Origin of the sequence: Martinezella rhizogenes (assembly GCF_007002745.1) — a bacterium.
Lineage (GTDB): Bacteria > Pseudomonadota > Alphaproteobacteria > Rhizobiales > Rhizobiaceae > Agrobacterium > Agrobacterium cucumeris.
The window spans coordinates 112709-169472 of sequence record NZ_SGNY01000011.1 but is presented as its reverse complement, the minus strand read 5'-3'; the positions used below and the strand labels follow the sequence as shown (position 1 = coordinate 169472).

The following is a 56764-nucleotide window of genomic DNA, read 5'->3' as shown; positions in this document are numbered from 1 at the left end:
TCCCGTTCGGTGAAGGCCAGGGTATAGCCGCCGGTCTTGTGAAAGCCGACAGCCTCCCCCATTGCTTCCCATTCGTGGTGGCCCTTCAGCGCATAAGGCATCAGCCGGACGCGCTTGATCTGCAGGCTCAGCGTGCCGGCATTCACGCCCGACGCCCCCTGCCCAAGATCGCTTTGATCCAGAACGAGGGGCTGCATTCCCCCTTCGCCCATGCGAAGCGCGCTTGCGCAGCCCATGATACCGCCGCCGACAATGGCTATGTCATAGGTTATGGTCATAGCGGTGCGGGCTTTGGGATTGGCAGGTCGGAATAGTTGAAGTCGCCGGCTAGCGCTTCAACGGGCACCGGGCGCAGAGGCGGCCGCGGTGTCGGGGGCGGCACGTCGGCCTCGCCCCCACCCTCGGCCTCAGCGATCATGCGGGACACGGCGGTCTGGCAGAACTTGCCCCCGCAAGGACCCATCCCTGCACGGAGGCCTGACTTCACGGCATTGGTACTACCAGCGCCGCTGGAGATCTCTGCAACGATATCAGCCCGTGAGAGGCTTTCGCAGCGGCAAACGATGGTCTCATCGGTGGTCAGCCGCGCAAGCCCCGCGCGGGGAAGGCTAAGGCCAGTCATCGCGGTGCCGAAGCGGGCCGCCCGTTCGTAGACGGCGCGTAGGCGGTCGCGTTCGCCCTTGGTATCGGCGCCTAGATGCTCGGCGGCGCTTAAACCGGCCAGCCGGCCGTGAACTTCTGCCGCCGTCGAGCCGCGAATGCCGGTGCCATCACCGCACAGGAAAATACTAGCGATGTCGGTTGTTCCGTCCACGCCGTGTAACGGTATCCATCCGCCTAAGCGGGGGCTATGCTCCAGTCCCAACCCTGCCAGTTGCGCGGCCTCGGTGGTCGGGGTTAGTCCGTTGCCGAGGCACAAACTGTCGCCTTCGATGCGTCGTACTGCACCAGTCGGCGACCAGTCGGCGGTAAGCTTGCGGAATTCGACACCGGTGACCTGGGTTTCGCCTTCAACCCGTGTTACCGCATGGCGCCAGTAGATCGGTACGCCGCTCAGGACCAAATCGGCGATCCAACGGCCGCCGCGCAACAGCAGATCAGGGCGTGATGCCATCGCTGGAAGGCAGCGAAGCCAGTCACCCCGGCTGTTGGGGGTAATGACTGCGGCTACCTCACCACCCAGACGGCGGATTTCGGATGCGACGTAGAATACCAGCGGCCCGGTGCCTGAGACGACCGTGCGTTTGCCGGGCAGTACCAGTTCCTGCTTGAACAGCGCCGTCGCGCCCGCCAATCCCAGCACCCCCGGTGTCGTCCAGCCGGGCACCGGCTGCACGAATTCGCGTGCGCCGGTGGCGATGATCAGGGCGCGCGCGTGCAGAACGTCACTGCGGCCCTGCCGCAGCAGGTAGAGATTCGCGCCCCCTTCGCACCGTTCGATCTGCCAGACCCGTGCCTCACTGAGATGGGTGACAGAGCTTTCGTCGACTTCCTGGCGCAGCCGATTTCCCGCCACAGTTTCAGGCGTAGCGGGAGCTTCCAGAATAGCGGCGCTCTTAGCGCGCCAGACCTGACCCCCGACTCTGGGTTGCTCGTCGATCAGGGTGACGGAAAAGCCATGGCGCGCGGCGGCCAGTGCAGCGTTCGCTCCGGCAGGACCTGCTCCGATCACGGCGACATCGCTATTGTGCATCATGATTGCCGCCTTAACGAGGTGACTGCCAATCCTTGCGCGACGGTAGATCGGCAGCTTTCGACCACCATACCGTCGATACGCACGACGCATTCCTGGCACAGCCCCATGCAACAGAACAGCCCGCGCGCTCCACCATCTTCGGGAGCGTCGCGCAGGTGCAGATGGCCGGCCCGCATCAGCGCGACCGCCAGACTTTCGCCGTCGTGGCCAGAAACCCCAGTACCGTCGAAGGTAAAATCCACTAACGGCGTTCGTCGAACATGGCTGGACTGATCGGGCGTGAGGCGCATCAGGAATAGCTGATCCCAAGCTGGTCGAAGGTACGTTTGATCTTGTCGATGTCGTCTACGGTTGCAGGCATGACCGGATCGCGCGGAACGCCCGCGGGCAGGCCGATCAAGTTCAATGCCGCCTTGAAGGACGCGGGCCATGTGGCAGTACCCATCAGCAATTCATAAAGGACGGTAAGCTGGTAATGGGCGTGGCGCCAGATCGCATCAGGGGCACCGGCGCCGACGGTCGCCATTTCGGACGGCTTCAGGTCTGTGAATTCAGGGCCAGTGGCGATGAAGCCTTTGGCCCCGAGCGCAAAATTCGGCAGGATATAGTGGCAAGGACCAGTCATCACTGACATCTTGTCGCCGAGGCGCTGCAAGAGATGGGTGTGGTAGAAGAAGTCACGCTGACTTTCCTTGATGCCTATGACATTATGGTTGTTCATCAGGGTTTCGGTCTGGTCCACGCTCAGTGAAAAACCCATCCGGCGGGGCGAGTTGTACAGCACAAGCGGCTTGGCCGTCGCCGCCGAAACTTTGTCGAACCGTGCCATGAGCTCCGCCTGAGACGCTTTCAACACATAGGTCTGAGGCATCGATAGTAGCGCATCCGCGCCGTTCTCCTCGGCAGCTCTGACATAGGCAAGGGAAGCGGCGATCGTGGGAGCGGAAATGCCCATCATCACATATACGCGGCCTTTTGCGGTATCCTTGGCCAGTCGCACCAGCCGGCCTCGCTCAGCCGCCGACAGCGCCCAGCTTTCGCCGTTGTCGCCCGCGATGCAGATGGTGGTCGCCCCGCGATTGATCAGGAACTCGAACAACTCGACAAAGGCGTCTTCGATGATCTCGCCCGTGTCGCTGAAGGGCGTGACGATGGCGGGCACGTAGCCGTAGAGGTCTTCTTTTTTCATTGAACTAGGATCCCTCAATCAGGAATGTCGACGGTGAAAACGGTGCCTGTTTGGGCATCGACAATGAAAAGGCGGGTCTGGTCGTCCGGGTGGAAGGTCACGGAAGTTGTCCAAAGCCCTTTAGGCAAGCGAACCTCGGCGATCGGGTCGCCGAGCTCGTCGAAAACATACGCTCGCCCGGCCTGCGCCTGCGCCACGGCCAGCCAACCCCGGGCATTGGTGGCCAGTCCGTCTGGCCCTAATCCGCCGGAGAGTTGCAAGAAAGTGCCCGCCATCGGCTGACCCATCTCGGGCAGGCAGGTGGACAACCGCCAGACCTGGTTGGCACGGGTCGCGGCAATATAGAGCCAGGCGCCGTCCGGCGACAGGCAAATCCCGTTGGAATAGGGGACGCGATCGAGCAGCAGGCGCATGTCGCCCGCGGCCGAAATGCAATAGACCCGCCCGCGCGGATCGCTCAATGAGGTGCGGCCACTATCGGTGAACCAAAGCGTGCCGTCCTTTCCATAGCACATATCGGAAAGCCCAAGGAAAGACTGGCCTTCGAAGCCGGTCGTCAGCACGTTGTAACTATCATGACCGGTCAACTCGATTAGTCCTTGGCGGTAGTCCACCGCGATGTGGCGACCGTCCGGTGCTATGCGCATGGCATGGGGTTCGCCGTCGATCCGGTGCATTACTTCCCACGCGCCTTCGGGCGAGACGCGGAACACGCGGCCATAGGGCACGTCCGAAAGCCACAGGCTGCGCGCCTCGTCAAAGAAGGCAGCCTCGAGGAAAGAATGGATCGGCTGCCCCGGGCGGGTCATCTTGGCCCAGGCAGACGGCTCGCCCTTGTGGCGTAACTCCTCCGGCAAATAGAAGGCCGGTTCTGCGGTCAGCCGGAGAGTCATTGCATCACCCCAGAATTCCGAAGTGCCGCGATCTCTTCCGGACTATATCCCAGACCTTCCAAAATCTGGTAGTTATGGTGCCCCAGTTTGGGCGGCGCGCCAGTTAGCATCGGACCGCCGAGGCTCATCCGATAGGCGGCGAGCGGCAGGGGGATCGAGGGATCGTCGGGAGACGGTGCGAAATAGCCCCGTGCTGCAATCTGAGGCGAGGCAACGGCCTCCTCCAGCGGCAGGATCTTTTCGGCAGGAATGTCGGCGGCTTCGAGAACCGCCTGCCATTCCTCTGCGGTGCGCTCGCGGAATACCGGCTCGAGCGAGGCGCGGATCGCGGCTGAATGGCTCTCGACATCGTTCCAGTCGCTGACGCCAGCGAGAAGTGGAATATTATGACCCAGCGACGCGAGGCACGCGCCGAGCTTGCGATATTGTGTCGGCTTGAAAGCCCCCAGCATCAGGCGGCCATCCGCCGTGTCAAAGGCCGAAATACCCGCCTCGGGAACCTTCAGCCTTGCCTCGGGGACCTGTTTCGATGCTGCTTCCGGCGCCATTAGCGACAGCGCCACCTCCAACATAGAGGCGCTGATATGGCATCCCTCCCCTGTACGTTCGCGTTGCAGGAGCGCGGCGGAAATGGCGAAAGCAGCAGAATAACCAGCCGCGTAATCGACAAAGGACACTCCTGGCTTCTGGCCGTCGCATTGCGCGATGGTACCCGAACTGGCCTGAATCGTATTGTCATAAGCGCCCTTGGTTGCCCTCGGCCCCGTTTCGCCATACCCGGTCATCGAACAGTGAACGATCTTCGGATTGCACTTTCGCAAATCCTCATAGCCCAACCCGAAGCCATCCAGCACCCCGGTGGAGTAGTTCTCCAGAAAGACATCTGCTCTTTCGACCAGCTTGAGAAGCGCCGCACGCCCCGGTTCGGCGCGGAAGTCGAGGGCCAGCGACTTCTTATTGCCACCCTGCACCTGGTAGGTCAGTCCTATTCCGTCCGCATTCAATGCAGGCAAAGGACCGCGCCCGCGCGCGCAATCGGGCGAGTGGGGCAGTTCGACCTTGATAACCTCTGCCCCAAGCAATGCAAACTGATAGCCACAGAACGGCCCGGCGAGAACCTGCGATACCTCGATAATCCGAAGGCCGGCCAAAGCGCCCATGACGACAAACTCCATATTTCCACCGCGAGAGGAAATCGCTTGAGTCCTTTAATGTTGTTTAGTATACAAAACGCTGTTCTATATGCAAGACGGAATCGAGCCCATGTCCCACGTGCTGCACCGCTCTCTCGACGCGACGCTTCCAACTGTTGTCGGCGGAGACGGAAACTTTCTGATCGACGAGAGCGGTAAGCGCTACCTGGATGCGTGCGGCGGCGCCGCTGTGTCGTGCCTCGGCCACGATAACGAAAGGGTCAGGTCCGCCATCAAGAGACAGATCGACCGGGTCGCGTTTGCGCATACGAGCTTTTTCACCAACGAACCGGCCGAGGAGCTTGCGAGTTTCCTTGTGGAACGCGCACCCGAAGGCACAGGCGATGGTCGGGTGATGTTTTTGGGCAGCGGATCCGAGGCGATGGAGGCGGCGCTGAAACTTGCGCGGCAGTACCATCTTGAACGCGGGGAAGCCGCACGTACGCGGATCATCGCACGGGCCCCCTCATATCACGGCAACACACTGGGAGCACTGGCGACCGGGGGGCACGCCGGCAGGCGGGCACCCTTCCGGCCGCTGTTGATGGACGTCGGTCACATCGACGCCGCCTATGAATACAGGATGCGCCACGACGGCGAATCCGAGGCTGCATTCGCAGAGCGCATGGCGAACCTGCTGGACCAGCGCATCCGCGAACTTGGTCCCGACACCGTCATGGCCTTCGTGGCGGAGCCGGTGGTCGGGGCTTCGCTCGGCACGCAACCCGCTCCGAGAGGCTATTTTCAGCGCATTCGCGAGATCTGTGACAGGCACGGCGTTCTATTAATCGCCGACGAGGTCATGTGCGGCATGGGGCGCACCGGCAGCCTTTTCGCGCTGGAACAGGAAGGTATAGCCGCTGACATCACAACGCTTGCCAAGGGTCTTGGCGCGGGATTCCAGCCGATCGCCGCCGTCATGGCCGCCGAGAAGGTCGTTGCCGCGATTCAGAACGGTAGCGGCCTTCTTTGGAACGGACACACCTATATGTCCCACGCCGTCGCCACTGCCGGCGCGCTTGCGGTGCAGAAAGTGATCCAGGACCAGAACCTGCTTGAAAACGTCAGGGCGCGCGGGGAACAGCTGCGTGACGCGCTTAACGCACGGTTCGGCCAAAATCCCAATATCGGTGATGTCAGGGGCCGAGGTTTGTTCTGGACCGTAGAGCTGGTAGCGGACAAAGCCTCAAAGGCGTCCTTTCCTGCCGCAGCGAGGCTATCGCAAAAGATCCAGAGAGCCGCGCTTGATCTCGGCTTGATGTGCTACCCGGCGCAGGGCTGCGCCGATGGGACGAATGGAGACCACGTCCTGCTCGCCCCGTCCTATACCTCGACCCCGGACGAGATCGCGCGCATCGTTGACCTGCTCGCGCGAGCGGTCGAAACGGTTCTTAACAAGGTGGAGAAGTGACATGGTCAAGAAAACCATCCTGACAGCCGCCATCACCGGCAATTTGATGTCGCCTGAAAACAGCCCGCATTTGCCGATCACGCCGAAACAGATTGCCGAACAGGCGTTGGACGCTGCCAAGGCGGGAGCCTCCATCGTGCATTTGCATGTGCGCGATCCCGAGACCGCCAAGGGCTCAATGCGGCTCGAGCTCTATCGCGAACTCGTGCAGCGGATCCGAGAACAGGATGAGGAGGTCATCCTCAATTTGACCACCGGTGAGGGCGGCCGTTTCATCCCCTCTGACGACGATCCGCAGATTGCCGCGCCCGGCTCGACGCTTTGTGCACCCGACAAGCGCGTGGCCCATGTCGAAGAGCTGCGTCCTGATATCTGCACGCTCGACTTCAACACCATGTGGTCGGGTCAAGCTAGCGTCATCAACACGCCACGTAACCTGGAGATCATGGCAGGGCGGATTTACGCGGCCGGCGTAAAGCCTGAGATCGAGATCTTCGATTCCGGCGATTTGCACATGCTGAAGGATTTCCTTTCGCGCGGCGTTATCAAGAAACCGCTGATGGTGCAGATGGTGTTGGGCGTTCGCTTCGGCGCGGTGGCCAACCCCGAGACCATGGCCTACTTGGTCAGTCAGTTGCCGGAGGAGACGGAATGGGCAGCCTTCGGGATTGGACGGATGGCCTTCCCGATGCTAGCGCAAGCCTTCCTTCTGGGCGGTCACTGCCGCATCGGGATGGAGGACACGGCCTATATCGAGAAGGGTGAATACTGCCGGTCGAACGCGCAACTGGTGGAAAAGGGCACTTCCATCATCCACAGCCTTGGCGGCACGATCGCCAGCTCCGGGGAGGCCCGCACTATCCTTGGTCTAAGCTGATGTCAGCCAGGCCCGCCATATCCCATCTCGCGCGAGATTTGCAACGCAGTCGCCCGGGTTTCGGGGATGTAGAAGCTATCAAGCCGATCGAAGTCGAAGCCGGTGTCCGGCCCAGAGATATTGATGCATGCGGCAACCTTCCCGCTGTTGTCGCGCACTGGAACCGCAACGCTGGATCCGCCGGGTTCCCGGAACCCACGCGAGACGATAAAACCTTGGGCGCGCACCTGATCGACGCGGGACTTGAGCGCTGCGGCGTTGGTCGGAGTGTGCTCGGTATAGGCGGTCATCTCCTGCCCCTCGCAAAACGCCTCAAGCTCGTCATCGCTCAGCGACACCAGAAGGCACCATCCGATCGCCGATGCATAGGCGGCGGTGCGCGTTCCCGTTACCATATTCGAGACGAACCCCGTGCGCGCTTGATGGCTCCCGAGATAGAGAACGTCGTGACCCTCAAGCACGCTCAGATGGGCGCTGACGCCGGTCTTGTCCCGCAACGCCGAAAGATGCGGGCGTGCGATTGTCGTGATCGGCAATTGATTGAGGTAGGCGAAGCCAAGGTTCAAAACCCGTGCGCCCAATGTGTAACTGTTGGCCTGTTCTGCCTCCTTGAGGAAGCCCATCTGCCGCAGCGTATAGATCAGGCGAAATACCGACGACCGGCTGAGCTTCATCACCTGCGAGATTTCGCTAAGCGACATCGGCTTGCCCGCCTCGCCAAGGATTTCGAGAACGCGCAGCCCCCGGTGGAGGCCAGGGACGAAGTATATGGAATGGTTGGAGGATTCGCTCACGCGTCGGGCCAGTCTTTTGTCAAGATTTGCGCCGACGTTTTATATCTAAAACCGGATAGGTTCAACGGAGGAAATTCAATGACACAGGAGCATCGAAAAGAAAATGCCCTGGCACCGACCAATGAAGACACCTGCGGCCCCTATTTTCCGATCTATTTCGGAGATGAAAGCCTGGAAGATTTGACCCGCATTCATCCGGGCGTGATCGGCGGGGCCAGCGGGCAGCGTATCATCCTTCGCGGCCGCGTTCTGGACCGGCATGGGGATCTGGCCAATGGTGTCGTCATGGAGTTCTGGCAGGCCAATGCCAAGGGGGTGTATCGCACGCCAAGAATGGCGGGGCACGCCGATATCGACCCTTGGTTCTACGGCTACGGTAGGCTTCGCAGTGCCAGCGGGGAATATTCCTTCCGTACCATTCTTCCCGGCGCCGCCGAGGGCCGAGCGCCGAACATCACGGTAACGTTGTTCTCAGACGGGATAAGCCGAATCGTCACGCAGGTCTTCTTTGCCGACCAACCCGGCAATGACGAAGACCCGTTGCTTTCCGAACTGGACGATGCGGATCGCTCACGGCTGATCGCGCGACCGGACGGACGCACGGTGGACGGGGCCGAGGTCTATCGTCTGGATATAGTGATGGCCGGGGAGAATGAGACCCCGTTCTTCGACGATTTCGAAAGCTGATAGGAGGATGCTAACATGACAAAACTTGGACGGCAGCTCGGAATAGGGCCGACCGACAACACCTCTGATCAGCGGACGCCGCGCAAGCGGCTGCGCCTGATCCCTGCTGCGGCCCGCGAAAGCTTCGTGCCCTACCTGCCCGCGCGAGTGCTTTCTCGCCAGAACGAATGGGATATGACCCGGATTTCACCCGATCTTACCCGCGCCGACGGCATTCCTATCGAGGTGACGGGAACCGTGCGGACCGAAAGCGGCAGACCACTGCGCAACACGCTGTTGGAAATCTGGAACGCCAATCACTATGGCCGTTACCGCCATGTCGAGGATCACTCAGGCCTGAAGCTCGACGATCGCTTCCTCGGTATGGGTCGGGTGCTGACTGACGATGACGGCAACTACCGGTTCTGGACCATCAGCCCTGGCGCTTATCTGGCCCGCCCTGACATCGGGCGCTGGCGGCCCAAGCATATTCATCTATCGGTCAGCGGCGGATCAGCTCGGCTGGTCACCCAGATGTACTTCCCGGACGAACCCAACAACGCGACCGACCCGATGGCAATCCTGATGGGAGACGCATTCGAGCGCAACATCGGCAAGCCCTATGACACGCCCGGAATCGACGTTGAGAAAGGCTTCAGGTTCAACATTGTCGTCGGCGGCCGCAACGCGACCTTCTTCGAATGAGTGCGCCGTCAAACCTTTATGGGCTAGGGGATCACTCCCCCAGCCTTCCTGCGGATGGCGACTTCTGGATCGCGCCGGATGCGCGAGTTATCGGTCGGGTGACGCTTGGAGCCGGCGCTTCAGTATGGTGGGGATCAGTGCTGCGCGGCGATAATGAACCCATCGTCATAGGCGAAAACAGCAACATTCAGGAACATTGCGTGCTACATGTCGATCCCGGCTTTCCGCTGACCATTGGCATTGGCTGTACGATTGGCCACAAGGCCATGCTGCATGGCTGCACCATTGGCAATGGCAGCCTGATCGGTATGGGAGCCACTGTTCTCAACGGAGCCCGGATCGGACGGAATTGCCTGATCGGCGCAGGCGCGCTGGTGACCGAGGGGATGGACATCCCTGATGGATCGCTTGTGGTGGGGATGCCGGCCAAGGTAACACGCCCGCTTACGCCCGAGGCAATCGAGGGGATGGAGCGGACGGCGCGGAAGTATGTCTGGAATAAATCGCAGTTCCGGGATCATCTAACGCCACTCCCGCTGGCTTGATCGATGCCCCGGTCAGGCCAATGCGGTAAGGCCAAGTGGCATCGCGAGATCGAAGGCTACAAGCCTCCTATTTGAGCTGCCCGTGAGGAGAGGATCGGCGGACCGTGAGGCTTCAGCGCTCAAAACGCGCGCTGATGTGCATCAGCCCAGCATTGGACATCGACACCCTCGTCTTGGCCGGCTACCGCCTCGCTCCCGGACTATCGGACGACGATGAGAAACCTTAGGATGTTGTCGCACCTTTGCCCTGCGAGCTATCGGTTTCTCGACGCCTTCTGAACTCCTGACCTTCGGCCGTTCCTTTGCGTGTATTCCCTCGCTCTGTCATCCGTGCTGGCTTTAGGCGATTTCCGATAGAAATCGTTTTGCGCGGTCGGTCTTGGGATTGTCGAGGAATGTGGCAGACATGCCCTCCTCAATGATTTCACCGTTCTCCAGAAAGACGATATGATTGCCAACGGCCCGTGCAAAACCCATCTCATGGGTGACGACGACCATGGTCATACCTTCCCTGGCAAGATCCTGCATCACTGACAGGACGCTGCCACGCAATTCCGGATCGAGGGCAGATGTTGGCTCATCAAAGAGCATTGCGAGGGGCTTCGTCGCGATAGCACGTGCGATGGCGACCCGTTGTTTCTGTCCACCTGACAATTGACCGGGAAAGTGCTCTGCCCGGTCAGCAAGCCCGACCTTGGAGAGCTCCTTTTGTGCGGTCTCCCTCGCCTCTGCCTTGGAAAGGCCCTTGGTGTGGATGAGGCCGCACATCACATTTTCCAGCACCGTCATGTGAGGGAAAAGGTTGAAATGTTGGAAAACCATCCCGGTTTCGCGGCGAAGCGTTTGGAAGTCGCGCTTGTAGCGACGTTCCTTTGAGCGCGTGCCGTGATAGATCTGCGCATCCCACTCAATCGACCCCACCCTTAGGTGTCCCTCATCCGGGATGGTCAGCAGGTTAAGACATCTGAGGAGGGTACTCTTTCCCGAGCCACTAGGACCCAGAAGAACAACCACGTCCCCTTCGAGAACGTCCAGCGAGACATTGTTCAGACCCCGAACGTTTGGAAGATCGGGACTTGGAAACCATTTGCTTGCACCTCGCAGCGAGATGACGGTTTTTTTTGTATTGACGTGTTCCAATTTGCGCTCCTTGCCGAAGCGGGGCGGCCTGGTCAAGCCGCCCCAGAAGGCTTAGGCTTCAATGCGAAGCGGGCTGCCGCCAGGACCGACTGCGAGATATGGCAGACCGGCTGCAATTGCGTCCTTGCCAATATATTCGCGGTACAAGGAGTTGATGATCCCGCCGGCGGCGTTGAACAACAGCCAGTTGGTCACGAACATGTACATCTTCATATCGCCGGTCGGCATGAAGAACGTATTGTGATCCACATAGGCCGGCGCGTTGCCGATGATCGCGAGGTCGACGCCTTGCTTTTTGGTATTCACGATCGTGAACAGCGATTGCAGGGTGGCATTGGCTCGACCAGACATCACCTCGCCAATGGCTCCGGTCTGGTCGGGAAAAACCGATACTGAGGCTTTGGGATAGAGCGCGCGGATCTTTGCTTCTTGCGAGCTGCCTTGAAGAGCCGCGAATTTGAAGCTGGAGTTGTTCATCTGATCGAATGTCAATTCCGCAGCTTGTCGTCCGACGATGTAAACCGGCTGGAACGTAACGGCGCAACCTGCAAACCACCCCCGTAGCGATCGGCTCGGCAAGATCGTGCCGGTGGTCATCATGTCGGCACGTCCTGACTCAACGGCGGCAAACATCTGGCCGAAGTCCATGTCGGCGAACTCCACCTGAATGTCGGGGGAAATATCGTTCATCATTCGGCGGATGATGGCGATTTCATAGCCATCCGGTTCGCCCTTATCGTTAAGATAGAGGTTCGGCGGATACTTCAGGCTAGCCGCAACGGTAATTTTCTTGGTGCGGATCGCCTTGTCCAAAACGGACTCCTTGTTGGCATCCTGAGCTTGGGCGGCACCACTAGCTCCCAGCACCACGGCCGCAGCGCCTCCGGCAAACAACCCGGCAGTCAGAAGCGAACGTCGGTCAGCCTGCATTTCATTGTCTTTCTTCGTATGCATGAGCATTCCCCTTTTTTCAATGTGGTTATCGGCATGCAGCCCGAGACAGCGGGGTGCAATTTTTCTAGGCGGTCAGACCGCCGTCTACTGTCAGCTGCGCGCCATTGACGTAGCTGGCATCCTCGCTCGCCAAGAACAAAATAGACTTGGCAATTTCTTCGTAGGTCCCCAAGCGACCAAGCGGAACAGTTGGCGCAAACCGCTGATCACGTGCCAGGACTTGATCTGAAGACATGCGTGTCAGACGATCCGCCATGACACTCTCCAATACGCCAGGGCAGATCGCATTCGCCCGAATGCCCCGCGCTCCATAATCTCGCGCGATTGTCCGCGTCAGCATGATCAGACCGGCTTTAGAGACGCCGTAAACGGACTCGCCTGTTGAGGCGCGTTGCCCGGCAATCGACGCCGTATTGACGATCACCCCTTTGCCAGCCTCGATCATGTGCGGAATGGCTTCCCGACAAAACAAGTACGCCGACTTGAGATTGACGTCTAAAGCATGCTGCCAAGTGGCCGGATCAGTCTGTGAAATGGTGCCTGTGGGATTGATCCCGGCATTGTTGATCAAAATATCAAGCTTGCCGAACTGCCGAAGAGCCAGACCAATTGCTTCCTTGGAAGTCTGCTCCTGCGCGACGTCGCCGACGAAATGAATAACTTCGCAGCCGTTCTTTTGAAGTTCTGAAACGAGTTGGTCGAGCGGTTCTCTTGCACGATCAACAAGGGCCAGCTGTGCCCCCTCGACCGCCAGCGCCTGCGCTACTGCTCTCCCGAGACCGCTCGCAACGCCTGTGACAAGAACAGCTTTTCCTGAAAATCGCATCGTTCATCCAATCTGTCGCGAAGGGCCTCAAGAAGTTCCCTTGCCTATATTTATGAACCGAAACTATCTGACTTGCAATATGAAATCGTATATGATGTTGACGAAGCGCCTCCGTCGGCGTATCGATAATCAGACGCTCAAGATGGAACTGGGCTTGAAAGGGAACGAAATGGACCTCGATTTCTCGATCGTTCTGGCGCAGTGGCCACGCTTTCTCTGGGGGCTGGCCTATGACCTCTATTTTGCGCTTGCTGGCTTCGCGATCGGATGCGTCATCGGGTTCATCTCATATCTCGGATCCGCATCGCGCTCGAAGATTGCCAACGGGATTTCCTACGTGTACGTGCAGATCGTTCGGGGTCTCCCGATGTATCTCCTGCTTCTGTGGATTTACTTCGGTATTGCCACGAAGTTCGGTCTGGCATTGTCCGGTCCGCAGGCGATCATCATCGCGATCGGTATTATGAGTTCAGCCTTCGCGTCCGAGATCTTTCGCACCGGCTACAATTCGATCGACGTCGGACAAATCGAGGCCGGCAAAGCGCTTGGCCTTTCAGACTACCGCATCAATCGTACGGTTCTATTTCCTCAGGTGATCAGAGTCGTGATCCCACCTCTGCTTAATGTCTTCGTGATCTGCTTCAAAGCGTCCACCTATGCTGCCGTCGTCGCGGTACCAGAACTTATTTTTGCCGCGCAAGACATCAGTCTGAACCACTACAGGCCTTTCGAAGCCTACATTTCAGTCGCAGCACTGCTGATCACGACCATGCTGCTTCTTTCAATGCTGGTGAATATTATCGAGAACCGTCTGAACGAAAGCAGGGGGCTGTGAGCGCCATGAATAGTTGGACAACTGTGTTGAATTTCATGCCCGCGATGCTGTACGGGCTGCGCTTTACGTTTCTGATTGCGATAATAACCCTCGCCTGCTCCATGGCGCTCGGCGGGGTGATCGTTTCCCTGTTGCGAAGCAGATCCCCCGTTGGGCGATCTGTCGGGTTTCTCTACATCCAGATCTTTCGCTCGCTGTCGCCATACGTCTACGTGCTTTTGGTATATTTCGCCCTTGCGGGCGTCACCGGCTGGAAAATGGATCCGGTTACTGCGGCCATCATCTCGTTGACACTGCTGAACACAGCATATGTCGCCGAGATCTATCGGTCTGCACTCCTCACCATTGATCGCGGCCAATGGGAAGCAGCCGCTGCCATGGGCATGACGAGATGGAAAACGAATTCGATCATCATCTGGCCTCAAGCGCTGCGGACCGCTATCCCGCTTCTCTTGAATCAGTTCATCGTGATATTAAAGGATTCCGCCATCGTCGGCGTCATCGGCGTCAAGGATATCGTCTATGTCGCCAATGCCCAGGCAGCCATCACCTACAAGCAATTCGAGTATCTGACCGCGGTTGGTCTGATTTTCATCATCATCGTCTTTGCACTCTCCAGGTTGAGCATAAGCCTGGAACGACGCCTGGCTTGGAAGCGGTAAGGCTTGCCGACAGCTGTCGAAGCCGCTAGGTCGAAGGGAAATCAAATCTGATTTTATATTTGACATCGTCGTTGGAGAGTAAACCGCATGGCAAAGGTGATGGCACCTGCCACAGCAGCAAAAAGCAAGCAGCAGCTCGCATACGACTATATCAAGGAGGGGATCGATCGCGGGCTTTATGCGCCAAAGCAGCGCTTAGTGATCGACACACTGGCAAAGGAGTTGTCGATCAGTCCGGTTCCAGTCCGGGAGGCTATTCGTCGCCTTGAGGCAGAAAGCCTCGTGATCTTCAGCAAGAATTCGGGCGCAATCGTCGCGGGCGCGGATCCGGACCTTTGGGCCGAGCAGATGGAGCTTCTGGCGGTGCTGGAGGGCTACGTCACTGGCGCTGCGGCGCCGAGAATTACTGCCGGCGACATCAAACAGCTGAAGGCTATCAACGCCGAGATGGCAAAGGCGCTGGCGTCGTTCGACCTGCCGAGCTGGACCCAGGGAAATCTCGACTTTCATGCTGTCATCAACCGACGGTGCCCAAACACCACGATCGTGGATCAGATCGGCCAATTGCGGTCGAGGATCGCCATGATCAACCGTTTCATTCAACCTCGAACGGAAGCGACGATCCTTCACACTTTGGGCCGGGACAGCGGTAAGTCTACCCTCGCTGGGCATGAGTGGATCATCGAAGCCTATGTCAACAAGAAAGCTGCCAGCGAAATTGAGGCACATGTCCGTGTGAACATTCTCACATTGACGGAAGAAACCCGCCGGAACCTCTTGAACAGTCACGACAGACGGGTAAGCAGATCGGTTATCTAGGAACACGAAACATGCGAAGCTATGACATCATCGTGCTGGGAAGCGGCGGCGCCGGTCTGGTAGCCGCACTCGCCGCAGTTGATCAAGGACTATCGGTCGGCGTCTTCGAAAAGTCTCACCTCATCGGTGGGACAACGGCGATATCTGGTGGCGGCATCTGGATCCCAAACAATCATGTGATGGCTGCTTCCGGTTTCGCCGACGACGAGGGCGACGCCAAGATCTACCTTGACCGTCTAACGCTCGGCGAAACGTCCTCCGAATTGCTTCTGGCGTTTCTGAAGAATGGCCCCGAAATGCTGCGGTTTATCGAAGGGCGCTCGGATCTACGATTTTTCAGTGTTGACCGCCCCGATTATCATCCCGGATGGGCAGGTGCCAAGACCGGGCGCTCGGTGGAGCCCCTGCCGTTCGAGCCCTCCATGGATCCTTTGCTATTCCAGAAACTGCGCTATTCGACCTTGCGGCAACCAGTGACTTCAACGGAAGCTAAGAAGGGCATTTCTGTCGACATTGTCACAGATCGTCAAGGGCGAAATGTCCGCACGCAAGGTGCGGGATTGGTCGCAGGTTTGGCTCAGGCTTGCGCACAGGCGGGCGTCGATTTTCATGTCAGCATGCCCGCGACTGATCTTTCGTTCGAAGGTCGACGCTGTGTCGGCATTGAAACCGCGAAAGGAGCTATTTCCGCAAGCATCGGCGTCATTTTGGCAACCGGCGGCTTCGAATGGAACCAGGATATGGTGGCCGCTTTCCTGCCCGGTTTCACCAGCGCCGCCACGACACCTCCGGGTAATGACGGTGATGGATTGAGATTCGGACTGGAAGCCGGCGCGGCGGTCGCGAATATGACGGAGGCGTGGTGGACAGCGGCATACCACATTCCCGGCGAACAGCTAGATGGAATGCCCCTAACGCGGAACATCGTTCGAGATCTGGCACTTCCCGGTTCTATTTTGGTGAACAGCAAGGGAGAGCGATTTGTCAACGAGGCGACCTCATACAATGATCTTGGAATGGCATTCAATATCTTTGATCCAGGATCTTTTTCGTACCTGAATCGGCCCGCCTGGCTGATCTTCGACCATGCGTTCAAGACCCGCTACACCGTCGCCTCAGTTCCTCCGACCGAGGCTGCTCCGAACTGGATGCACTCCGAACCCTCGCTCGCTGAGCTTGCGGATAAACTCTCGATTTCGGCCCAAGGTCTGCGGAATACGGTCGCCCGTTTCAACGAAGACGCACTTGAAGGCCGTGATCGCGCATTTCAACGTGGGGAAGACGCTCACGGCCTCTATTATGGCGACCCAACTGTCGTACCTAATGCATGCCTTGGACCTATCAACGAAGGTCCCTTCTATGCCGTCGAAATCCTGCCTGGCAATAATGGCACCAAAGGCGGTTTAAGGACCACCGCTCATGGGCAAGTCATGCGTTGCGACGGGACAGTCATCGCTGGGCTGTACGCCTGTGGAAACGTCGCCACTAGCATCTTCGGAAAGGGTTACCCTGGCCACGGCGGAACGCTGGGGCCGATCCTCGCCGCTTCCTATGCCACCGGGGTCAATTTGAGATCGAGTGGAGAAGGTGACCCTGACTCAGGCCGGAGCCGCCCATGCAGGCGGCCCGAAGGCGCGCATGAATGAGGCGAACCCTCGGAAGCACGTCGGAACGAGAAAGGAGCATTGTTGTAAGAAGGTCCTGGATCTACTCGCCCCGAGCAGGATCGCCTGTGCCCGACCTGAGAAATCGGGAACGCCTTGAACAGATCCGAACCTGGCACCCGTAGTCGCGGCATCATTGAAATGATGTATCCATATGATTTTGTTGGAGACAACCGATCTTTCTCCTCTCACGACCGGGCTCGATGAAGTATCGTCATCAACTCCACTATTTTCGCGTCGGGCGCGCCACTCCATCAACGACTTGTTTACCCTCGGCAACTCGTTCGCCCGCATCTGTGATCGCGACGATCACGTACTCCTCGACCTTGTCCGTGCGTACCAAGCCGGATCGCTCAAGGAAACCTATGACCGCCCGAATTTCTTCCGGGGCTCCGTACATGCCACATTTATCCAAGCACACCCCCAAAATACTGTCATTAGACCGACCACACGCTTCACGGAGCATCAGCACCTGCAAAATTTGCAGAGCTTGATATTCAGACTTGGCTTTGCGGAAAACGTCTTCTTCATTACCGGCCATATAATTTTCCTGTCGAAGCGGAAGCGGGATCGTCCATATTTAGCACTCTCAGGGACTGACGCTTCCGATTTCCTGTAGATTCAAAATCTTCGGTTTAGGGACTGCATTGGAACGTGAATGGTATGGCCCACGTGTCCATGAGCAGCGATTGCGTTGCGGCAAGAATTTCCAGCTGCCCCTTGTCTTGCTGCCGGATCGCCTCCGATTTCGAGTATCCGGGCTGGACGGCTGTCATCTCGAAACGATAGTCGAACTCGCTCCAGCGGTTGTGCCACTGGATCAGGTCGATAACGCTGCCCTTCTCCAGCCGCGATAGACCGTATCTCTTCTGTATCGCAGTCTCGCGCTTTCTAAGTCGGGCGAACAACAGGTCGGGCCGCTCCCTCCACCGGATTGCTTTCTGCGTCTGACCGCAGACCTCGTAGAGATCTCCGACCCTCGCTGACGGGGTGGCATCGCTCGCGTACTTGCAGTGGAACATCGCCACCGTAATGACGTCGCCCTCCTTCTTGATGGCCACGACATCCGCGGATTCCCCGGACCCGTCATCGTCGAAGACGACATCGAACCCACCGCTCTGCAGGAGTTCATCGATTACGCGCCGCTGGATGCTGGTCGCGTCCTTGTCCCTCCCCTGCGACTCCTTCCTGATGTCGACGCCCGTCCAGTTGCGTACGACCAGGCGCTCGGGATCGAACGGCGGAGCGTGGTCATCCGGCAGCTTGAGTAGCTCGGACGCCAGAAGCATGTTCCCGTCAGCGAAGTAGATATGAGGCGGATCGTCCTTGAACCATGAAACCAGATCCGTGGTCTTTTTACCGATGCGGACACCGCTCGCGACCGTAGGGGTATAGTGCGCACCGGAACCGTCTATGGTCATCGTGAAATCGACAAACCTGTCATCTCCGCCGACCCTCATAACGATCTCGGTGCCCGGAACTTGAGACAGGATGCGGATCTCGCAATCGTAGAACGGAACCGAGACGTCGCCGAAAACCAAATCTACCCGGTCGTCATCGACATGGAGGACCGCCTCTGGCCAATTGATGGCGACGGCGTGCTTTTGAGGCATCGAAGTAAGCTTGGTGGGCTGAACCAGGCGGCGCAGGATACCGTCGGGCTGGATGGATGAATCTTGCAGCTTGGCACCGATGGTCTTGCACCACTCCATCCAGCCTGCGAACCCATGGACGGACTCGTATGACCAGATCTTACCCTTCGTGGAACACCCGATCGTCGACTTGCCGCTCGCCGTGTAACCCTGCCCGAAAATGTTCGTCTTCATCCGGCCGCGATTGGCAGGATCGTCGGTTAGCTGAGGAGCTATGTCGCTGCCCATGAACTGGGAATACCGGATCGGCTTCCGGACGGCCTCCGAAAGACCGAGATGGCTGAGGATCAAGCGCTTGTAGCCGTCGAGCACCCTGAAAACATCGTCGCCGCGAATTCGCTTCGCGTCGGCCCCGGCAACCTTTTCGGCCAGCCGGGCGTGAAGGTCGCTCAGGTTAGAACTGCTGACATAGAGAAGTTGACGTTCGTCGTCCCAGTGGCACGCGTAAAGATGATACGCGGTATTTACGGGTTGCCTCATCGACGTCCATTTGAGCTTCTCTTCGGACTTCAAAACCCAGATCGCAAGCCGCTCGGCGTAATTTATCGACGGCCCTTCGACTATGGAGCCGGGCCCATAGGCATCAACGATCTTGTTTGGATCCCATCGCTCGCAAGTGGTCTCGTAGACGACCGCACCGAGGCGAGGTGTCACCTGGTCCAGCGGAAAATCCGTCGGTGGTAGATCGAAACCCTCAAATACTTCCTGCCGCCGCTCTTCGCGGGCAGTGTTACGGGTTCCGAGGCCTTCGAGCAGATGGTTCCAGTCGGCGTCTTCATTATAGAGTGCCTGAAGACTGTCCCGCATGCCGCCGGCCACGACGTTGGCGATCACCGTCGCGTCGCCGAGATCTTTCCTCGTCCTCGTAAACCGCCCGACAAACTGAACGGTAACTGCTTCGCTCTGATGCTTGTCGTGCAGCGCCGCGATCTTGAGTTCAGGAAGGTCGAAGCCCTCTCCCAACATGTCGACGCATACGACAATCCTGCTTTCTCCGGACCTCAGCTTCCGGAGAGCCTCCATCTTCGCCTTCGACGAGAGGCTGCTATAGACAATGACTGGATTGTACTCCGGCAGAAGCTTGCAATAGAGGCGATGCAGCTTGACGGCGGTATCGATTATCCGGCAGCGCGCCATCGCAAGATGAACATGGCCCTCTGCCTCGTCCTGGACCAGCGCGGCCTTGACGGCCTCGATGATCCGCAGGTCGGCGTCGTCACGATCAAGCCCGTAGATCGGCTTGAAGTGGATTTTCTTGAAGTACTTTTCAGCAAATGCCTTGGCGAGCGGGTAGTTGTAGATGAACTTGCCGTCGACGCGCCGCCCGTCGGTCCGGTACGGCGTCGCTGTGAACTGCAGGACGATGCGGTTTGCGAACTGGGCTCTGAATTCTCGCCACGTCTTGGCGGCGATGTGGTGCGCTTCGTCAACGAAAAGGTGGGTGACAAGCTCTGCCATCCTCAACTGGACTTCTCCGCTTGCCTTGGCGACCGCGTCCATCGTCGTGACGACGACGTTGACCCGCCTGAAGATGTCGTCGACCTCTTCGACCGACTTGGGGATTTCATCGAGGGTCGCAACGATGGGCAATTTCGCGTCTACAGCGAGACAGCCGCTGTCCTTGAGAACCCCGAGGCTCAGGAACTTCTCCGAGATCTGCGTCCGCAAGGCATCGCTCGGCACGACGACAAGAAGCCGCTCGACCTCGGCCACGACCATCAGCGCTAGCATCGTCTCGGTCTTGCCAGTTCCGGTTGGCATGACGATGGTTGCTGGGGCGGAAGAAGCGGTCCAATGGCCAAGGGCGGCATGTATCGCCCCTATTTGCGGCTTCCTGAGACCGGGCTGGACAACGATGTCTCCAACTATGCGCTCTTCGGCAAAGGTGAATGCCCCTCGCCAAGATGCGCGTATCTCCGCGCATTCGCTTACGAGTTTCTCGAACGGGATGCTACTGGCATCGGCGGCGGCGGGCTTGATCCAGACACCTGGGGTCGGGTCTTTCCGGAATTCCGCGAGGCTCACCGCCGCCGGATGGCGCAGTATCTCGTCGCTGGGCAGATCCACGTCCGTCTTTCGGGGGATCACCGCCACCTCGCGCCGTCCATCGGGGCTGCGGAGAAACAGACCCCGAACTCGCTTTTCGGTGAACTCGTTCGCAGAGGCGATCAGCTTACAGCCGGGATGGGCAAGTTTTCTTACAGAGGCACCATGGATTTTACCAGCTATCGCGAATTGCGGCGGAAGTGAAATTTCGAGATCTTCTTTGAAAAGCGTATCCACATCGCCTCCAGGCAAATGAAATGCGGTCACTTGACTATACCCTCAAAGGTAGTGGGTCTCCCCGACCACCGCAACGCCGGGAAGGTCGGGCGACCTCTTGGAAGCCGCCTGTTCCACAGGAGAGTTCGACGGAACGATATCCACTACACGGCCGAATGCTGCCGGGCTGGCTCGATGCCGAAGAGCGCGCCTACAGGTCGAAGTCGGGAACGACAAGCCTGAGATTGCTGACGTTGCGACGATCGACTCAGACGTGCTCCCGTTTTACCGCACCCGGATCAGCTGATTTCGTGGTGATCGCGAGTATGGCGACTTTCGCATCGGGAAATTGCGGTTGGTCCATCAGGCCACAGCTTATTCAGTCCGGGACCGCCCACCAATGAGATCAAAAACTTAAATGTTGCTACCTACGGCCGCTCGTCTCTCATTGCACGCAACCGTCCTTCATGTAGATTGCCTATATTGAATGCTGGGGGAAGTCTTGCCGTCAACCACTATTATTTGGAATCCCGACGACTGGGAGATATTTGCGCTTGGCCTCCTGAATTGTCGGCATGGCGTATTAAACGTCCACAAGGTGCCCGCCAAAGATCAGGGTGATCTCGGTATCGACTATTACTGCAACAAGGACAGCGTCGCATATCAGTGTTACGCGGTAGAAGAGCCCATCGGCGTCGCTGAACGCGCGAAAAAGCAAAAAGATAAGATTACTAAAGATCTTGGAAAACTACAAAAAAACAACGTTATTGTATCGAAACTCTTCCTCGGGGCGCCGATAAAGAGATGGGTGTTGCTCAGCCCGTTACACGACAGCAAGGACGTGAACATACACTGCGCGAACAAGACGACAGAGCTCCGATCGAAAGCACTGCCTTATCTCGACACTGACTTTGAGGTCCTTATTCATGATCAAGCGTTTTTCGGCGCTGATGCCCTAACGCTCAATGCAGCGCAACTATCGTTGATCAAACTCAGCATTCCGAATCCGACAAATCCGCAGATTAGCTCTTGGGAGAAGGAGGAGGGTTCACAGGATTTGCTATCAACCGCTCGCACGAAGCTCGCGAAGCGTACAACTCCTCAGAAGCTCGAAGATGCAGTTGCGGATGCTACTCGTTATCATCTGCAGGGCGCGGCACTTATGAGTGCTCTTCGATCCCAGGCACCCGAGTTGCATGACAATCTTGCCACAGTGATTGCAAGCCGGAGGCGCCATTTAGAGTTTGCCGGCCCCACTGCAGTTACGGCAAGCGGCATCCTAAACGATGAGATTATGAACCTCAAGGAAGCAATCAAGGGGGCGGCGCCAAATCTATCGCCTGAGAACATCGATCAACTCGTGTTCGGAACCGTCTCTGAATGGATAATGCAATGCCCATTGGATTTCCCAAATGTCCCGTGAAAGCCCTTTCTTAGACATACTTAATACATCCAAGTTCACGTTCACCGTCCGCCCAGAGCCTGTCGCCGGCGACCTGCGGATGGCTTGGGGAATGGCGATACTGCTCCTAAGTGTATTTTACAGTCGCGGGAAAAAGGCGAGCTTTCAGAAACTCCAGTTTCTCGCGCACAATGTGCGGCTCGAAGAAGGACGGGAGGAGGCGCTTGGATTGATCGCGGGACGGTATCGTCCACTCGACGTTTCGGTGAGAGTCGAGCCTTGGCTAAACCGCGCGGTGGCTCTCAGCCATTCGATGGGTCTCGTGAGCGTCAATAAAGGATCGGTGGTTGTTTTGACCGACGAGGGTCGCAAAGCAGCTGAGGCAATCGCCAAAGACAGCGGCGTTCTTGACGCTGAGAGAGCCTTCCTTTCTGAGGTGGCGCCGAAGCTGACTGATGGATTTATGAAAGCGGTCTGGCGTCCGGAGAATCTTGTATGACCTTCAAATTGAGACGCCTCAGGCTTCGTGCGCTTACAAAGCAGGGCTGGTACGGAGTTGAACTCGGTTTCACCGACGGGCTAAATGTTCTTTGGGCCGACAACACCATGGGTAAATCAACCTGCCTTCAAGGGATGATTTACGTTCTTGGTTTGGAACGGATGCTAAGCCCTCGCCGTGAGATTCCTCTTCCACACGCGATGACAAGCCATCTTATAACAGATAGTGGCGAAAGCGTGCGGGTCGTTGAATCTGACGTGATGCTTGAACTGGAAAATTCAGTCGGCACAACAGTGACGGTCCATCGCCCTGTCGTCTCAAAACTCGATGACCGCCTAATAACAGTACAATTCGGCCCTGGCCTGTCTGAGCCTGAAGGCCAGTATCGGACCCAGCAGTTCTTCGTGCGAGATCCGGGTGCTGCTCAACGCGAGGACGGGTTTCATCATTTCTTCGAGAACTTTCTTGGCTGGGAGCTCCCCGTAGTTCGGGGCTACGAGAAGGAAGACATCAAGCTCTATCTCGAAACCGTGTTCCCGCTTTTCTGGGTGGAGCAAAAGTCCGGGTGGTCCTCCATTCCCGCAGCCATCCCGACATATTTCCGCATTCGAGAAGTCCATAAACGAGCGGTCGAGTTCATCGCGGAGCTCGAGGCCTATGAGATTGAACGCAAACGTGAACAGTTAGATCAACGCATCAACCTTCTTACCAGCAGGTGGGAGACAAACTGGCAAGACCTCAGCCAGCTGCTGAATCGATCTGCCTCCCGCATTGAGGCACTCGGTAGAAAGCCAATCGTTGATTTGAACGCGATCACGAAAGCGTTTGTGTCAGTAGCAACACAAGGTGGGTGGACGCCACTTGATGAGCATCTTAGGGAGCTGAAGTCCGAACTCGACACTATTTCCCAAGCCGAAGTACCGGTTGTGTCCGACAATGTGCCAGCTATAGAAGCCAAACTCGCCGAGGTGATCGCGCACGCAGAGAGCCTCAATGTCCAGCGCCTTTCATTAAACGGGGTGAGGCAGGTAAAATTAGCGGACGTTGATGCCCTGACGCGGCGCATCCAGACTCTGCGAGAAGATCTGCAGAAAAACCAGGATGTTCAAAAGCTACAGCGCTTTTCAGGCGTTCAATGGTCCCTCAGCCCTGACCGCTGCCCCACCTGCGAACAAGGATTGCAAGACACCTTACTATCTCAAAATGCACTCGCATCGATCATGCCTATCGAAGACAACATCTCTTACATCAAGTCTGAAATCAGGATGTTTGAAGACATCCTTCGGCGCGAGGAAGAGGAAAATCGAGAGCGTGAAGGATTACTTTCACAGCTAAATCGAGACCTCAGCGAAGCCTACACGGCAATTAGAACACTAAGAGCTGACCTAGTGGCACCGGCGACGAGCGTTTCGGCGTCAGCGATCGAAGAACGCATTCTGATTGAACGGAAGATTCGAGATTTCTCCGAGCTGCAGTCTCTTTTTGATGACGCGGTGAACGGTTTCAGCGCCTTGTCTGAGCAGTACATGACGCTTCTTCAACAGAGAAGCGCGCTTCCTGACGATGAGCTATCCGACAGCGATAAGGCAAAGCTCAACCGTCTGTCTGAATTGCTACGTGCACAGGCGCGGCAGTTTGGATTTAAAACCTTTCAACCCGACGATCTTGCTATCTCCCAGGATACGTATCGCCCTGAAGTTGAGGGTTTTGAGATCGGTTTTGAAACATCCGCAAGCGATGCAATACGATTGAAATGGGCTTATCAGCTTGGGCTGCTCGAACTGGCCGCTTCTTACAGCACGAACCATCCAGGTGTTTTGGTCTTCGACGAACCGCGTCAGCAATCATCTTCGAAGGTCAGCTTCGAGCAGCTGTTGCGACGAGCAGCAACATCAAAGGGTCGCGGACAACAGGTGATTTTCTCCACGAGTGAAGATTTGTCGATCCTAGAACCGATAATAGGCGAGATCGATTGCACCAAAATCATTCTTAAAGGCCACGTCCTCCAACCAATTTCCTCAGCTGATTGAAGCCGAATTGCTATGGCGTCGTCGAGAGCGCAAGATGAAACACTTCTCTGGCGAGCGCGCTCGACCGGCAGCAGACGAGATTGACCTAGGATGACAGCTCTCAGCTTTTACGCGGCTCTCCTCGATCAAATGGATCTCGCCCTCGAACATTTGGACAAGGGCAGCGTTCATGATGCTCGGTTTGCACTGATGCTGACCGACAATGCGGTGGAGCTCGCAGCCCATAAGCTCGCCACAGAAAAGTATGTTCACCTCAAGAGTTGGCACCATTTAGAGGAGGCGTACACCCATAAGTTGGAATTGGCCGAGGCTGTCGGACAGTCCTTCGACGCGAAGCTAAAGTTCGCACGTATCGAGAAGATGGTCACAGAGGAACAGGCACGGACAGTTGCAATAATGCACGAATTCCGAAACGAGCTGTACCATGTCGGCCTCCAGCACGAAGCCATCCTGCCAGCTATCGCTAATTTCTACTTCTCGGTGGCATGCGACATTCTGAAGGCCTTTCCTGGGCGTGGTCTTTACTACGGCAACAAGATGGTAATCCCGGAACGCGCGAAAAAGTATTTCAACAGCAGCAGACGCAATCCGGCCGAACTAGGTGACTTCGAGAAGGCATGTGCAACGCTGAGGGATCGGTGCCAGTTCGATAGAGGCAAGACGATCGGCGCGCTCGCGGACCATATGGATTCTATCGTCACCGAGAACAGCGTTTACCTGGATGTCATCTCAACTGGCGTGTATCCCAAGGGGAAGGGGATCACGCGAGATCAGGCTACGATCGATTGCCAGATATGGCGGCTGGCCTTCTTGCCGGAGGGGCATAAGTTCGCACGCGAGAATGGCTTTTCCGACAGATCCATCCATGAACTTGTTGACTGGCTCGCCGCTAACTACCGCCTGGCGATCAAGAAGGATCCCATACCAGGATGGAAGCGGCGGGTTCAGCGTTTGCGCTCTAAGGCAAACACCCATCTGGCCGTGGCCACCTATGTCGACTTTCTGAGGGACACCTCGCAATTTCGCGACGATCTCGCGGAGAGCTGCGCGGCCGCCGAGGCAGAGATTGACCGTCAAATTGACGAAATCCGCGCTCGCCGTCGAAAGGATTGATCCTCCTATGTTGAAATTCACGGATCCGCAGGAGCCAACGATCGCTGCTCGATGTATCCGCCCACTTTGTTTCGCCGCTCCTGGTGACGAATATTACGGTCTGGATGGGTTCGAGCTCACTCTGCAAGATGGGACGGTCGCTCGCCGTTATCAGTTCGGTCTTCAGGGCACCGCTGTTCTCTTCCAGTACCGAGGACGACATTTTGCCGTCTTCACGCGCCACCAGATAGCAACAATCTCGGGCGAAACAGTAACAGCTTTCAAGGACCGCATGGACTATCTGGTGGTGCTGATGGACGATGGCACCGACAGCACCAGCATTCCGTTCAACACATACCTTTTCTCGCCTGAGGCCAACGAGGACGAAAGTGACTATGTGATCGGTATGGTGGAATACGAAATGCTACCAGCATACTCGCGAGAGCAGTTCTTCCCCGTCGAACGTCGCCTCACTGGTCGCGCTGGTGATTTAGCTTTAGCTTCAGGCTTGCCGAGCCATCTCCAGCGAATGGTCATGGAGAATGGCGGTATGCGGATCCATCCAATCTGCAAGTCGGGAGACCTTGCTTCCCGCAATATCTTCGGCGTGCTGCGATATCCTGAGGACGCGCAGCCTTTGGACGGCATGAGTGGTGGAGCTGTCTTTGTCACACGACTAGCGAGTGATGGTCATTCCTTCGAGATCTTCTTGGACGGCATCATCCAGCGGGGCGGAGGCGGCTACGTCCGCTATCTCGGTCTTGAGACCATTCTAAACCGGATAGATGGCCATCTCGCAGAGCGAAATTCGAGGTTCCGATAGAGGAGGCTTATAGGAAATCACGCCTCTGAAAAACCAGTATGTCCGATTTTTAGAGAAGGCGAAATATGTTGGCCATGAGCGGAATTCCTAGCATTTTTAGGGACAATTCGCCGTCGGGGGGAACATGGGGACAATCATAGCGAAGATCCTCCGGTCATTTGGACTGCACCGCAGCGCCAATGAGGCGGAGGCCGCGGGCCAGGAGCGTAGGCTGCTGGCGGCAGAACGGCGAAAGCCGGAGAACAAACGACCACGCAAAGTTACATACCACGAGATCATGGACGATCTCGCGACCGGGGACCCGGGAAGTTTCCTCGATCGGAAGATCCAGTCTGTCATGGCCTTCGATATGTGGCCGCCGCAGTCGATGACTGAGACCTTCGACAAGGTTCGAGAGAGCGGTCAGGACAATGCTTGGACGACATCCGTGCCGGGTATATCGAAACTCATCATGGTCTCGTATCCGCAAATCTATCGCACCATTAGCATCCAGTTCGGCCCAGCCCGGGCGACATTTGCTCTCGATGGCGTTCGCTACAGGGTGCAGGGAAAGACACCAGCCATGGCGCTCATGGCCGTCCATCTGACCGCGAACCGGATCCGCCACCCGGCCGCCGATGGAACGACCGGACTTGGGCCGCTAGTTGAAGTTCTTGGGGAATACGAAGAGCAATGACGCTGGAAAAACTGTCATCCCCACAATCCGGTACGCTGGGCGAGCTGCTAACCGTGGCAAAGCTCAACACACTCGGACTTGCCGCCTATATGAGGCCGGAAGGCGCACCTGGTCACGATGTCATCGTTGTCGTCGATGGACAGCCGAAATCGATTGAAGTGAAGACTCGACAGTTTCTGCGGCGGCCTACCGAGATCACGCGTTGGCCTGTAGAGATGAACAAGAAGGGCGACGCAGACTTCTTCATCTTCATCGAACTCGATCTGAGGACGATGGCACCGACATTCTACGTCCTGACGAACGAGCAGGCTCGCGCGGTCCATAGGAACTATGAGGGCGGGGGGAATTGCTATCCGCCAGAGGTTCGAAAGCAGATCCGGCCCAACGACTTCTCTGTGTTGTCAATCGGCTCGGAATGTTGACCCCTTATCGGCGTCCAATCTTCACCCCCCTGTAGGCGGTCAGCGCTTGGCCTGCCCGGCGCTGGCCGGGGTTGCAGAGGGTAGGCCAAGTGCGGGTGATGGGTATCTTCGGCTTTAGCTTTGAGAGCGGTTCTTGAAGCGCCAGGACTCGTTTCCGGTTTCCACGATCTCGCAGTGATGGGTCAGGCGATCGAGGAGTGCTGTCGTCATCTTGGCATCGCCGAACACCGACGGCCATTCACCGAATGCAAGGTTCGTGGTGACGATGATCGAGGTGCGCTCGTAGAGCCTGCTGATCAGGTGGAACAGGAGCTGACCCCCGGCCTGCGCGAACGGTAGGTAACCGAGTTCATCGAGAATGATAAAGTCGAGTCGCGTGAGGTAGTCGGCCATCCGACCTTGCTTGCCGTTGCGCGTTTCCGTTTCCAGGCGATTGACCAGATCGACAACATTGAAGAAGCGGCCACGTGTGCTGTTGCGGATGAGAGCACGGGCAATCGCGATGGCCAGATGGCTCTTGCCGGTTCCCGTGCCGCCGACGAGGACGACGTTGCGCTGGTCTGCGACGAAGGTGCCGGTGGCCAGTTCCCGCACCAGAGATTCATTGACGGGCGTGTCGGCGAAGTCGAAGTCGTCGATGTCCTTGGCGAGTGGCAGCTTGGCGATGCTGAGCTGATAGCGAATGGAGCGTGCCTGCTTCTCTGCGATCTCCGACTGCAGCAAATCGCCGACGATGCGCGGCGGTTCATGTTGTCGTTTGATGCCATTCCCCATGACCTCATCGTAGGCGCTGCGCATTCCGTAAAGCTTCAGCGTGCTCATCAGTTCGAGAACCTGCGTGCGTTCCATCAGCTTACCCTCCTGAGCCTGTCGTAACGGTCGCAGTCGGCGACCGGCTCATGGGCAAGCCGAAGCGCATCGGGGATTTGCAGGGTTGCGGCGGGAGCCGGATCGCGGCTTCGCGCCAGAATGTTGATGATCACCGAGGCAGAGCAGACGCCGTGATCGAGTGCTTCCTGGCAGGCAGCCTCAACGGCGGTAAGACCATCAGCAGGAACACATCCGAGTATGGTGACCATCTGCCGATCCCCGTCATCGGCGCTCTTCAACCGCTTGCGGACCTTCTCCATCGCTGTTGGCAAAACCCATTCGCGGAAGGGAGCGCCGTTGCGCAAGGCACCGGGTTTTCGAGCGAGGACAGGAACATAGTGCCAGGGATCATAGACGGTATTGCCGCGGCCGAAGCTGCGCTGATGTTCCGCAACCGTCATACCATCCTGCTTGATGACGATCCGGTCCGCATAGGCATGAACCTCGACGGGGCGGCCGACGGCAGTCGATAGAACCGAGTATTTGTTGTTGTCGAAGCGGACAGTGCAGGTCTTCGACACCGAGGCCGGAACGCTGTGGAAACCATCGAATGGGCCGACGTAATGCACAAGGCACCCACGTTCAGCCTCGAACATCTGCCAGATCGTCTGCGCCGTCTGCTCGGGATGGCTATGGGCCTTGGCATAGGCAACGCATTTGTCGAGCAGCCAAACATTGAGTTCCTCCAGGCTTTTGACCCTGAGGCGTGGCGTGAAGAACCGCTCGCGCACGAGGCCGACCTGGTTCTCGACCTGTCCTTTCTCCCAGCCGGATGCTGGCGTGCACGCTACGGGGTGGACGAGATAATGGCTGCACATCTGCAGGAAACGGCGATTATAGAGCCGTTCCTTGCCGATGAAGACGGCCTCCACCGCCGTCTTCATGTTGTCGTAGATGCCGCGCGTGCAGGTGCCACGGAAGAAGTCGAAGGCCCTGTCGTGCGCGTCGAAGACCATCTCCTGGCTCTCACGCATGTAGGCCCGCGCAAACATCATCCGGCTGTGGCAGAGGCGGACATGAGCAACCTTCACCGTCGTCGTCACGCCCTGGATCAAGACGATCTCATGGCTCCAGTCGAACTGATAGGCCTCACCGGGCGCATAGTAGAGCGGCACGTAGGCTTCGGCCGTCACGGCCCCTCGATCCTTCGACCATCCCTTCGCATAGCGCCGGATCGCATCGTAGCTGCCATCGTAACCCAGCGCCCGAAGCTCTTCGTAAATCCGGATCAGCGTTAGCCGTTCACGAGATGGCTTGCCTTCGTTCGCGGCCAGGAAGCGCTCGATCTCAGCCTTCCAGGCCCCGGTCTTCGGAAGCGGCTGCCGTTCGCGCTCGTAGGAAAAGTCCGTCTGATCAGATCGCAGTATCTTGCGAACTGTGTTGCGGGAAACATGCAGCTCCCGGACGATCCTCTTCACCGACCAGCCCTGAACATGGAAGGCTCGACGAACACGCGCAATCGTATCCACTCGCTTCAACTCCCCCTCCATCCGCCAGCGAAAGACGGATGGTCAGACGAAACAGGTGGGGGGTCAAAATTGGACGCCGGTCACCCCGCCAGAGGGGTCAATATTCCACGCCGAAACACATCTGTGTTGGGGTCAGGTGTCGCGGTTCTCGAAAGCTAGGCCGATGAGCGACACGACACAGAGCCGTAGCCTCCAGATCAGCCCGAAGTACACAGTCGCGTTCTGGCGCGGCCTCGAACTGGATCCCGACAATCCGAAACAGGGGGAATGGCTGAAGGCAGTCGATGTACTGAGGGATCGCATACAGGGCCGCTTCATCAAGCCAGCACAGACCCTGATCGATGTCGATAAAGCTAACAAGCCGCAGACATATGGCTTCGCGATCCTCGCCTTGGATTGCCTCGTTCTCGAGACAATTCAGGGTTTCCGTGAGGGGGTGACCAACCACACACGTCAAAGCGGTCGGCTGTTCAGAGAGTTCCTGAGCAACTGGCAGCCATTTATCGATTGTCTCGGCGCTGGCATGGTGGCGACGAAGAAGGCTGACGAGTTCTATAGCCAAGGGCGATGCGCACTCCATCACAGCGGGGCGACCGAAAAGATGACGGTCGGGGTCAGCGGCCCAATAATGCGCTTCGATAATGGTCAGATCACTGTGAACCGCACACTGTTCCACACAGAGTTGGAAGCGGAGTTTGATCGATATCTGGCAACCTTGGCCGACCCGCACTCTGTAGATCTTCGAAAGAAATTTCTCCTGAAAATGAACACCATATGTGGATGATGATAGCAACGACGGCATCCAGTCGGTTTCACCTGCTAACGCGCTGATTATTTCGTCGCGAGCCTTATGGATCTTCAATTGTTTCAAGATAGGGCGCGCCTATCGAACAGGGTAGCTTGCTCTGATCTCAGCAGGCGCAACCACCGTGAAGAGGGACAGCGCCGTTCGCCTGCAAGTGCCACCTTTTCCGTCCGCTCCGATTGCAGGTTGTACTCGTTACACCTATGTTTTCCCAATATTTATAGGATAGCGTATGGCAACCTTCGGCCCCCAGTTCGGTGATGACGACAAAGGTACTCTTTTCCTGCAGAGAAAGGGGCCCGGCTTCGTCGAGGTGTTCTTCACACCATCCGAGCGGCGAATCGCGATCGCTGACCTCACCGAAATCAATACGACGCAGGTGCTCATACGCTTCGATGCGGGCAAGCACACAACCACGCTCTTCCCGATCAACACCATGCCGGAATCTGAAGATTTCCTGATGCCGAAATATGATCCTATCGTGTCGATTGAGATCATTGAAGACGAAGATTTCTTTCAGGATTTCAACGAATTTCGTACCATCGAGGATGTTCAGGCTTTCCTCGCCGAGGGCATGCCGAAGGGATTTGTCAAAGACCCGAATTTCGGTCTCGGCCTCGAGCGCAAGCTTTCGTTTATCGTGAATGCTATCAGGCAAGTCGAAGGCGTGACGAACCTGCGTGTCACCTACAAGCGCGAGCTGGACGTCGGCGTGACGGATGATGGTACGACATACGAGATCGGCTACACGCTCTTCGACGAGTTACGCCTGAATGCAAACAGGTTCGAGAAGAAGGCACAGGTTTTGACGCGGCGGAAGAAGCTACAGGCTGCGTATACCAATCTTCTGACGCGCCTGGACAGTGAAAAGTTCCCAGTAAGGGTCTTTGACCGCGCCCCCGATGACATCGCCGACGTGATTGGTGACACGATCACGGATACCAAGCTCTCGGATAACGACCGGGCAGCCCTGGTCAATATGGCCTCGGCGTCCGTCCGCACTTCGATGAAGTCGCAGCGCGGCGGCCTGCTGAAGCTGCACGACGAGATTGAACTCGCCTCGCTCGATGAACTGATTGCACGTATCGAGGAGCGGTTCGCTGAACGAACGACCGAACTGCAATGGCAAAAACTCCTCGAGGCCAACCCCTTCATTCTCGATATGGCGTTCAATGTGCCGGTTTTGCTCGTGCAGGGCCAAGCGCATGTGGGAGGCAGGATCCTGAATGGCTCCGGCGAAAAGATTGCCGATTTCCTGCTCACCAACAAGCTGACCGACAGTATAGCGGTGCTCGAGATCAAGACTCCTGGGGAAGAGCTCATCGGCAAAAGGGAATATCGGGGGGGCGTATACACCGCGTCGACAGAGTTAGTTGGCGCCGTGGCGCAGGTGATTGACCAGATCGACAAGCTGCGTAGCGACATCTATCGGCTTCAATCGCAGAACCGCGCGGTCCCGCTCGAAACCTATGGCGTCAGGGGAATGATTCTAGCGGGTATCATCCCCGAAGGTCCACGAAAGCGTGCCTTCGAGCTGTATCGTGCAAGTCTCGCTGGCGTAGCCATCATCACATTCGATGAGCTGCTCTCAAAGCTCAAGTCGCTTCGCGATCTACTTGGCGGAAAGGCCGAGATTGCCCCCAAAACTACACCGAGCCACGCACGCCAATTCGAGGACCTGCTTGGATGACTGCTCGCAAAGCCGCTCGAACGTCAAAGCCTGCTGGTGGACGCGCGACCGAGGGAGGCATGGATTTTCAGGCCGAGGTCGGTACATGGCTCGCCGCGCATATCCTGGCCCGTATTCCGGTCGGCGGACGCTTTGGACTTGCGAACGCGGCACTTCCAGTCAGCCTGCGTTTGGAGACTGGAGAAGGCCTCGATGACATCGAGCTTGGACAGGATGACGATACCCGGATCGACTTTCAGAGCAAGACCAGCGCTGGCCTGACGCAGGGTGCCGAAAGCCCACTTGGCAAAACCATCGCACAACTTGTCAGGACCATGGTCGAAGCGCGAACAACAGGTGTTGCCGTCGATGTCGCGCGTTATCGGGCCATCCTTGCGGTAAGCACCACCGCGCCCCGTACGCTCGATAAGCTCGAGAAAGGCTGCCGGGCTTTCGATACCGGAGGCACCTGGACAACGGTGAAGTCGCAGCGCAGCCGGGCTGAAGCCGACGCACTGGAACTCTTCGAGACCCACGCACGCGCCGCCTGTGTGGATCTTGTCGTCGACCCTCCAAGCGACGACGAGCTTGTCACGATGGCCCGTCTTTTCAAAGTCGTCCGTTTCTCGATGGACGAGGGCGAAGATAACTGGCGCGAGGCCTCCCGCGTGCTCGGATCACGCGTCTACGGCTCGGAGGCTGCAGGCGACGCACCCTTGCGAGATCTCAAAACCATTGTCCGGAACCTCATTGGCAGCGGTGCGCCAGCGGATCGCGAAGGGCTGTTGCGAGCACTCCGCGCGCTGCATCACAACGATACAGGTGCTCCCGGCTATGACGCCGATTTCGCTCGCCTCTCCGCCGTTACCGATGCAGAGCTTACCCGGCTGACTGGCCATACGCGCTTGCCGATCGAGGGCGGGATACCAATTCCCCGTCAAAGTGACAGCCCCATGGCGTCAGCCATCGCGACCGGTTCGCTTATTGTCATCGGCGAGCCCGGCGCGGGAAAAACCGGAGCCCTGGTAGCGCTGGCACAAGCACGCCGCGCCGCCGGCGAGAGGGTCATCTTTCTCTCGGTCGATCGCTTCCCAGGCGTTGCCACTGCTACCGATCTCCAATCCGAGCTTCAGCTCGCTCGACCGCTAGCCGAGGTACTGGCAGCAGCGCCAGGCGCAGGTCGAAAACTGATCATCATCGACGCTCTCGATGCAGCGCGCGGCGGTCCTGCCGAAGCCGTGTTCGCGCAGCTAATTGAAACAATGGCTACAAAGGACAAGTCCTGGACGATCGCGGCGTCTATCCGCACGTTCGATCTCAGAAATGGCCGGCGTTTTCGCGACGCACTCCCCGGGTCCCCGCCCGACCCGGAATACGCCGATCCGACGCTACGCAATGTTCGCCATTTCAACGTGCCGCGCCTCAGCAATCCAGATCTCCGTCAGGCTGGCGCGGACGCGAGAGCACTTGGCAACTTGCTTGATGCGGCACCTGAGCGGCTGCGCGATCTCCTACGAAACATCTTCAACCTCTCGCTCGCTGCACAACTGCTTTCTGATGGCGTTGATCCGGACAGTATTCGAACAGTCTCGACCCAATCGGATCTGATCGACGCTTATGAGGATCGACGGCTGCCGGGCACGCCGCTGCATCGCGCCGCTGGCGCGACGGTTGATGTGATGGTTCGCCGCAGCCGCCTCGCGGTCCGAAAGGTGCTCATTGCAAATGATAATGTCGATGAAGTGATTGCTTCGGGTGTGCTTGCTGAAACGGGGGACCTCGTCAGCTTTTCGCATCACGTTCTCTTCGATCATGTCGCCGGACGGTTCTTTTTGGAATGGGACGATCCCCCGCTCCTGATCGCGCAGCTGAAAGGCGGTAGTGCGATCGCCCTGATGCTCGCGCCAGCTTTGCGTTTTGCCGTCGAGCGGCTATGGCGTAGCGATAGCGAGGGAAAGCGTGCTGTTTGGCGGCTGATTGCTGACATCTACGCTAATGCCAACGTCGATCCTGTATTGGCGAATGTCGCCTTGCGGACGGCGCTAGAGGGTGTGAACTCGCCATCTGACATTGCGGGCCTGATTTCGTTGATCCAAGCCCGTGCCGCCGATGGTGCGATGGCGACGCTGTTGTCACGGCTCGCGCGCTTCGTTGGGCTTCTGGTCGATACCTCGGGAGGTGTTGCGCGCCAGACGGCGACTGCGTGGGCAGAGGTCGCTGACACCGCGATCACGACAGGCGTTCGCGAAATGTCCGATCCGACGCGGCTCCTGCTCCAGATATTGTTCGAAAAAGCTGATCTGTCTGATGTGCCGCTTCTCAACCTATTCGGCCGTACTTCGCGAGCTCTCTTGACCCTCGCCTGGACGGCTGAGCCACCGATGCAGCAAACGGCGATAAATGCGATCCGGTTCGTAGGAAAAAGTTTTGCTGCCGAGCCTGCGGCATCCCGGGCGCTGCTGGATCGTATCCTGCGCGATCCACACTTTTCGGCGTACGCCGACAAGGAAGCGAGCTGGCTGACGGAACAGATCTTGCCGATTGCCCGATCAGATACCCACTTCGCCGTCGAAATTTACCGAGTGCTTTACTCGCGCGAAATCAGCGATGACAGTGTCTCGCATTTTGGCGGCCAGCCCAGCCGGATCATGCCGCTTTCCTCAAACCGCAGACAGGACTATCTCCACTGTCGATATCATCTGGGCAAGGACGCGCGGCAGCTGCTTGACCTATCGGCATATGCAGGCACGCGCGCTGCGATCGAGGTGGCATTGGGTGAAATTGATCGTGATCTTCAGATTGGCGATCGACGGCGCCGTGTATTCGTCGCCGGGCGCGAGCCGTTCGATCTCATTGGCAACGATTTTGCGCAACTCGCGTGGGATCAATCTAACGGACGGGGTAGCGGCACGGAGGATAATGTTCTTGGCCATTTTGTCGGCTTTTTGCGAGGTTGCCCGACGGCTGCATTTGTCGAGTGCATCGAGGCAGCCGCAATTGGATATTCAAGTCCTGCCGTGTGGGCGCGGCTGCTAGGCGTCGGGGCGGAGCGGGTCGCTGAGCTCGCAGGGGAGCTGTGGCCGTATGCGAGCAATCTTACGATCCTCACCCATCAGGTTACAGTCAGGGATGCCGTTCGCTTTGTGGCCGCCGCCTATCCTCACCGTTCGATCGAGGGTCGCGCGGATTTCGAAGCAGAGGTTCTTCGCCCAGATCTGTTCAGCGACGAATATGAACAGCGTTGGTGGCGACGGGTCTTGAGCCGTTTCCTCTCTTCCGTCGATGAGGCGTCGATAGCAACAGATGCGATGCGTGCGTTCCGCGCCGAACTGGCGAACGCGGGCGAGCTTGCCGGAAATCCGCCTCTTCGAACTATGACGGTCACCTCAGGGCCTGCGCGCGGAATGATGCGCCAAATCCTCGCCGAAGAAGGCGTCGATGTCGAAGACGGCATGAACGCGCAAATGATCGACCAGTCGGAAGCGCTTGCGGAGAGGGTGAGGCAAACTCCCTCTCAAAGCAACGCGACTGCTTTGTCGGCTTTGTGGCTGGAGACAGAAGCGACCATTTTTCTGTTCGACGCGAACGCCGCTTCCCTCCATGCAAGCGTCGAACAGCCTGTCTGGGGCAATATTAGCAATGCGATCGAAATGATCGCTGGTAGCGAAGCGTATGTCCCCGAAAACGAGGGTATGCCTTCGCTCGCTTTATTGCTTGGCGTTCTGGGTCGCCTTTGGGCAAGCCGGTTCCCGGAGTCGAAAGACGGTGAAGACAACGTACGCAGCTATGGCAATTGGGCAGTTCGTGTATATGCGGCCGAGGCCTATGTGCACCTTGCAAATAGGTTCGGAGAGGATCGCCCCGAAATAATCGACATGATTGAAGCGGTTCTGGCGGACCCGGTACCAGTGGTGCGGGTGCAAGCGGCCGAAAACCTGCAGGTACTAAGTCGTGTCGCGCCGCAAAAAATGTGGGAGCTGGCCGAGCGCATCGTGCGCAATGAACCAAATGTCGATGTACTTACGTTCCACGTCGCTCACGTCCTGTCACGTTTGATCTGGAGCGACGTCGACCGCGCGGAAGGGCTGATGGAGATCGTCGAACAGCGCCGCCACAGCTTCGTTCGGAGAGAGAATTCCGGCCGCGATGAACTTTCCGAAGTTCTGGGTGGACTCGTAGCTCAGCTCTGGGCTGGACAGAGCCGAGAGAAAGCGCTGCAGTGGCTAATTGAATGGCTGAAGGATCTGGTCACGAACCAGGACCTGCTTATGGCGTTCATCTCGCCGCTTCGCGAGGCGTTCATCGCGCGCTATAAGTCAGACCAAGATAATGACCAGCCGCTTTCGGATCGCGCGCAGCGTGGGTCAATGCTTATCCTTGAAGTCTGCTCAGCTGCCGCGACAGAAAGCTATGCTGTTTTGATCGCTGACGACAGGGAGGGTGCCGCGCGAGACGCGGCGATTGCCCGATACCGGGCGGCAGAGCAGATCATCCACCATCTCATGAACCAACTCTACTTCGGTTCAGGGGCATACCAGGAGAGCAGCAACCCAAGTCAAGGGCTTGACACCTCTGAGGCCATGAGCAGTTTCCTCGCCGACTATCGCCCGATGCTGGCACTGCTGTCGAAGTCTCACGAGCCGGCAACGCATCATCATCTCATCGAGCTCTACGAATATTTGATCCCTGGTGATCCCCCAGGTGTCTTCAAGGCGCTCCACGGGATCCTGTTAGGCGCCGGCATGCGAGAGGGATATCACCACGAAAGCCTCGCGCTCAAATTGATCGTCGGTATCGTCACGCGCTACCTTGCGGATTATCGTTCCCTTTTTGAAGATGGAGTATGCCGCACCGAACTGCTTGAGATCCTCAAGCTGTTTTCCGACGTCGGCTGGCCCGACGCGATGAAGCTGCTCTACGACTTGCCGGAGCTGTTACGCTGAGGTTGTCAGGGACCGAGATCATATAACAGGAGGGGGATGTCAATGGGGGCAGATATCAGTGACAGCGAACTCCGGCGCGTCTGGAACCAGAAGACAATCCCTGTAGTTCTGAGACGCGGCGGCAAAGGCCAGCGGATACGGGCACGCCTCCCTTACTCCCAGCACAATCGGCTTTGGCTGCATCACGGGCAAAAGCTGCAGCCTGCCTGGATCGAGCCTCTGCAATGCTGGGAACTGCCAAAAGCTTGGTTCAACGACTTCGTGACACGGGCGCTGGAGAAATACAGGCAGCTTTATGTGATCCAGCCCTATCGCGAGCAGGAGAAATGTTCCCCTTCCTGCATGAATGCCCAGCACCATGAATGCCAATGTTCGTGCATGGGCGCCAACCACGGCGCCGGCAACGATGGGAGTTGGTTTGAAGTCTCGGAAGCGTTCGCGACCCGCTGGGGAGATCAACATCTGGCTTGTAGACTTATGACCCGCAAACGCGCGGACCCGGTCTAACCACTGTGGAAGGGTCACTTAATGGATGCAGGATTTCTCTGATCGGCGCGCATCCACAAAGCGACGCTATCTGGATCGCGCGGCGGTCCCGATCCAAATAGTGACAGGTGCTACAGGATCCCCCACGCCCGAAACCTCCCCCTCCCCGTCATCTCTCTGAGCCCCAGCTCCAAAACGATCCGCCGCGCCGCCTGCGGCGTCACTTCCAGCGTCTTTGCCACCATCCCCGCCGACACCAGCGGCCTTGCCATGACGAGCTCGACCAGTTCCGGCAGTTTGGATGATGTTCGGCGCCCCTCCAGCTTCCGCTCGAACAGGGTGCGCGCCAGCGTCAGCCGGTCATGCTCCTTCATACCGATCTCGGCGGCCGCCAGCAAACCCTGAGCGATGGCGAGCAACCGGGTTTCCCGATCGCGATGCCGGCGCCGATCGACGGGGATGGTTTTGAGGCCAAGATTGATGGCGGCAAGATGGGCACCGGTGGTAACGCCGGCCTGGCGCAGAACGGAGGCGGCCAACAGCCGGCCCAGCCAGGGCGCGTGCTGGAGGACGGCAAGCTCGTTCCAGGCGTCGAGGGCGATGATCGCCTGCAGCACCGCCGGCAGATTTTCCGCCTGCCGCAACACCCCGCGCCATTCGTCGAGCCGGGCATCCTCATCCCAGTCGAGATCGTAGATCATCGGATCGGCCGGAGCCCGGCCAGGCTTTCTGGCTCGTTCGATCGCGGCGTCAGAGCGAGCAAGGATCGCATCGATGGCGGCGTAATCGACGCCGGGGAGATTTCCGATGTCGTCGTCATCCTCTCCCTCCCCTACTGGTTCGACCACGACGACGCGTTTGGTGGCACCGGCTGGATCAACCGTTTCGGCTCCCGCCGGACTGATGTCCGAAGTCTGTCGCAAAACTCGGATACCCTCTGCCGACAAGGCCCAATCCGGTGACTGCCCAGTGATACGACGGCGCGTTCGTAAAACGTCGCGGGCGATGGTCAGTTCGTGTGTGGGCGTGCGAATATCGCGGGTGTGGTCGTGGAGGACGAGGTCTTCGAGATGAACGAGTTCGCCGTCGATCCACAGCGAGGCGCAGGCATCAGTGAACTGCGACCGTTCGAGGAAGCCCGCGCCGACCGGCGAGCGGGCGATGCGCTCGTCGAGACGGGTGAGTGCGATGCCGGCGTCGAAAGCCGGCCGCATCAGGGTAGAAATGCTGATTTTCGCGAGATCATAAGTCATTGATTTTATGGTAAACGATTTCCTAAACGAACGCCATATCGATGTTAAGGTTCCTCACATCCGATAAATGTGCTCGTGGTCGCTGACCACCGATAAGTAACCCTTATCAAAAGTGATGCGTACAGCCTGCTTGTACGCCTTGCCAATTGAGCTATAATAGCGGTCATCTCAGCTTTCGGAGGCCGTCCATGCCGCAGTCGACCTACAAGATCAGCGAGGCGCGCAAGAATTTCGCCGAGGTGCTCGAACGCGCCAATCAGGGCGAGGAAATCATCATCATGCGCGGCAACGAAATCTATGCCCGGATCGGCCCCGCCGATGGCGGCAAGCGACCGTTTGGCCTGTTGCGTCATCGCCAACTTCCCGACGACCTGTTCGACGACGTCGATGCCGAACAGGCGGCGATCGACGCCGGCGACTTCACCGAAGAAACCGGCATCTGGCAGGGCGAGTCCAGCGATCCTAAGAACCGCTCATGAAAGTGCTGCTCGACAGCCATGCCGTCTACTGGTGGACGATCGGCAGCGATCGGCTCTCGGCGACCGCCCGTTCGCTGATCGAGGACAAGGCCAACACGATCCTCGTCAGCGCCGTCTCCTTCTACGAACTCGACAACAAGATGCGGCTGAAGAAGCTCGACCTGAAACCGCAGGAACTGCGCGCCGCGGTGACCGCCAGCGGCCTGCAGACTCTTGCCATCAGCGATCTGCATGCCGAACTCGCCGCTGCCTTCGATTGGGAGCATCGCGACCCCTGGGACCGGATTCTGGCGGCCCAGGCGCGGCTCGAGCATTGCGCTTTCGTCTCCACCGATCTGGTATTCGATGCAGTGCTGCACGAACGTGTCTGGTAGAGGACGTTGAACATGAAACTCCTGGTTGAGATTGACGAGGCCTCGGCACGGCTCGAGGAATTGATTGACCTGGCGGCAGGTCAGGATGAGATCCTGATCTGCCGCCACAGGCGGCCGATTGCTGCGCTGACATCGATTGCCGCCGGGGAAGGGACGATGGACGAGGTCCTGAGGCTGGCTGCCGAGGGACGCGCCACCGTGCCCGCTGATGCGACCTCCAACCACGATGATCTCCATGACGACCACGGCCTGCCCCGATGAACGTCGTCAATCGCTGCACTCACGGACGAGGAAGAGGGTGCCATGGATGACCGGGTGAGATTTGCGCTCGAAAAGCTCCTGAACGTCGCCCACGAGGACACCGGCCAAGGCCGGCGCGTCGCCAACTTCCTGCTTGCCTGGTGGAACGCCGACGTGCATGGCGGTTTCGATCTCACCGATCTTGCCAATGTCGATCCGCACATTGGTGCGGACATGGCGACGATCTTCACCTTTCTCGCCCGCGAGGAGGACATCGTCTACCCGTATGACTACCGGAGCGAGATCGAGCAGATCATCGCGCGGTGGCGGCCACAGAAGGAGCAGGCCTAATGGTCGCGCGGCCGGGTCAGCCGGCGGTGCCGCCGGCGGTCGAGCGCCGCGCAGAACAGCTCGATACGATCGCCGCGGTGCTGCCGATCGACCGGCGCGACAAGCTCGCCGAGTTATTGACCGACCAGGATGTCGAGACACTGCGGCATCTCGTCAACGAAGGCATGGGCGAAAACACGCTGCGCGCGCTGACCTCCGATCTTGCCTATCTGGAAGCCTGGTCGTTAGCCGCAACCGGATCTCCCCTGCCCTGGCCGGCGCCGGAGGCGCTGCTGCTGAAATTCGTGGTGCATCATCTTTGGAATCCGCGCCAGCGCGAGACCGATCCCGAGCACGGCATGCCGGCCGACGTCGAGCACGCGTTGCGGGATGGCGGCTTCCTCAGGTCCACCGGCCCGCATGCGCCGGACACGGTGCGGCGGCGGCTCGCGAACTGGTCGACGCTAACGAGATGGCGCGGCGCTCAAGGTGCTTTCGCCTCCCCTGCCCTGAAGTCGGCCGTTCGCCTCGCCGTCCGTGCCGTGCCGCGACAACGCCTTCGTAAGAGCGCCAAGGCGGTGACCGGCGACGTGCTGGCGAAGCTGCTGGCAACCTGCGGCGAACACAGTCTCCGCGATCTGCGCGATCGGGCGATCCTCATGGTCGCCTTCGCATCCGGCGGTCGTCGCCGCAGCGAAGTCGCCGGCCTCCGAAGAGAACAATTGACGATCGAAGCCCCGGTTGAGGCTGAGGATGGAAGCCTCCTCCCCTCTTTGTCGATTCACCTCGGTCGGACCAAGACCTCCGGCGCCGATCAGGACGAAGTCGTCTATTTGACCGGCCGACCGGTAGTCGCCCTGAACGCCTGGCTGGCGGCCGGCAAAATCGAAAGTGGCAGCGTGTTTCGGGCGATCGACCGCTGGGGCAATGTCAGCCGCCGGGCGCTCGATCCGAAGGCCGTCAACGACATCGTCAAGCAGCGGGTAAGGATGGCCGGGCTGGAGCCGGCGGAGTTTTCGGCGCACGGGCTGCGATCCGGGTACCTCACGGAGGCTGCGAACCGAGGCATTCCCCTACCCGAAGCGATGGAGCAGTCGCGGCATCGATCGGTCCAGCAGGCGTCGAGCTACTATAACAGTGCGGTACGGCGAAGTGGCAAGGCCGCCCGGATGCTCTGAAGACCGCGCTGGACGAAATTGAAGAGGATGGCGGATAGGGTATTCATCGGAGGGCTTGATTCGGATCCTCTACGTAGCGTAGCCCTTCCTCACACTCGAAACGTGCCGTCCAGGACATCAAATGGCCTCCTCAAACTTGCAACGGCTTGGACTGGCGAACCAAAGGCCCGTCGCTGAGAAGGTTGCCATCCTCGTCGGACCCAACGGCTCCGGCAAAAGCCGCTTTCTTCGCGAACTCGCGATCCAGATCCGTGGTGATCGGGATCTGGCAATCATTTCCAACACCGCCCATGATCGCTTTTCCGGCTTGCGTGGATTGAAGCGCATCACGGCCGGCAGAGGCAGCAGGTCTCCAAAGAGCATCGTCAAGCGCGCGATCGGAAGGACCATCGACCAACCGGACTCACGATTTTACCAGATCGGCGCGATCCTCGAATACTGCGGTTATCGGCCACGGTTCGGGTTCCTCGTCGATTCGGACCCGTACACGGCATATCTAGACCCAGCAGATTTCCTGTTCGATCCAAACGACTACGACGCAGTCGTCGCATTCTTGCGTCGGCATAACCCTGCCGAAATTCTCTGGATTCACCAAGGGGAATCGGCGTTGTCGTTTTCATTGGGTCGAGAATTCGGAGCTATCCTCCGAAGCGAGGATAGCCTTCGACGGCTTGGACGCATTCGCGGAATCCAGGTCTTTCTCGAAAGGCACGATGGCGAAGTCATTGAGCTACTGAATGCCAGTTCGGGTGAACTCGCACTGATTTCCTCCCTCGTGTTCTTGATCAGCTCCATCGGCCAGGAACCGGTTATCCTGATTGACGAGCCAGAGAACAGCCTACATCCCCGCTGGCAGCGGGAGTATCTCGAGAAGATCGTCGCGGCAGTCTTTTACCGCAACGCCACGATCGTCGTCGCGACCCACGCGCCTTTGATCGTCGTTGGTGCTCTTGGAGCCTTGCCCGATATTGTCTCTGTGTTTCAAGTTCAAGATGGCGAACCGTCCGTACTCGATCTGCAGGAGGCCAAGGACTCAGCAGCGAACGTGGAAGGCGTCCTTTGGCGCGCTTTTGATGTGATCACGCCAGCAAGCCATTTCGTGAGCGAGGAGATGGTAGGTGTCGTTGCGCGGGTAGAACGCGGTGAAATTACCCGCGACAGCGCGATTGCGCTCGTCAACGATATGGCGATCAAGAGCTTCGACGAAAAACAGCGGAAGTTTTTCAAAGCGGTTGAAGACTTGATGGAGTAGGTCGATGCACAGCGGCGCGGGGACAACAAGAGCGATGGTTGACCGCTATTTGCCGGCGCTTGACGATTTTCAGCTGAGTGTGGAGGAAGCTGCGGCGGTCGGGAAGGCCTTGGAAATAGAGAAGCCCTGGGACTGGAAGTCCGAGGACCAGAACGAACTGCAGGCGCTCAAAAGCGCGAAGGACAAGATCCTCGCCTATCACCTCGCGCGCCATGGCGGAAATTGCTGTTATTGCCGCCTGAACCTAAATGGTGCGGGCCCGTACATGACCGATCGCGAGCACATCCTTCCCAAGGGAAAGCCGGTCTACAAACCATTCAGCTATGCGATCTGGAATCTCGCGGCCGCGTGCAAGCGGTGCAACATGCAGTTCAAGCGTAGCGGAGACGGCTTTGTCGTAGACGCGGACGATTCAACCAAGTTTCAAGACAGCAATAACTATCGCTTTGTGCACCCAAATTTCGACGCCTACAGCGAGCACCTGATACGGCTCGAAGCGCAGGTTGACACCAAGAACATCGTTGTGTTCGTGAAGACGGCCGGGAGTGAGAAGGCAATCTACACCCATGACTTCTTCGCCTTGCATGAACTGCAGGTCGATAGTTTCGACAAAGCGCAGGGTCTTGAAGGGGAAAGCCCCGAGACGGACCTTGCTGCCAAGGTTCGTAGGCTTGCCAAGCAATTCGATCAGTAGCGGAATTTGGGTTGCATGGACCGCTTCACGTGGCTGGCTTTTCGCGGAAGTACGTGATCCGCGGATCATGAGATAAGAAACTCTCTTTCCAGAATCACGTTCGAAAAACGATTGTTTTTCAGTTGTTTAAGGCTGTGGTCAGCTGACCACTAAAAAAGATGCCCTCGGCGCCCTGTGCCCTGAGGGGCACGGCTGTGAGGCTGACTTCTTCAGGAAGCATCATCACCGCCCCCCATACCGCTGTCATCGCTGAAGGCGAAAGGGGCGCCATCGTCGCCTGGCAAGGGCAGATGGATCTACGAAACCTTTCAACAGCGGCGCCCTATTGGAGCGGCGCAGCCATCCCTGAACTCGGCCCAAGAGGTCGCGGACAGCCGCATGCGTTCCACCGCCGATCTCCGGCCAGATCGCACCGCCGGGTGCGCCGTCGAGCCCTTCCCGGCGCCGTGGTCCTCTCAATCCGCTGCTTCCAATTGGGCGCGCCGCCCCCTGTTCTCAACACAGCACACGCGTCCCACAGCCCCCAACCCAGAGAGCTGGAACGACCCTGCCCCCATAACATACGTTCATTTTCAGCTGCTTAGGACTGTGGTCAGCTGACCACCAAGAAAATTGCCCAGATGCTTTCTTGGCCGCTCCACCCGCATCTAATTTTCGAGTTCGGGCTCATTGAAACCTACCCAGCTTGCAAACTCCCCTGCCCGTTGGCCCTCAACAACGCCATTATCATAGGACCAAGCGAAAACTCTCCTCGTTCCGTGCGCCTTGTCAGATCCCGCAGATAGCCGCCAGCCGAGTTGATGAAGTTTGCGCGCTCCAGGATGCAAGCGACAGCCGCGGCCGCATTTTCCGGCCCCATGGCATCGCAGGCTTCCTGATAGGCCGAGGGGCTCACCTTCAGCATCGATCGAACGACTACCGCCGCTGACATCAAGTCTCGCCAGTTTCCGATTGCGCCACCCGGCCCGTAGTCCGATATCGTCGGGCATGCCTTCAACACCACACCCAACGGGAACGCCTTAAGCGGCTCGCTCTTCGGCCGGCGGATTTCGCTCGGCTTCGCTCCCTGCTCTTTTCGAGAGCTAGGTTCAAGTTCACGGATGGATTCGGGATTTGAATTCTGTATGTGCTGCTCATTGTGAGCATCATTGGTGCTATTATTTTCGGAATTTTCGTGAAATTCCAGCCGATTGACTATCTCCTCGCGCAGCATCTCCATTTCTTCAAGGATCGTCGTTACATCGGTGAGCGTCGGAGCGCGCGGGATTCTGCCCACAAGCGCTACATAGATGTCCTCGATCGCTTTCCAGTCGCCTTCGGCGCCTTCCTCCATCGCGGCCGTAATTAGCTTGCGGACATCGCGTCGGCAGATCGTCAGGCTCTCCTTGGCCTTCCTGAACGCCGCTCTGTTGGCCATCACCTGCTGCGCCTTCATCGCCAACTCTTCGGACCGTGCCAAGAGCGGCGACAGATCGAAACCGAAGGCGCTCTCGATGCGTCCCTCGCCGTCCTTACGGGCGTAGCGCTTTCCATTGGCGCTATCCTTGCGGACGATTAGGCCTGCTTCCACCAGGATGGCGATATGTCTGCGCAAAGTCGCGCCCGCCATCGCATGCGCTCGTAAAGCAAGCTGAGCATTCGAGGGGAAGACAATCAGTTGGGCGTCTTGGCGCAACTCATTCTCAGGATAAAAGCTCAAAAGCGCGTCAAGAACCGCGAGGCTATTGGACTGAATCCCGAGTAGTTCCATGGCGGCGGAGGCGTCTCTGAAGACTTTCCACTTATCCGCTGCCTTGCCTTGTTTGATATCGGCCGAAGCCGACTGGCGCCGCACGAGCGCAAGCGTCATCGGCCGCCGCCCGAATGGCGTCGTCACACTTCCTGTCTGCATCGTCTTTCACCTTTCAGCAGGCAAAAGAAATCAGCTCACCAAAACGGCGCCAAAGACTCTTGACGAAGATTCGAGGAAATGCGATTCTGTTCGTGCTAAAGAGACAGAAGGGCTTCCACGACGGCAACGTTGAGGGGGCTCTTTTCTTTTGCGGGTTAGTCTCCCTGTTTCTGTGGATGCTTTGCACGGTGTGCCTGATAAAGCGCCGGCAAATGTTCGAGTACGAAGGCGGCAAAGTCTGGCGTGGCTTTCCTGTCGATCGTAATCTCCAGCTTGCTCTTGCTCTGTGTCACCTGCGCAAGTCTGTCGCCATCGGGGGTCGACATGACGTCCGGAAGCCCGCGCGCGATGCGACGCGGCTTGAGATGGCCTATCAGCGCCTTGAAGCGGTCTGCCGATGGCAGCGTCTGCACCTCTGCTGAGGCCGCAAATTTGATCGCGTCCGACGGCGAAGCTGCCTTCTCGACCAGTTCTGCCAGTTGTTGCCAGCTGGGTCGTCCAACTCCTGGAGCGGCCCCAATGGCATCGATCAGTTCGGAGGGGAGGGCGTCGACAAGAAGGAGCATCTTCGACAGATTGCTTTTATCGATCGACATTGCGGCAATGACGATCTCTCGCGAGAACTGCTTATTCAGTCGATGCGCGAAGCGCGCCTTTTCGATGAAGGTGAGATCCTCACGCTCATTGTTCTCCTGGCCCTGCGCGACGACGAGTTGCTCGTCCGTCAGGTCACGAACGATTGCCTTTACAGGAAGGCCAAGATCTAGAACCGCGCGCAGTCGGCGGTGGCCAAAGGCCACCTGATATCGGCCTGGCTGGTCGGGATGAGGTCTCACCAGGATCGGGACCTGCTGCCCTTGCTCGCGGATTGAATCAAGGAGTCCGTCGATGTCCCCCTGCATGCGATCCCGCACAAAGGAGGGCTCGATGGACGAAGCGTCCAGTTCCACCACGGCGTGGCCCTCAGCAAGCCGCCGCTCAATCTCCTCCGCGCGGCCAAGTCGATCGTTCTGCTCGCGTAGCGCGTTGCCAATGTTTGCGGTCAGCTTCGTTGACGGGTCGCGCTCCTTTCTCACCACCCCGAGAAGCGGCATGGAGCGGCTCTTTGCCGTCCGGCTCTCTGCTGCGGGCGTTTCGGGTGCGTCTGTCGAGACCCCGAGGATGTGCTTGCGGCTCATGTCGGTCTACCCCATGCTTTTTTAATCAGGCCTTCGATTTCGTCGTTGACCGCGTTCATGGCTTCCAAGGCTCGATCATAGGTCGAGCGCGTGAACTGGCTGCGCTCGACTTCGAAAAGGGTTTGGTTGGTCAGGCCGGCGTCCGAAACCGCTGTCGTCTTAAGCATCGGGAAATTGAGAACATTTTCACCAAAGATCGACCGAAGATAACCTACCATCTGGTTTTGCGGTCCATCGCTTGGTTCGAAACGCGTTATCAGGTAGCGCATCCAATTGAACTTGAACTCGGCCCCGGCGTTCTCAATTTCGCGTAGCAGGTTCGATGTCATGGCCAGGAACTGGTTCATGGACATCACGTCCAGCATCTGCGGATGCACAGTGACCAAGATGGAGGTTGCCGCCGTCAATGCCGACAGCGTGAGGTAGCCTAGCTGGGGAGGACAATCGATAACGACAACGTCATAGTTATCCGCGATGTCTTCGATGACTTGACTGATCCGACCGTAGAAGAGCGTATCGCCTTCCTTTCGCTTCATCAGCGCACGCGGCGTGTCGTGCTCGAATTCCATCAGTTCGAGATTACCGGGGATGAGGTGGAGATCGGGAATATAGGTCCCTCGGACCACTTGCTCGACCGGTACCTGCTCCTCATCGTACCTGATGGCGCCGTAGAGAGTTTCGTTCGGACCCACGTCTGTTTCTGGCTGACTACCGAAGAGGGCGGAAAGGCTTGCCTGAGGATCGAGATCGATTGCCAGAATCCGGTACCCGCGCATGGCCAGATACTGTGCGAGATGCGCGGCGGTGGTCGTCTTACCCGACCCGCCTTTAAAATTCATCACTGAAATAACCTGAAGCTGCTCACCGTCTCGGCGATGCGGCAGGTAGCGTCTGTTCCCGCGGCCGACCTGGTCCATGTGCTTGCGGATTGCATGGATGTCTTCGATCGAGAAAGTCCGCCGACCACCTGGGCTCATGGTCAAGTTCAGCTCTGGCATTTCCGAAGCAGTCTGCCTTAAATAAGACTCACCGACGCCAAGCAGCTTGGACGCCTCGGATGGCGCAAATGTTCGAATTCCCTTCTCGGAGGTCGGAGGGAAGACCTTGAGATGATGTGCTTGAAGTTGGCTGGAGAGGGCGTCTGCATGACGCTCCATCAATGCGGTCAACCCTTCAAATACGGGCGCTGTTTTCGCGGCGGTCTTCGCCATCTCAAAACCCATTTCTTGCCAGTGGCGATATTTTTCGCGAAACTTCAAAAGTTCCGCCACTGGCAATAAGCGTCGATTCTGGATTTTGAGCAAGAGCTTTTTGGTTAACGAAAGCTTAACGCTCAAGAAAGAAGGCGTCCAACGCAATCAATTTTTAGCCGTAGAAACATTGCCTTAGAAAGCACGTCACTCCCACAGGTTCATGGTCTGTTTTACTGTGAATCCTACAACCGCCTAACCGAATTGTTGCGGGAACAAGGCTGCTTTCGCGGAAAAGGGGACGGTTGCGCCGCGACTCACTCCAATCGGGCTTGTAGGATCCTACAACTACCACCCGAATCTGTTCCGTGCTGATTTCCCCGCCGACCAATATCCGACGGAGAAATTCATGCAGATTCTCGCGATTTCCAAACCGCGAAATATTCAAGAAGCTCGGCTTCTCCACCGCCATCATCAGCTACGTGCGCGCGTTTTTGCCGAGCGCCTGGGCTGGGAGGTCAAAGTCGTCGACGGTCAAGAGGCGGACGCCTTTGACGCTCTTATGCCGACCTACGTTCTCGCAATTTCCGACGGTGGCGCCGTGACTGGTTGCGCCAGGCTACTCCCGGCTCTTGGCGCGACGATGGTGACGAACATCTTTCCGACGCTGCTGCCGGATGGTCAGCTGAATGCGCACACCGCCATGATCGAGAGTTCCCGCTTCTGCGTCGATACGACTCTCGGGGAGGGTAGGGGAGACGGCTCCGTCCATGAGGCGACCCTGACCATGTTTGCGGGCATCATCGAGTGGTGCATGGCGAACGGCTACACGGAGATCGTCACGGTGACCGACCTCCGCTTCGAGCGGATCCTCGCTCGTGTTGGCTGGCCCCTGCAGCGGCTGGCGGAGCCGAAGAAGATCGGGGTGACCATGGCTGTCGCCGGGACCCTTCCCGCGAATGCAGACACATTCCAACGGCTCCGACCTGCCAACTACCGTTCCGAACTCAGCGCCGTCAGCCAAGCAGCGTAAGAAAGAAAAGCCGTGAACCAGCTTCGATCTCATCCTCGACTTGTCCGCAAACTCCAGGAGGCACTGGGCGACCAGCTCTGCTTTGCGCTGGAAGACTCAACGGTTGTCGAAATCATGCTCAATCCCGATGGCAAGCTCTTCATCGAACGGCTCGGTCATGGCGTCGCGCCTGCCGGTGAGATGTCGCCTGCCGCCGCCGAGATGGTGATCGGAACGGTCGCGCATGCGCTCCAATCCGAGGTCGATACCGAGCAACCAATCATATCCGGGGAGCTACCGATCGGCGGTCACCGCTTCGAAGGGCTGTTGCCTCCCGTTGTCGCCAAGCCGGCGTTCACCATTCGCCGCCGAGCCTCGCGCCTGATCCGGCTCGATGACTATGTGCGCTCCGGCGTGATGACCGAACACCAGGCTTCGACTATCCGCAGCGCGATTTCGTCCCGGCTCAACATCATCATATCCGGGGGCACCGGGTCGGGCAAGACGACGCTCGCAAATGCCGTCATCGACGAAATCGTCAAGTCTGCCCCGGAAGACCGCCTCGTCATCCTGGAAGACACCGCCGAGATCCAGTGCGCGGCCGAGAACGCTGTTCTTCTCCACACCAGCGATACCGTTGACATGGCACGGCTCTTGAAGAGCACCATGCGTCTGCGCCCAGACCGGATCGTCGTGGGCGAGGTCCGCGACGGCGCTGCGCTCACGTTGCTGAAAGCATGGAACACGGGCCATCCCGGAGGCGTGGCCACCATCCATTCCAACACCGCTATGTCGGCGCTACGCCGCCTCGAGCAGCTAACTGCCGAAGCCAGCCAGCAGCCGATGCATGAAGTGATCGGGGAAGCGGTCGATCTCGTCGTCTCGATCGAGCGAACGCCGCGCGGGCGGCGCGTTCGCGACGTCATCCAGGTCGAGCGCTTCGCGGGCGGCCAATACGAAATCGAATCCGACCAGCTTACGGAAGAACAGGAGGCGCGCCATGTCGCGTAGAAACGCATTCATCGCCGCTGTACTCCTTGCGGCACCCATCGCTCTTGCCTCGGTCTCGCCGGCGCTCGCCAGTTCCGGCGGCAGTCTTCCCTGGGAAGGGCCGCTGCAGCAGATCCAGGAATCGATCACCGGACCAGTTGCCGGCGCCATTGCGCTTGCAGCCGTCGCGATCGCCGGCGGCATGCTAATCTTCGGCGGCGAACTGAACGATTTCGCGCGGCGGCTCATGTACATCGTGCTCGTCGCTGGCATCCTGCTTGGCGCCACCAACATCGTCGGCCTTTTTGGCGCAACCGGTGCCTCGATCGGACTGCCCGACGAGCAGACCATCTCAATCAATCAAAGCGGGGAAGGGGAGGGGGCTCATGGCTGAGTCCCTGTCTGGCCTGCAACGCAACCGCATTCATCGGGCGCTGTCGCGTCCGAACCTGCTGATGGGCGCGGACCGGGAGTTGGTGCTGATCACCGGTCTTGCTGCAGTCATCCTCATCTTCGTCGTTCTGACGATCTATTCCGCGCTCTTCGGCGTTGCCGTCTGGATCGTCGTCGTCGGCCTCCTGAGAATGATGGCAAAGGCGGACCCGCTGATGCGACAGGTCTATATCCGCCATGTCTCGTACAAGCATTACTACAAGGCGACCTCCTCGCCATGGCGCCGGTATTGAGGGCAAGCCATGGTTGCTCTGAAACGCTTCCGGGCCACCGGCCCATCCTTTGCGGATCTCGTCCCCTATGCCGGCCTCGTCGACAATGGCGTCCTTCTGTTGAAAGACGGAAGCCTGATGGCCGGCTGGTATTTTGCGGGACCCGACTCCGAAAGTGCTACCGATCTCGAGCGCAACGACCTGTCACGGCAGATCAATACGATCCTGTCGCGGCTCGGGAGCGGCTGGATGATCCAGGTCGAAGCCGTTCGCATCCCGACATTCGACTATCCGTCTGACGATCGCTGCCACTTTCCAGATGCGGTCACGCGCGCGATCGACGCCGAGCGGCGGGCGCATTTCGGGCGCGAGCAGGGGCATTTCGAGAGCAAGCACGCGCTCGTCCTCACCTATCGGCCCCTGGAGTCCAAAAAGACCGCGCTGAGCAAATACATTTACTCGGACGAGGAGAGCCGCAAGAAGAGCTATGCCGACACGGTGCTCTTCATCTTCAGGAACGCCATCCGCGAGATCGAGCAGTATTTTGCCAACACTCTTTCGATCCGGCGCATGGAGACGCGCGAAGTCGCGGAGAGGGGAGGGGAGCGGCTCGCCCGCTATGACGAGTTGCTACAATTCGTTCGCTTTTGCGTCACCGGCGAAAACCATCCGATCAGATTGCCGGATGCCCCGATGTATCTCGACTGGATTGCGACAGCCGAGCTCGAGCATGGCCTGACGCCGAAGGTCGAGAATCGGTTTCTCGCGGTTGTGGCAATCGATGGCCTGCCGGCCGAGAGCTGGCCGGGGATTCTCAACAGCCTGGACCTGATGCCGCTCACCTATCGCTGGTCATCGCGCTTCATCTTCCTCGATGCGGAAGAGGCACGGCAGAAACTCGAACGCACCCGCAAGAAATGGCAGCAGAAGGTACGGCCGTTCTTCGATCAGCTCTTCCAGACGCAAAGCCGCTCCGTCGACCAGGATGCCATGACCATGGTAGCCGAGACTGAGGATGCCATCGCGCAAGCCTCCTCGCAGCTGGTTGCCTACGGCTACTACACGCCTGTCATCGTCCTGTTTGATCACGACCGTGAGGCTCTCCAGGAAAAAGCGGAAGCCATTCGCCGGCTGATCCAGGCGGAAGGATTCGGCGCAAGGATTGAGACCCTCAACGCCACCGACGCCTATCTCGGCAGCCTGCCCGGCAATTGGTACTGCAACATCCGCGAGCCGCTAATCAACACCAGCAATCTCGCCGATCTGGTCCCGCTGAACTCGGTCTGGTCCGGCAGCCCGGCGGCGCCGTGCCCATTCTACCCGCCGAACTCGCCACCCCTTATGCAGGTGGCGAGCGGCTCGACTCCGTTCCGGTTGAACCTCCATGTCGATGACGTCGGTCACACCCTGATCTTCGGGCCGACCGGCTCGGGCAAGTCGACGCTGCTGGCACTAATCGCAGCGCAGTTCCGACGGTACGAACGCGCCCAGATCTTCGCTTTCGATAAGGGGAACTCGCTCCTGCCGCTGACGCTCGCCGCCGGCGGCGATCACTATGAGATCGGTGGCGACGCCCAAGAAGAGGCAAAGGCGCTGGCCTTCTGCCCACTATCGGACCTCGCGAGCGATGCGGATCGCGCCTGGGCAACGGAATGGATCGAAATGTTGGTCGCCCTTCAGGGTGTTGCCATCACCCCTGATCATCGCAACGCGATCTCTCGCCAGATCGGATTGATGGGCAGCGCGGCCGGACGGTCCCTGTCAGACTTCGTCAGCGGCGTCCAGATGCGCGAGATCAAGGACGCGCTTCATCACTACACGGTCGACGGCCCGATGGGCCAGCTTCTCGACGCGGAACAGGACGGCCTTTCCCTCGGCGCATTCCAGACCTTCGAGATCGAGCACCTTATGAACATGGGCGAGCGCAATCTTGTGCCCGTGCTAACCTACTTGTTCCGGCGGATCGAGAAGCGTCTCGACGGTTCCCCGAGCCTGATCGTGCTCGACGAGGCCTGGCTGATGCTCGGTCATCCGGTATTCCGCAGCAAGATCCGCGAGTGGCTCAAGGTGCTGCGCAAGGCCAATTGCGCCGTTGTACTCGCCACGCAGTCGATCTCCGACGCCGAACGCTCGGGTATTATCGATGTGCTGAAGGAATCCTGCCCAACGAAAATTTGCTTGCCGAACGGCGCCGCAAGGGAATCTGGGACGCGCGAATTCTACGAACGGATCGGCTTTAACGAGCGACAGATCGAGATCGTTTCGAACGCCATTCCCAAACGCGAATACTACGTCGTCACCCCCGAAGGCCGTCGGTTGTTCGATATGGCGCTCGGCCCCGTGGCGCTGAGCTTCGTTGGCGCATCCGGCAAGGAAGACTTGAAGCGCATTCGCACGCTTAGTTCCGAACACGGCCGCGACTGGCCGGTTCACTGGCTTCAAATGAGAGGAGTTCACGATGCCGCGTCGCTGCTCAACTTCGAATAGATTCGTCGTCAGTCTGGTGGCTGTAATCGTTGCACTAAGTGCAGCCGCGCCAGCGCGTGCCGGCACCGCCACAGGTGCAGCGACCGAATGGACGCAGGTCCTCAACAATGGAGAACTCGTATCCCTCGTTGGCCAATCCGGCGAGCAAATCCAGAACCAGCTCACCCAGATCAGCCAGCTCGCGCAACAGATCGAAACGCAGCTCAATATCTACCAGAACCTGCTGCAGAATACGGCGACCCTCCCGTCGCATATCTGGGGACAGGTCGAAAGCGACCTCAATCAGTTGCGCAGCCTCATCGACCAGGGCCAGAGCATTTCGTTTTCGATGGGCAATGCAGACGATGTGCTGCAGCAGCGCTTCCAGAGCTATTCAAGCCTCAGGGCCAACCTGCCGGGCGCGACAAGCTTTTCCTCCAGCTACCAGTCGTGGTCCGATACCAACCGGGACACGATCGCCAGCACCCTGAAAGCGGCAAGCCTGACGGCCGATCAGTTCGACAGCGAGGAAGGCACGATGTCCTCGCTACGATCGATGTCCGAGACCGCCGATGGGCAGATGAAGGCCCTCCAGGTTGGGCACGAGATCGCCGCACAGCAGGTCGCGCAGATGCAGAAACTGCGCGGTCTCGTCTCCCAGCAAATGACGATGATGGGGACTTGGCTGCAGACCGAGCAGACCGACAAGGACCTGGCTCAGGCGCGACGAGAGAAATTCTTCAGCGCGACAGCCCCGTCGACGTCCGGCGGCGAGAAGATGAAGGTGGAATGGTGAGAACGAAACTGATCCTGCTCACACTCGCGGCCATCGTGGCGGCCGGCAGCACCGGCATCTGGCTGCTCATCTCCGAAAAGCAGGCTGCGCAGGAGCGTCGCGAACAGTTCTTTGGCACCTCCAAGAAGTATCCGACCTCTGGCGGCGAGAGAATGAAGGTCGAGTGGTGAGCAGATGACGGGGATACCTTTTCAACGGTTCAGGGCAGCGATGCTGCTTGCGACCTTCTGCGCACTGGCGGCCCAGCCAGCCTTCGCCCAGGAAGGCTCGGTGTTAACCTCATTGCAGAGCCAGATCACCACGGCCGCGAAGGGGTGGGAAACCACGGTCATGGATGCGGCGAAATCGTTATTCTGGATCCTGGCGACGATCGAAATCGGCATCGCCGCCGTCTGGCTGGCACTACAGGCCGCATCGCTTGACAGCTGGTTCGCCGAGCTTGTCCGGCGGATCATGTTCGTCGGCTTCTTCGCCTTCGTGTTGGCGCAGGGTCCCACCTTCGCCAAGGCGGTAGTCGACAGCCTGTTCCAGATTGGTGCTGGTGGCGGGACCGCGTCACCAGCCGACGTCTTCAATGCCGGACTCGCCGTCGCAACGAAGATGTCGGAAAAGATTCAGTTCGGTCTTTTTGAGGACAATGCGCTGGCGATCTCGGCTGCTTTTGCAATGGTCGTCGTGGTCATCTCATTCTCGCTCGTTGCAGCGATTTTTGTGTCGGTCATGGTCGAAATGTATATCGGCCTTCTCGCCGGCATGATCATGCTCGGCCTTGGCGGTTCGTCCTATACGAAGGACTTCGCCGTCCGATACCTAGTCTACGCATTCTCGGTCGGAATGAAGCTCATGGCGCTTGTGATGATCTCGCGCATCGGATCGGAAGTGCTGATCGGATTGGCAAACGAACCTGACATTGGAGACCAATTCCAGACGGCACTTGCGATCGCCGGCATTGCGGTCGTCGTCTTCATTGTCGCCATCTACGTCCCGAACATCATGCAGGGCGTCGTGCAGGGAGCTTCTGTCTCAGGCGGAATGGAAGCAATCCGGCACGGTGGGCAGGCCGCGTCCTTCGCCACAGGCGCTGGCTTCCTCGCAGCGGGTGCCGCGGGGACCGGCTTCGCGGCTGGTCAGGCTGCCCGAGCTGCAGGTTCATCCGTCGCCGGCGCAATGCTTCGCGGGATCGGAGCTGGCATCGGATCGGCCGGACATGCGGCAGGCTCGGCCGCCAAGGAGAAGGCCATCGGTTCTCCCGGCGCCTATGCAGGTTCGATCCTCGGTCTTGCCAACGCCAAGCTCGACCAGGCGCGTAGCGGGCATAGCGGACCAAAGCCACCTCCCGAACGCAAAGACTAACCGCAATTAGAAAGTGATGGATCGATGGCAGCGAACCGCGCCCCCGAAAACCCGTACCTCGCCGCACGCCAGGAATGGAATGAACGATACGGCTCTTACGTAAAGGCCGCCGACGCATGGCGCATTGTCGGCATCCTCGGTCTGACAATGGCGGTCATCGGCTTTAGCTATTCGATGTACTTGAGCACTCAGGTCAAATTGGTGCCTTACATCGTCCAGGTCGACAAGCTTGGAACCTCGGTGACGTCAGGGTTCCCCGAACAGATCGAATATGCCGATGTCCGGGTGGTGCGCGCCACGCTCGGCAACTTCGTGACCAGCTTCCGCAGCATTACGCCGGATGCCGTGGTGCAGAAGCAATATATCGATCGGACCTATGCGCTGCTTCGGACCTCCGATCCGTCGACGCAGAAGATCAATGACTGGTTCCGGAGCAACTCGCCGTTCGAGAAAGCGAAGTCCTCGACCGTTGCCATCGAGGTCAACAACATCGTGGCGCTCTCGAACCAGACTTATCAGATCGACTGGACCGAGTACGAACGCGACCGCAAGGGCAAGGAAATCGGCACGCGCCGGTTCCGCGGGATCGCAACGGTCACGCTCACCGCACCGCAGGATGAGGCGACCATCCGTCTCAATCCGATCGGTCTCTATGTCCGGGATTTCGACTGGACAGCGCAGCTTTAAGGGCAGGGGATTTCTCAATGCACAGAACAGGATTGATCGCAGCCGCCGGCTGCTTGGCCACGCTCGTCCTCGCGAGCGGCATCGAGGCGCAGAGCATGACAAACAACGAGGTGAAGGGCACCAACATTTCCAGGAAGTGGCGCGGGACATCGGGGCTGGTGACGACCGGCCCGGATGGCAAGGTCATTTTCCTGTTCGGAGAAACCCAGCCGTCGGTCGTCTGCTCGCCGCTTCAAGTCTGCGATATCGAATTGCAAGGCGGCGAGATCGTCCGCGATGTGCTTGTCGGTGACACGGTTCGTTGGAAGGTCGAACCGGCGACTTCCGGCGCCACGGGCGGGCAGGCGATCCATTTGATCGTCAAGCCGTCGGAACCGGGACTCGTTACCTCGATGGTGGTCACCACATCGCGGCGCACCTACCACATCCAGCTGAAATCCCATCCGAGCCAGTACATGGCGCGCATCGGCTTCGAATATCCGGAGGACGTATCGACCAAGCTCGCCGACATCAATTCCCGGCTCGAGACCGGCGGCATTCCCGGCACGGCGCCCGACAAACTGAACTTCTCGTACTCCGTGAGTGGCTCGGCGCCCTGGAAGCCGAAACGGGTCTATTCGGATGGCGTCAAAACCTACATCCAGTTTTCGAAATCGATCTCGGGGCAGGATGCGCCAGTGCTCTTCGTCGTCTCGGGCGGCCAGAACCGCATCGTCAATTACCGGATGAAGAATGACATGATGATCGTCGACTACGCGGTCGACAAG

The 56764-nt window shown here is 58.4% G+C and carries 54 protein-coding genes and 1 pseudogene (2 of these 55 cut by a window edge); 37 read left to right on the top strand and 18 right to left on the bottom strand.

Going from position 1 to position 56764, the window contains the following annotated elements; translation table 11 throughout:
• The 6 genes in view from EXN68_RS24680 to EXN68_RS24655 are tightly spaced (at most 14 nt apart) and all read right to left on the bottom strand, a layout consistent with a single transcriptional unit that may run on beyond the window.
• Positions 1 to 278, bottom strand: the start of a protein-coding gene (locus EXN68_RS24680) for an NAD(P)/FAD-dependent oxidoreductase (RefSeq protein WP_142843375.1). Its footprint begins 823 nt before the window's first position; 278 of the gene's 1101 nt are visible here — the first part of the coding sequence; its start codon is at positions 276 to 278; its stop codon lies off the left edge, out of view.
• A complete protein-coding gene (locus EXN68_RS24675; protein ID WP_142843374.1) occupies positions 275 to 1696 on the bottom strand; it encodes an NAD(P)/FAD-dependent oxidoreductase in 1422 nt (473 codons plus the stop codon). The genes EXN68_RS24680 and EXN68_RS24675 overlap by 4 nt, the downstream gene beginning before the upstream one ends.
• Complete coding sequence (locus EXN68_RS24670; protein ID WP_237681483.1) at positions 1693 to 1986, bottom strand: (2Fe-2S)-binding protein; 294 nt, start codon at positions 1984 to 1986, stop codon at positions 1693 to 1695. The genes EXN68_RS24675 and EXN68_RS24670 overlap by 4 nt, the downstream gene beginning before the upstream one ends.
• Positions 1986 to 2885 carry a dihydrodipicolinate synthase family protein gene (locus tag EXN68_RS24665; protein WP_142843373.1) on the bottom strand — a complete coding sequence of 300 codons (900 nt, stop codon included), beginning with the start codon at positions 2883 to 2885 and terminating at the stop codon, positions 1986 to 1988. The genes EXN68_RS24670 and EXN68_RS24665 overlap by 1 nt, the downstream gene beginning before the upstream one ends.
• A gap of 14 nt (positions 2886 to 2899) precedes the next feature.
• Entirely contained in the window at positions 2900 to 3778 is an 879-nt protein-coding gene (locus EXN68_RS24660; RefSeq protein WP_142843372.1) for an SMP-30/gluconolactonase/LRE family protein, read from the bottom strand.
• A complete protein-coding gene (locus tag EXN68_RS24655; RefSeq protein WP_142843371.1) occupies positions 3775 to 4953 on the bottom strand; it encodes a CaiB/BaiF CoA transferase family protein in 1179 nt (392 codons plus the stop codon). Before EXN68_RS24655 ends, EXN68_RS24660 begins: the two co-directional genes overlap by 4 nt.
• A gap of 88 nt (positions 4954 to 5041) precedes the next feature.
• Here EXN68_RS24655 and EXN68_RS24650 point away from each other — a divergent pair, with 88 nt between their 5' ends.
• Both EXN68_RS24650 and EXN68_RS24645 read left to right on the top strand, forming a co-directional pair.
• Positions 5042 to 6382, top strand: coding sequence for an aspartate aminotransferase family protein (locus EXN68_RS24650; RefSeq protein ID WP_142843370.1), 1341 nt, complete (start codon positions 5042 to 5044; stop codon positions 6380 to 6382).
• A gap of 1 nt (position 6383) precedes the next feature.
• On the top strand, positions 6384 to 7259 hold the full coding sequence (locus tag EXN68_RS24645; protein WP_142843369.1) for a beta-keto acid cleavage family enzyme: 876 nt from the start codon (positions 6384 to 6386) through the stop codon (positions 7257 to 7259).
• Between the two features lie 2 nt (positions 7260 to 7261).
• Here EXN68_RS24645 and EXN68_RS24640 read toward each other — a convergent pair whose 3' ends face one another.
• Positions 7262 to 8053 (bottom strand): IclR family transcriptional regulator, encoded by a 792-nt coding sequence (locus EXN68_RS24640; RefSeq protein ID WP_142843368.1) that lies wholly within the window; start codon positions 8051 to 8053, stop codon positions 7262 to 7264.
• A gap of 78 nt (positions 8054 to 8131) precedes the next feature.
• On the opposite strand from EXN68_RS24640, the gene EXN68_RS24635 reads away from it, so the two are divergent.
• From EXN68_RS24635 to EXN68_RS24625, 3 genes are read left to right on the top strand one after another with little or no spacing between them, the layout of a single operon-like run.
• Positions 8132 to 8740 carry a dioxygenase family protein gene (locus EXN68_RS24635; protein ID WP_142843367.1) on the top strand — a complete coding sequence of 203 codons (609 nt, stop codon included), beginning with the start codon at positions 8132 to 8134 and terminating at the stop codon, positions 8738 to 8740.
• A 15-nt stretch (positions 8741 to 8755) separates the two neighbouring features.
• Positions 8756 to 9424, top strand: coding sequence for a dioxygenase family protein (locus tag EXN68_RS24630; RefSeq protein ID WP_142843366.1), 669 nt, complete (start codon positions 8756 to 8758; stop codon positions 9422 to 9424).
• Positions 9421 to 9969, top strand: a complete 549-nt coding sequence (locus tag EXN68_RS24625; RefSeq protein WP_142843365.1) for a gamma carbonic anhydrase family protein — start codon at positions 9421 to 9423, stop codon at positions 9967 to 9969. Before EXN68_RS24630 ends, EXN68_RS24625 begins: the two co-directional genes overlap by 4 nt.
• Positions 9970 to 10308: 339 nt before the next feature.
• Here the strand turns inward: EXN68_RS24625 and EXN68_RS24620 are convergent, their stop codons facing one another.
• The 3 genes from EXN68_RS24620 to EXN68_RS24610 all read right to left on the bottom strand — a co-directional run bounded on the left by EXN68_RS24620 (position 10309) and on the right by EXN68_RS24610 (position 12889).
• The gene (locus tag EXN68_RS24620) at positions 10309 to 11109 is read right to left on the bottom strand and encodes an amino acid ABC transporter ATP-binding protein (RefSeq protein ID WP_269835159.1); all 801 of its coding nucleotides are present in this window, start codon (positions 11107 to 11109) and stop codon (positions 10309 to 10311) included.
• Positions 11110 to 11160: 51 nt separating this feature from the next.
• On the bottom strand, positions 11161 to 12063 hold the full coding sequence (locus tag EXN68_RS24615; RefSeq protein WP_161596376.1) for a substrate-binding periplasmic protein: 903 nt from the start codon (positions 12061 to 12063) through the stop codon (positions 11161 to 11163).
• Between the two features lie 64 nt (positions 12064 to 12127).
• Complete coding sequence (locus tag EXN68_RS24610; RefSeq protein ID WP_142843363.1) at positions 12128 to 12889, bottom strand: SDR family NAD(P)-dependent oxidoreductase; 762 nt, start codon at positions 12887 to 12889, stop codon at positions 12128 to 12130.
• Positions 12890 to 12980: 91 nt separating this feature from the next.
• On the opposite strand from EXN68_RS24610, the gene EXN68_RS24605 reads away from it, so the two are divergent.
• From EXN68_RS24605 to EXN68_RS24590, 4 genes are all read left to right on the top strand, one after another.
• The gene (locus EXN68_RS24605; RefSeq protein ID WP_161596375.1) at positions 12981 to 13724 is read left to right on the top strand and encodes an amino acid ABC transporter permease; all 744 of its coding nucleotides are present in this window, start codon (positions 12981 to 12983) and stop codon (positions 13722 to 13724) included.
• 5 nt (positions 13725 to 13729) lie between these two features.
• Positions 13730 to 14386 (top strand): amino acid ABC transporter permease, encoded by a 657-nt coding sequence (locus EXN68_RS24600; RefSeq protein ID WP_237681488.1) that lies wholly within the window; start codon positions 13730 to 13732, stop codon positions 14384 to 14386.
• 87 nt (positions 14387 to 14473) lie between these two features.
• A complete protein-coding gene (locus EXN68_RS24595) occupies positions 14474 to 15205 on the top strand; it encodes a GntR family transcriptional regulator (RefSeq protein ID WP_142843360.1) in 732 nt (243 codons plus the stop codon).
• Positions 15206 to 15216: 11 nt separating this feature from the next.
• Positions 15217 to 16851 carry an FAD-binding protein gene (locus EXN68_RS24590; RefSeq protein ID WP_142843359.1) on the top strand — a complete coding sequence of 545 codons (1635 nt, stop codon included), beginning with the start codon at positions 15217 to 15219 and terminating at the stop codon, positions 16849 to 16851.
• Positions 16852 to 17095: 244 nt separating this feature from the next.
• Here EXN68_RS24590 and EXN68_RS27745 read toward each other — a convergent pair whose 3' ends face one another.
• Positions 17096 to 17410, bottom strand: a complete 315-nt coding sequence (locus EXN68_RS27745; RefSeq protein WP_142843358.1) for a VpaChn25_0724 family phage protein — start codon at positions 17408 to 17410, stop codon at positions 17096 to 17098.
• A gap of 94 nt (positions 17411 to 17504) precedes the next feature.
• Positions 17505 to 20804 carry a DEAD/DEAH box helicase gene (locus tag EXN68_RS24580; RefSeq protein WP_161596374.1) on the bottom strand — a complete coding sequence of 1100 codons (3300 nt, stop codon included), beginning with the start codon at positions 20802 to 20804 and terminating at the stop codon, positions 17505 to 17507.
• A gap of 481 nt (positions 20805 to 21285) precedes the next feature.
• On the opposite strand from EXN68_RS24580, the gene EXN68_RS24575 reads away from it, so the two are divergent.
• From EXN68_RS24575 to EXN68_RS27505, 7 genes are all read left to right on the top strand, one after another.
• Positions 21286 to 22206 carry a hypothetical protein gene (locus EXN68_RS24575; protein ID WP_237681482.1) on the top strand — a complete coding sequence of 307 codons (921 nt, stop codon included), beginning with the start codon at positions 21286 to 21288 and terminating at the stop codon, positions 22204 to 22206.
• Positions 22196 to 22684, top strand: coding sequence for a helix-turn-helix domain-containing protein (locus EXN68_RS24570; RefSeq protein WP_142843356.1), 489 nt, complete (start codon positions 22196 to 22198; stop codon positions 22682 to 22684). The genes EXN68_RS24575 and EXN68_RS24570 overlap by 11 nt, the downstream gene beginning before the upstream one ends.
• On the top strand, positions 22681 to 24714 hold the full coding sequence (locus EXN68_RS24565) for a hypothetical protein (RefSeq protein ID WP_142843355.1): 2034 nt from the start codon (positions 22681 to 22683) through the stop codon (positions 24712 to 24714). Before EXN68_RS24570 ends, EXN68_RS24565 begins: the two co-directional genes overlap by 4 nt.
• Before the next feature lie 90 nt (positions 24715 to 24804).
• Complete coding sequence (locus EXN68_RS24560) at positions 24805 to 25827, top strand: hypothetical protein (protein ID WP_142843354.1); 1023 nt, start codon at positions 24805 to 24807, stop codon at positions 25825 to 25827.
• A complete protein-coding gene (locus EXN68_RS24555; protein ID WP_142843353.1) occupies positions 25781 to 26629 on the top strand; it encodes a hypothetical protein in 849 nt (282 codons plus the stop codon). Before EXN68_RS24560 ends, EXN68_RS24555 begins: the two co-directional genes overlap by 47 nt.
• Positions 26630 to 26753: 124 nt before the next feature.
• Entirely contained in the window at positions 26754 to 27305 is a 552-nt protein-coding gene (locus EXN68_RS24550; RefSeq protein ID WP_142843352.1) for a hypothetical protein, read from the top strand.
• Positions 27302 to 27727 carry a DUF3883 domain-containing protein gene (locus EXN68_RS27505; RefSeq protein WP_161991476.1) on the top strand — a complete coding sequence of 142 codons (426 nt, stop codon included), beginning with the start codon at positions 27302 to 27304 and terminating at the stop codon, positions 27725 to 27727. The genes EXN68_RS24550 and EXN68_RS27505 overlap by 4 nt, the downstream gene beginning before the upstream one ends.
• Positions 27728 to 27841: 114 nt before the next feature.
• Here the strand turns inward: EXN68_RS27505 and istB are convergent, their stop codons facing one another.
• Together istB and istA are read right to left on the bottom strand one after the other, a co-directional pair.
• Positions 27842 to 28576 (bottom strand): IS21-like element helper ATPase IstB, encoded by a 735-nt coding sequence (gene istB, locus EXN68_RS24545; RefSeq protein ID WP_142843351.1) that lies wholly within the window; start codon positions 28574 to 28576, stop codon positions 27842 to 27844.
• Positions 28506 to 30075 (bottom strand): annotated as a pseudogene (istA, locus tag EXN68_RS24540) (IS21 family transposase). The gene istB and the pseudogene istA overlap by 71 nt, the downstream one beginning before the upstream one ends.
• 154 nt (positions 30076 to 30229) lie before the next feature.
• Between istA and EXN68_RS24535 the strand changes: the two are divergent.
• The 4 genes from EXN68_RS24535 (at position 30230) to EXN68_RS24520 (ending at position 37990) form a co-directional block, all read left to right on the top strand.
• Positions 30230 to 30850: a hypothetical protein gene (locus EXN68_RS24535; protein ID WP_142843349.1), complete on the top strand. Its 621-nt coding sequence runs from the start codon at positions 30230 to 30232 to the stop codon at positions 30848 to 30850.
• Positions 30851 to 31103: 253 nt separating this feature from the next.
• Complete coding sequence (locus EXN68_RS24530) at positions 31104 to 32561, top strand: Shedu immune nuclease family protein (RefSeq protein WP_142843348.1); 1458 nt, start codon at positions 31104 to 31106, stop codon at positions 32559 to 32561.
• A 59-nt stretch (positions 32562 to 32620) separates the two neighbouring features.
• Positions 32621 to 37483, top strand: a complete 4863-nt coding sequence (locus EXN68_RS24525; protein ID WP_237681481.1) for a P-loop NTPase family protein — start codon at positions 32621 to 32623, stop codon at positions 37481 to 37483.
• A 42-nt stretch (positions 37484 to 37525) separates the two neighbouring features.
• Positions 37526 to 37990, top strand: coding sequence for a hypothetical protein (locus tag EXN68_RS24520; protein WP_142843347.1), 465 nt, complete (start codon positions 37526 to 37528; stop codon positions 37988 to 37990).
• 110 nt (positions 37991 to 38100) lie between these two features.
• On the opposite strand, the gene EXN68_RS24515 is transcribed toward EXN68_RS24520, so the two are convergent.
• Positions 38101 to 39231: an RHE_PE00001 family protein gene (locus EXN68_RS24515; protein WP_142843346.1), complete on the bottom strand. Its 1131-nt coding sequence runs from the start codon at positions 39229 to 39231 to the stop codon at positions 38101 to 38103.
• 179 nt (positions 39232 to 39410) lie between these two features.
• Between EXN68_RS24515 and EXN68_RS24510 the strand changes: the two genes are divergently transcribed.
• The 7 genes from EXN68_RS24510 (at position 39411) to EXN68_RS24480 (ending at position 43769) form a co-directional block, all read left to right on the top strand.
• Positions 39411 to 39701 (top strand): type II toxin-antitoxin system Phd/YefM family antitoxin, encoded by a 291-nt coding sequence (locus EXN68_RS24510; protein ID WP_142843345.1) that lies wholly within the window; start codon positions 39411 to 39413, stop codon positions 39699 to 39701.
• Positions 39698 to 40075: a type II toxin-antitoxin system VapC family toxin gene (locus EXN68_RS24505; RefSeq protein ID WP_142843344.1), complete on the top strand. Its 378-nt coding sequence runs from the start codon at positions 39698 to 39700 to the stop codon at positions 40073 to 40075. Before EXN68_RS24510 ends, EXN68_RS24505 begins: the two co-directional genes overlap by 4 nt.
• 12 nt (positions 40076 to 40087) lie before the next feature.
• The gene (locus EXN68_RS24500) at positions 40088 to 40336 is read left to right on the top strand and encodes a type II toxin-antitoxin system Phd/YefM family antitoxin (RefSeq protein WP_142843343.1); all 249 of its coding nucleotides are present in this window, start codon (positions 40088 to 40090) and stop codon (positions 40334 to 40336) included.
• A 42-nt stretch (positions 40337 to 40378) separates the two neighbouring features.
• Entirely contained in the window at positions 40379 to 40666 is a 288-nt protein-coding gene (locus EXN68_RS24495; protein ID WP_142843342.1) for a DUF7673 family protein, read from the top strand.
• Complete coding sequence (locus EXN68_RS24490) at positions 40666 to 41823, top strand: site-specific integrase (RefSeq protein ID WP_142913679.1); 1158 nt, start codon at positions 40666 to 40668, stop codon at positions 41821 to 41823. The genes EXN68_RS24495 and EXN68_RS24490 overlap by 1 nt, the downstream gene beginning before the upstream one ends.
• Positions 41824 to 41944: 121 nt before the next feature.
• The gene (locus EXN68_RS24485) at positions 41945 to 43075 is read left to right on the top strand and encodes an AAA family ATPase (protein ID WP_142843341.1); all 1131 of its coding nucleotides are present in this window, start codon (positions 41945 to 41947) and stop codon (positions 43073 to 43075) included.
• 4 nt (positions 43076 to 43079) lie between these two features.
• Positions 43080 to 43769: an HNH endonuclease gene (locus EXN68_RS24480; protein WP_237681480.1), complete on the top strand. Its 690-nt coding sequence runs from the start codon at positions 43080 to 43082 to the stop codon at positions 43767 to 43769.
• 676 nt (positions 43770 to 44445) lie between these two features.
• On the opposite strand, the gene repC is transcribed toward EXN68_RS24480, so the two are convergent.
• The 3 genes from repC to repA form a co-directional block, all read right to left on the bottom strand.
• The gene (repC, locus tag EXN68_RS24475; protein ID WP_142843340.1) at positions 44446 to 45660 is read right to left on the bottom strand and encodes a plasmid replication protein RepC; all 1215 of its coding nucleotides are present in this window, start codon (positions 45658 to 45660) and stop codon (positions 44446 to 44448) included.
• A gap of 155 nt (positions 45661 to 45815) precedes the next feature.
• Positions 45816 to 46838 (bottom strand): plasmid partitioning protein RepB, encoded by a 1023-nt coding sequence (gene repB / locus EXN68_RS24470; RefSeq protein ID WP_064334703.1) that lies wholly within the window; start codon positions 46836 to 46838, stop codon positions 45816 to 45818.
• Positions 46835 to 48049, bottom strand: coding sequence for a plasmid partitioning protein RepA (gene repA / locus EXN68_RS24465; RefSeq protein ID WP_064334742.1), 1215 nt, complete (start codon positions 48047 to 48049; stop codon positions 46835 to 46837). The genes repB and repA overlap by 4 nt, the downstream gene beginning before the upstream one ends.
• A 388-nt stretch (positions 48050 to 48437) precedes the next feature.
• Here repA and traI point away from each other — a divergent pair, with 388 nt between their 5' ends.
• The 10 genes in view from traI to trbG are tightly spaced (at most 24 nt apart) and all read left to right on the top strand, a layout consistent with a single transcriptional unit that may run on beyond the window.
• Positions 48438 to 49061, top strand: a complete 624-nt coding sequence (traI, locus tag EXN68_RS24460) for an acyl-homoserine-lactone synthase (RefSeq protein ID WP_142843339.1) — start codon at positions 48438 to 48440, stop codon at positions 49059 to 49061.
• Between the two features lie 12 nt (positions 49062 to 49073).
• The gene (trbB, locus tag EXN68_RS24455) at positions 49074 to 50051 is read left to right on the top strand and encodes a P-type conjugative transfer ATPase TrbB (RefSeq protein ID WP_142843338.1); all 978 of its coding nucleotides are present in this window, start codon (positions 49074 to 49076) and stop codon (positions 50049 to 50051) included.
• The gene (locus EXN68_RS24450; protein ID WP_142843337.1) at positions 50041 to 50424 is read left to right on the top strand and encodes a TrbC/VirB2 family protein; all 384 of its coding nucleotides are present in this window, start codon (positions 50041 to 50043) and stop codon (positions 50422 to 50424) included. Before trbB ends, EXN68_RS24450 begins: the two co-directional genes overlap by 11 nt.
• Entirely contained in the window at positions 50417 to 50716 is a 300-nt protein-coding gene (locus EXN68_RS24445; RefSeq protein WP_037094117.1) for a conjugal transfer protein TrbD, read from the top strand. Before EXN68_RS24450 ends, EXN68_RS24445 begins: the two co-directional genes overlap by 8 nt.
• Positions 50717 to 50725: 9 nt before the next feature.
• Positions 50726 to 53182, top strand: a complete 2457-nt coding sequence (locus tag EXN68_RS24440; RefSeq protein ID WP_142843336.1) for a conjugal transfer protein TrbE — start codon at positions 50726 to 50728, stop codon at positions 53180 to 53182.
• Positions 53154 to 53957, top strand: a complete 804-nt coding sequence (gene trbJ / locus EXN68_RS24435; RefSeq protein ID WP_142843335.1) for a P-type conjugative transfer protein TrbJ — start codon at positions 53154 to 53156, stop codon at positions 53955 to 53957. The genes EXN68_RS24440 and trbJ overlap by 29 nt, the downstream gene beginning before the upstream one ends.
• Positions 53951 to 54127: an entry exclusion protein TrbK gene (trbK, locus tag EXN68_RS24430; RefSeq protein WP_142843334.1), complete on the top strand. Its 177-nt coding sequence runs from the start codon at positions 53951 to 53953 to the stop codon at positions 54125 to 54127. The genes trbJ and trbK overlap by 7 nt, the downstream gene beginning before the upstream one ends.
• A gap of 4 nt (positions 54128 to 54131) precedes the next feature.
• The gene (trbL, locus tag EXN68_RS24425; protein WP_142843333.1) at positions 54132 to 55310 is read left to right on the top strand and encodes a P-type conjugative transfer protein TrbL; all 1179 of its coding nucleotides are present in this window, start codon (positions 54132 to 54134) and stop codon (positions 55308 to 55310) included.
• A 24-nt stretch (positions 55311 to 55334) separates the two neighbouring features.
• Positions 55335 to 55997 (top strand): conjugal transfer protein TrbF, encoded by a 663-nt coding sequence (locus tag EXN68_RS24420; RefSeq protein ID WP_065653658.1) that lies wholly within the window; start codon positions 55335 to 55337, stop codon positions 55995 to 55997.
• A 17-nt stretch (positions 55998 to 56014) separates the two neighbouring features.
• Positions 56015 to 56764 carry the 5' portion of a P-type conjugative transfer protein TrbG gene (trbG, locus tag EXN68_RS24415; protein ID WP_142843332.1) on the top strand. Its footprint extends 63 nt past the window's final position, so only the first 750 of its 813 coding nucleotides appear in the window; the start codon lies at positions 56015 to 56017; its stop codon lies off the right edge, out of view.

Excerpts from the sequence above, each read along its gene's own strand:
- EXN68_RS24675 (WP_142843374.1), bottom strand. The coding sequence starts at position 1,696 with ATGATGCACAATAGCGATGTCGCCGTGATCGGAGCAGGTCCTGCCGGA.
- EXN68_RS24670 (WP_237681483.1), bottom strand. The coding sequence starts at position 1,986 with ATGCGCCTCACGCCCGATCAGTCCAGCCATGTTCGACGAACGCCGTTA.
- EXN68_RS24665 (WP_142843373.1), bottom strand. The coding sequence starts at position 2,885 with ATGAAAAAAGAAGACCTCTACGGCTACGTGCCCGCCATCGTCACGCCC.
- EXN68_RS24660 (WP_142843372.1), bottom strand. The coding sequence starts at position 3,778 with ATGACTCTCCGGCTGACCGCAGAACCGGCCTTCTATTTGCCGGAGGAG.
- EXN68_RS24655 (WP_142843371.1), bottom strand. The coding sequence starts at position 4,953 with ATGGAGTTTGTCGTCATGGGCGCTTTGGCCGGCCTTCGGATTATCGAG.
- EXN68_RS24650 (WP_142843370.1), top strand. The coding sequence starts at position 5,042 with ATGTCCCACGTGCTGCACCGCTCTCTCGACGCGACGCTTCCAACTGTT.
- EXN68_RS24645 (WP_142843369.1), top strand. The coding sequence starts at position 6,384 with ATGGTCAAGAAAACCATCCTGACAGCCGCCATCACCGGCAATTTGATG.
- EXN68_RS24635 (WP_142843367.1), top strand. The coding sequence starts at position 8,132 with ATGACACAGGAGCATCGAAAAGAAAATGCCCTGGCACCGACCAATGAA.
- EXN68_RS24630 (WP_142843366.1), top strand. The coding sequence starts at position 8,756 with ATGACAAAACTTGGACGGCAGCTCGGAATAGGGCCGACCGACAACACC.
- EXN68_RS24625 (WP_142843365.1), top strand. The coding sequence starts at position 9,421 with ATGAGTGCGCCGTCAAACCTTTATGGGCTAGGGGATCACTCCCCCAGC.
- EXN68_RS24615 (WP_161596376.1), bottom strand. The coding sequence starts at position 12,063 with ATGCATACGAAGAAAGACAATGAAATGCAGGCTGACCGACGTTCGCTT.
- EXN68_RS24610 (WP_142843363.1), bottom strand. The coding sequence starts at position 12,889 with ATGCGATTTTCAGGAAAAGCTGTTCTTGTCACAGGCGTTGCGAGCGGT.
- EXN68_RS24605 (WP_161596375.1), top strand. The coding sequence starts at position 12,981 with ATGATGTTGACGAAGCGCCTCCGTCGGCGTATCGATAATCAGACGCTC.
- EXN68_RS24600 (WP_237681488.1), top strand. The coding sequence starts at position 13,730 with ATGAATAGTTGGACAACTGTGTTGAATTTCATGCCCGCGATGCTGTAC.
- EXN68_RS24595 (WP_142843360.1), top strand. The coding sequence starts at position 14,474 with ATGGCAAAGGTGATGGCACCTGCCACAGCAGCAAAAAGCAAGCAGCAG.
- EXN68_RS24590 (WP_142843359.1), top strand. The coding sequence starts at position 15,217 with ATGCGAAGCTATGACATCATCGTGCTGGGAAGCGGCGGCGCCGGTCTG.
- EXN68_RS27745 (WP_142843358.1), bottom strand. The coding sequence starts at position 17,410 with ATGGCCGGTAATGAAGAAGACGTTTTCCGCAAAGCCAAGTCTGAATAT.
- EXN68_RS24570 (WP_142843356.1), top strand. The coding sequence starts at position 22,196 with ATGTCCCGTGAAAGCCCTTTCTTAGACATACTTAATACATCCAAGTTC.
- EXN68_RS24565 (WP_142843355.1), top strand. The coding sequence starts at position 22,681 with ATGACCTTCAAATTGAGACGCCTCAGGCTTCGTGCGCTTACAAAGCAG.
- EXN68_RS24560 (WP_142843354.1), top strand. The coding sequence starts at position 24,805 with ATGACAGCTCTCAGCTTTTACGCGGCTCTCCTCGATCAAATGGATCTC.
- EXN68_RS24550 (WP_142843352.1), top strand. The coding sequence starts at position 26,754 with ATGGGGACAATCATAGCGAAGATCCTCCGGTCATTTGGACTGCACCGC.
- EXN68_RS27505 (WP_161991476.1), top strand. The coding sequence starts at position 27,302 with ATGACGCTGGAAAAACTGTCATCCCCACAATCCGGTACGCTGGGCGAG.
- istB (WP_142843351.1), bottom strand. The coding sequence starts at position 28,576 with ATGGAACGCACGCAGGTTCTCGAACTGATGAGCACGCTGAAGCTTTAC.
- EXN68_RS24535 (WP_142843349.1), top strand. The coding sequence starts at position 30,230 with ATGAGCGACACGACACAGAGCCGTAGCCTCCAGATCAGCCCGAAGTAC.
- EXN68_RS24530 (WP_142843348.1), top strand. The coding sequence starts at position 31,104 with ATGGCAACCTTCGGCCCCCAGTTCGGTGATGACGACAAAGGTACTCTT.
- EXN68_RS24525 (WP_237681481.1), top strand. The coding sequence starts at position 32,621 with ATGGATTTTCAGGCCGAGGTCGGTACATGGCTCGCCGCGCATATCCTG.
- EXN68_RS24520 (WP_142843347.1), top strand. The coding sequence starts at position 37,526 with ATGGGGGCAGATATCAGTGACAGCGAACTCCGGCGCGTCTGGAACCAG.
- EXN68_RS24510 (WP_142843345.1), top strand. The coding sequence starts at position 39,411 with ATGCCGCAGTCGACCTACAAGATCAGCGAGGCGCGCAAGAATTTCGCC.
- EXN68_RS24505 (WP_142843344.1), top strand. The coding sequence starts at position 39,698 with ATGAAAGTGCTGCTCGACAGCCATGCCGTCTACTGGTGGACGATCGGC.
- EXN68_RS24500 (WP_142843343.1), top strand. The coding sequence starts at position 40,088 with ATGAAACTCCTGGTTGAGATTGACGAGGCCTCGGCACGGCTCGAGGAA.
- EXN68_RS24495 (WP_142843342.1), top strand. The coding sequence starts at position 40,379 with ATGGATGACCGGGTGAGATTTGCGCTCGAAAAGCTCCTGAACGTCGCC.
- EXN68_RS24490 (WP_142913679.1), top strand. The coding sequence starts at position 40,666 with ATGGTCGCGCGGCCGGGTCAGCCGGCGGTGCCGCCGGCGGTCGAGCGC.
- EXN68_RS24485 (WP_142843341.1), top strand. The coding sequence starts at position 41,945 with ATGGCCTCCTCAAACTTGCAACGGCTTGGACTGGCGAACCAAAGGCCC.
- EXN68_RS24480 (WP_237681480.1), top strand. The coding sequence starts at position 43,080 with ATGCACAGCGGCGCGGGGACAACAAGAGCGATGGTTGACCGCTATTTG.
- repC (WP_142843340.1), bottom strand. The coding sequence starts at position 45,660 with ATGCAGACAGGAAGTGTGACGACGCCATTCGGGCGGCGGCCGATGACG.
- repB (WP_064334703.1), bottom strand. The coding sequence starts at position 46,838 with ATGAGCCGCAAGCACATCCTCGGGGTCTCGACAGACGCACCCGAAACG.
- repA (WP_064334742.1), bottom strand. The coding sequence starts at position 48,049 with ATGGCGAAGACCGCCGCGAAAACAGCGCCCGTATTTGAAGGGTTGACC.
- traI (WP_142843339.1), top strand. The coding sequence starts at position 48,438 with ATGCAGATTCTCGCGATTTCCAAACCGCGAAATATTCAAGAAGCTCGG.
- EXN68_RS24450 (WP_142843337.1), top strand. The coding sequence starts at position 50,041 with ATGTCGCGTAGAAACGCATTCATCGCCGCTGTACTCCTTGCGGCACCC.
- EXN68_RS24445 (WP_037094117.1), top strand. The coding sequence starts at position 50,417 with ATGGCTGAGTCCCTGTCTGGCCTGCAACGCAACCGCATTCATCGGGCG.
- EXN68_RS24440 (WP_142843336.1), top strand. The coding sequence starts at position 50,726 with ATGGTTGCTCTGAAACGCTTCCGGGCCACCGGCCCATCCTTTGCGGAT.
- trbJ (WP_142843335.1), top strand. The coding sequence starts at position 53,154 with ATGCCGCGTCGCTGCTCAACTTCGAATAGATTCGTCGTCAGTCTGGTG.
- trbK (WP_142843334.1), top strand. The coding sequence starts at position 53,951 with ATGGTGAGAACGAAACTGATCCTGCTCACACTCGCGGCCATCGTGGCG.
- trbL (WP_142843333.1), top strand. The coding sequence starts at position 54,132 with ATGACGGGGATACCTTTTCAACGGTTCAGGGCAGCGATGCTGCTTGCG.
- EXN68_RS24420 (WP_065653658.1), top strand. The coding sequence starts at position 55,335 with ATGGCAGCGAACCGCGCCCCCGAAAACCCGTACCTCGCCGCACGCCAG.